Consider the following 57671-nt stretch of genomic DNA (forward strand, 5'->3'; position numbering starts at 1 on the left):
AAGGACTGGCGGCCGAAACCTCGACCGCCCTGGTTGAGGGCTCCGCTGTCGGGGCCGATACCCATCTCCAGCGTGAAGGATGCGCTCAATCCGCCCCCCAGATCCTCGCGGCCGCGAAAGCCCAGGCGCGAAGGAACGCTGCCCGAGAGATTGGGCATACGTGTGAGGTTGGACTTGGTTGCGCCCACGTTGTTCATGGTCTCGACGGCCGTGTCCATGATGCCGTAAATCTGTACGGACGATTGTGCGTGTGCCAATCCTCCCACCCCCAGAAGCGCAATGGCGCTCGCTACCTTCTTCAGCATGAATGTCTCCAATTTTTAATGTCATTCAGTATTTTTTGCATGCGTGGCTTGATGTGATCGAGCTGTTGAGTCGTGAGCCTCCTTCTTGATCGGCGCAAAAGCAGTGCTTACTTGTGCAGAGACTGGAGCCATTCCCGGCATTCGGATGCAGCTGTGGCAGGCCACTCGACACAGATGGTCTTGTCCATCTGACGCACTTCTACGCGTATGACCTGGCCGGTGCTGCGTGCATTGCGAGTACCTCCGAAGATGCGGGTCCACCAGCCGGCTTCGCTGTATGTGTCCTGCGCGGAGGCGGTGATGGCTGCTTCCATCCGACCCTGCGGCACTGCGCTAGAGCAGACGGCTGACACGGCGGCGGGCTTGATCTCAGGGCTCAGGGCAGCTTGCTTGGCCGATGAAGGCATGGTGGGCGCTGTCGAGGGTGCGGCGGTGGAAGCTGGCGCCGCATCAACGATCAAGCCACCAGCCTCGATGCGAGCAGCCAGATTGCTGCCAAACTCTTCCCATAGACGATCAGCCTTGGTCTTCATGACCGACAGGCCAAAGGCGCCCAGGCGGCCCAGCACATCCACCTGGACCTTGATGCGCAGATCCGTGCCGCCGTTGGCAGCGGGCGTCAGAAACACTTCGCTGGTTTGCTTGAGTGAACTGGCCACCGAGGCATCCTCGCCCGTGCCTTCCACGCGCATGTATTCCGGAGCGTTCTGCTCGACGATCCTGGTCTTGAGCTTGAACTTGGCGCTGATGAAGGAAATCTTCTGGTGCATCTCCGCCACGTATTCCGTGGGACTGATGACATCGATGGACTTCATCCCGGGCACGGCGCCGGCCATGATCTGGGGATTGAGGAGCAGATCCCAGACCTGCTGGGGAGGGGCTGAAACGGTCAGGCTTTTTTCAATTTCCATGATGCATCTCCTGTGCTGCATGCAGCACGGACTCGACGATTTGGGTGTATCCGGTGCAGCGGCAGAGATTGCCGCTGAGGCCGTGGCGCACTTCCTCGCAGCTAGGCTGGGGCGTGTTCTTGAGCAGGTCGCAGGAGGCCATGATGAAACCCGGCGTGCAGTAGCCGCACTGCAGCCCGCCGCACTGCATGAAGTTCTTCTGCAGGGGGTGCAGCTGGTCGTTGGCGGCCAGCCCTTCGATGGTGGTGATGCTGCGCCCGTGAACCTGCACGGCCAGCATCAGACAGGATTTGATGACTTCGCCGTCCAGCAGCACCGAGCAGGCGCCACAGGTGCCGGTTTCGCAGCCTCGCTTGGTGCCTGTCAGATGCAGGTCGTCTCGCAGGAAATCCGATAGCAGTCGTCGTGACGCGACTTCAGCGCTATGCGATTCGCCGTTGACCTGGAATTCGATGCGATGCGTGCTCATGCTGCAACTCCTTCATTGATATCAATTCCAAACAGCGTGGCCACCGTGCGGCGGGTTACCGTGCGCACCATTTCTCGGCGAAACTCGCTACTGCCCCGCAGGTCGGAGACCGGTTGGATGTCCTCAGCCACGATGCTTGCGACCTCTGCAGCGAGCTGCGCATTCACGGTCTTGCCACGCAAGCATTCCTCGGCACGGCGCAGCCTGGTGGGAATGGGTGTGGATGCGCCCACGGCCAGACGTGCCTGATGGCATATCTGCCCTTCTTTTTGCACAACCAGGGCCACGCTGACCAGAGGCCGGTGTTCTGCTGCCGTGCGCAGAAAGCGCGTGTATTCCCCCTGGGTGCCGGGCGCCTGCAGCGGCACCCGGATTTCCAGCAGCAGTTCATCGCTCTCCATGGCCGTGGTGTAGTAGTCGACCAAAAACTCTTCCATCGACAACACGCGCTCTCCGCGTGTGCTGCCCAGAACGACCAAGGCATCGAGGGCCATGAGGCAGCCGGGCGGGTCCGTGGAGGGGTCGGCATAGCAGAGATTGCCGCCAATCGTTCCCTGGTTACGCACCTGGGGATTGGCCACCTGGGCGGCCATCCGGGCAAGCACCGGTGCATGCGCTTTCACGAGCTCGGAGCGAGCCACATCGATATGGCGGCTCATGGCTCCGATGCGCAGACCTTCCCGTGGATCGAAATCGATGCCATGCAGGCGGGGCAGCCTTGCCACCGAGATCAGGTGCGTGGGTGCAAGCATGCGTTGGCGCATGGCCAGCATCAGCGCCGATCCGCCCGCGATGATGCGTGCATCGTCGCCGTATTCGGCCAGCATCTGGCTGGCCTCCGCTACCGAGCGGGGCTCCGCAAAATCAAATTCACGCATGGCTTGCTCCTTGCTGCTGCTTGTCGCGCCATGCAGCCAGCACTTTTTCCGGGGTGATGGGCAGGTCGGTGATGCGCACGCCAATCGCGTCATAGACGGCGTTGGCGATGGCTGGTGCGCCTGGCAGGATGGCGGTCTCGCTGGCCCCTTTGGCGCCATAGGGGCCGTTGGGATCGTTGGATTCCACAAGGCCGCCGCGCAGCATGGGCACCGCATCGGCGGTGGCCATGTTGTAGTCAGCGAAATTGCCGTTCGCCAGGCGCCCGCCCTCGTAGTGCAACTGCTCATACAGCGTCCAGCCGATGGCCTGAACGGTGGCGCCATTGGTCTGGCCGTGAATCGCAATGGGGTTGAGCGCCTTGCCGCAGTCGTCGGCAACATAGCTGTCGATGATGCTGACCTGGCCGGTCTCGATGTCGACCTCGACTTCAACGGCCTGGGCGGCGTAGGAGTAGGCAGCGGCGATATTGCCGTAGAGCTTGTCGTCATGCATGACGGTCTTGGGGTCCCAGGTCCCGGTGACCTGGATGCCACCTCCGCCATGGCGCCAGATATGCTGGCGCGCCAGATCGGCCAGGGTGACGCGGCGTTCAGGCGCGGCACTTACGCAAACAGCACCGCCTTCCAGCGTCAGAGCGTCTGAGGGGGCATTCAGGCGCTCGGCAGCCAGGCTCAGCAGCTCGTGCCGCGCCTTGCGTGCAGCGATGATGGCTGCGTTGCCGCCCGACATGGTGACGCGTGAAGCCAGAGTGCCCACGGCCACCGGAGAGACATCGGTGTCGGGTGCAAGCACATGAATGTCGGCCAGAGGCAGGTCCAGTTCATGGGCCACGATCTGGCTGAGCATGGTGCTTGCCCCCTGGCCCATATCGCATTCACCGCTGATGAGGAAGACGCGACCGTCCTCATTGATCTTGATGACCAATGTCGATCCATCCCAGTTGCCGATGGTTCGGTTGCCGCTCACATGCATGGCCGCTGCCATGCCCACGCCGCGGCGCTTGACGCCACTGGCCTTGGCGCATTGGCGCTTGTGGGTCCAACCTATGGCCTCGGTTGCCATGTCTATGCACTCCCGAAGTCCGGTGCTGCCGATATGCCAGCCGTGAATCGAGACATCACCGGCCTTGAGCGCGTTGATCTTGTGCACCTGCACCGGGTCCAGGCCCAGTTTCTCCGCCATGGTGTGGATATGGCTGTTGAGCGCAAACTGCATCTGGGTTCCGCCAAAGCCCCTGAAGGCACCGCGTGGCGGATTGTTGGTGTAGTACAGCGTCGCTTCCGAACGCACATTCGGATTGCGGTGCATGTTGTCGCTGCGCATGGCGCTGACGTGCATCACATCACCCGCAAGGCCTGCATATGCACCGCATTCGGCAATGATGCGAACCTGCTTGGCGACAATGCTGCCGTCCTTGAGCATGCCCAGCTTGAGGGTGATGTGCTCGGGCACGCTGGCGCATGCGGCCTGGAAGTCCTCCAGGCGGTTGTTGACCAGTCGCACCGGACGCCGGGTATGCAGAGCCAGCAGGCCGGCAAGCAACTGGTTGTCGTCCTCGACGATCTTGCCGCCGAAGCCGCCGCCGGTCGCAGCCTGCAACACGCGCACGCGGGAGATGGGCAGACCAAGGGTCATGGCCACCTGCATGCGCACCAGATTCACAGCCTGGGTCGAGGTGTAGAGCACAAGTCGGCCATCGGGGTCCAGCGAGGCCACCGTGGCCATGGGCTCCATATAGCCGGGGTATTGAGAATGCGTGGTGTAGGTGGCTTCGTGGATCAGATCCGCGGCGGCAAAGCCTGCATCCACATCTCCGCGCTCGAACTGGATATGCTGGGCCACATTGTTGCGCCCTGGATGGATGCCGAAGGCTTCCTCATCCATGGCTTCCTCGGGCGTCAGAATGGCGGGTAGTTCTTCGTACTCCACCCGAATCAGATCCAGCGCGTCGCGTGCGATCTCATCGGAGACGGCGGCCACGGCGGCTACCTCTTCGCCGCAATAACGCACCACGCCTTTGGCCAGAACGGCGCGTTCCTTGTGATGCGCCCCCCAAAGGTTGGCGGGAGCATCCTCGCCGGTCAGAACCGCCTTGACGCCAGGCAGCGCACGCGCCTCGGCAGTGTCTATGCGAACGATGCGCGCATGCGGGTAAGGGCTGCGCAGAACCTTGCCATGCAACATGCCGGCAAGCTTGAGGTCTCCTGCGTAGACGGCCCGGCCAAGCACCTTGGCCTTGGCCGTTACCTGCGGAGTGTCCATGCCCAGCGTGGATCGAGATGAAAGAGCAGATGTCATATCCGTGCCTCGCGGCAGAAGGCCAGGGTCGCTGCGGACCCCGGGCTTGTGCCACGTCAGTCATATAGAGGTCAGTTGGAATCGCCCAGACCTGGGCCTGCGCGATTCACCGGTTTCACTCGGCCACGATGCCGAGTTCCTTGATGGCCTGGCCCATCACCATGTACTCGCGTTGATTGAGATCGCTGAGCACCTTGGGCGATCCGCCCGCAGGCAGGGCGCCGAAGACCGCGAGCTTTTCCACGACTTCGGGCTCTCGCAAAATGGCATTGAGGTGCTCGTTGAGCAGATTGATCACTGCGGCAGGGGTCTTCTTGGGAGCAAAGAAGCCGTTCCAGGCGCTGACCACCACATCCTTGTAGCCCAGCTCGGTCAAGGTCGGAACGGCAGGTGCAAGCGATGAGCGCTTGGTATCGCCTATGGCCAGCGCCAGCAGCTTGCCGGAGTCCAGATACTGGCGCACCGGTCCGAAAGTGACCCAGGCAGTATCGACATGGCCGGCCACGACATCGGTCACCGAGGGCCCGACGCCGCGGTATGGAACATGGGACAGCTTGACGCCAGCGGCCTTGTTCAGCCACTCGCCGGCGATGTGCATGGGCGAGCCGGCGCCGGGGCTGGCATAGGAGACGGTGGCGCCACTCTTGGCCCTGGCAATCAGCTCAGGCAGATTTTTGACACCGAGCTTGGGGCTTGTGACCAGCACCAGGGGCTGGGTGGCGGTGTTGACGATGGCTTCATAGCCCTTGAGCACGTCGTAGGCTGCAGCCCCCGACAGCTTCATGACCAGGGGCGCTGTGGTGAAGGGGTTGGGAGTGAACAGCAAGGTGTAGCCATCGGCACGTGCACGCCCCACCATACCGTTGCCTATCGCACCGCCAGCACCCGGGCGGTTGTCGATCAGCACGGTCTGCTTGAGCCTGTGGCTGAGCTTGTCGGCAAAGAGGCGGGCGATTGCGTCGGTATCCCCGCCCGGCGGGTAAGACACGATCACCGTGATGGGCTTGCTCGGATAAGTCTCTTCAGCAAGCACCGGCTGCGCAAGCAGCGTGCCGCAGGCAAGCGCGGTAAAGCAAAACTGGCGTCTATCAACTGACATGGTCGCCTCTCCTTGGGCCGTGGGTATAAATCTCATACGCGACATTTTTGATTCAATAGTGAAACAATGGGTCGCAAAAGAAACAATGAGTGAAGTTATACGCCTATAGTTGATTGATCAAATTGCCGTTTTCACTATTGACATTGGATTTTGTTAATTCCAATGGAACAATGGCGCATGAACAAGAAAACGTGTGAAACGCCCTGGTCGCACTTGAACGCGCAAGGTGATGGACTGACGGTGGACGACTTCATCACCACATTGATGAGTCAGGTGGGCAATGCTCTGCGTCGCACGATTACCGTGCCCTATGCCGAGAAACATGATCTGACGGTCTCGGAGTGGCGCTTGCTGGCCTTGATTGCTCACTCGAAGCGGTTGGCCTTCTCGGATCTGGTCATTCAGTCCACCTCGGACAAAGCCTTGGTGAGCCGCGCTCTCAAGCGGCTGCAATCCAAAGGCCTGGTGGATCTGCAGGGTGAAGGCAATACGCCGCGCAAGAAGATTTTTTGTCAAGTCACCGAACAGGGCGAGGCCCTGCATGCACAGGTCATGCCCTTGGCGCGTGCCAGCCAGGCTGCTGCCATTCGGGCATTGCCTGAAGATGAGCGCAATGTCATGTACAACGCGCTGATGCGCTTGCGTGCACATTGCGAGAAAGCAGGCGCTTTGTCCGGCGAGGATGAAGCAGGTCTGGAATAGTTCCTGATGCCCTGTGTTGGATGGCTGCCTGGATGCTGTTGCAACACATATAGACGCACGAGTTTCCGCATGCTGCAGGCGGGGTCATGCCGATCAGCACATTACGTGTGCTTCGCCGTCTGATGCGCTATTTTGAGAATGAAGGCTGAGGCCAGCCACTTCCAAAGCCGCGACTGGAAGTCACCGACCAGCACTTTCTCGCCTGGTTTTCGAGGTCGCTAGTCACGGTCCTTGAATATGTCTCGCAAGTCAGCAGCGCTTGGCGAGATCCGGATCCACCATGGCAGGATGCACTCCCGCAGACACCTGTCTTCATGCTCATGGGCAGAGGCAGGCTCATGCAATGGGCCAAGCAAAGCATGGGAGCCAGCCATGCACCGTGGCTTTCCGCCGGATGCCGACAGCGCCACGATGTCCGCTCAAGACCGCACCATCAACCCCGGAGGCAGACTGCCGGGGTGTACCGTCGCTCAGGTAGAGCAGGCAGCCGGCTCGGCCGTCAAAGCAACTTGCCACGCGTCATAGCCATAGACCCAGTCGGCATTGCCTCCGGCACGCAGCCAGTTATTGCCTCGTGAGCCGATCTGGATCTGACTGGTGCGCTGTTTGCGCATGACCTCGTAGTTCTGCAAGGCTTGCGCAACGCCTTCAGCGTCCTGCACGGCATCAAGATTGCGGGCCAGCACCACGGCATCTTCGATCGCCATGCCGGCACCCTGGGCCATGAACGGCATCATGGGATGGCTGGCATCGCCGAGCAACGATATGCGGCCCTGCGACCAGTGCGGCAGCGGGTCGCGCTCATACAGAGCCGTCTTGAGTACGCTGTCACACGCATCCAGCAAGGCCCGTGCATGTGGATGGAAGCCTGCATAGAAGCCGCGCAGTTCGGTCACGCTGCCCTCGGTGGTCCAGGATTCCTCATGCCAGGATTCCTGCGCCGTGGTGGCGAAGATGAAGGTGTCGCGGCCCTGATTGAGCGGAAAGGTCACGATCTGGCTGTCCGGAGTCGGTCCCCACCATTTGGTGAAGGCCCCGATATCGGGAACATGGCGCACGCGCTCGGTGGGCACCACGGTGCGAAATGCCACCACTCCGGTGAAGCGCGGGCTCTCTGCGCCAAACAGGGATGTGCGCACCACAGAATGAATTCCGTCCGAGCCTATCAGCGCATCCAGTCCATCGACTCGTGCGCCGTCGGAAAATTCCACGGCAACGCCGGCATCGTTTTGCACAATCCGGTTGACGCGTTTGGCGAACTTCACCTGCTCATGGGGAAAGGCATCGGCCAGCGCAGCCAGCAGGTCGGCGCGATGGATGGTGAGTTGTGGCGCACCGTATTGACGCTCGGCCTCATTGCCCATGGTCAGGCGCGATGTTTCCTCGCCGTTGTCCCAGGTGCGGCTGATACGGTGCGTCGGGCGGGCAGCCGAAGCCCGTACGGCTGCCGCAATGCCGTCGCCCAGTCCGTCTAGCGCGCGTACAGCATTGGGCGTCAGATTGATGTCGGCGCCCACGCGCAGGTATTGCCGGCTCTGCTCGAACACCGTCACCTCGTGTCCGTTGCGGTGCAGCGCGTTGGCGGCGGCCAGGCCACCAATGCCACCTCCCACAATGCCTATTTTCAATCGTGTCTTGGACATGTTTGCTCCTTGATATGGGTATGGTTTGCGTGTTCCGGCTGCGCTGGCAGCTCGCTTACGGTGCCAGCCAGTGTCGACAAGGCAGCCTGTCACGTGAAGCGCAAAGCATCCATAAAATGGCACAAATCGTCCGGAATCCTCCATGAAACAAAGCAGCGACCATTTAAGCGACGTGCTGGCCATCTGCCGAGCCGAGCGCGCGGTGACGGCCAGCTTTTCATTGGGTGAGCCTTGGGCGCTGGCGTCCGAGGGAGTGCCAGGGACCATGATTCGCATTGCCCAGGGGCAGCCGTACTGGCTGAAAGTGCAAGGCCAGGCACCGTTGCAGGTCTTGCCTGGCGATCTGGTGGTGCTTCCGCTGGGCAGTCCGCACGTAATTGCGTCGGACCTCGCGCTGGCTCCGGTGCCGTTCGCACGCATGATCGAGCGCTTTGCCCAGGGGCCAAAGGACGAGAACCCTCTGACGTTCGAGCATGGTGGATGCGGGTCCCAGACCCGCATCGATTCGGTGCTGCTCTGGATATCGGCCTACTGCCGGCACACCATATTGACTCTGCTGCCGCCGCTGCTGCACATACCTGCAGCGCAGGCCGCTCCACCGGCCATGCTGGGCAGGATGCTGCAGACTCTGATAGAGGACTCGCTGGCGCGACGCGCCGGCTGGCGATTGGCCGCCGCGCGCCTGGGTGAATTGGTCCTGATCCACGTGCTCAGCAACCATTTCGCCGCACAGCAGCACCGCGGTCAAGGCTGGGTGCGCGGCCTGGCCGATGTGCAGATTGCCAGGGCGATGGCCGCCATCCACGGCCGCCCCAGCCATGGCTGGACCTTGCAGGCCCTGGCCAGGGAGGCGGCCATGTCGCGCTCGCTCTTTGCCGAAAAATTCAAGGCACTGGTTGGCGAATCTCCCATGGCCTATCTGCAACAGCAACGCATGGCACATGCCGCCCAGCAACTGGAATCGGGTTTGCCGCTGGCCCAGATCGCCGAGGATTGCGGTTACGAGTCAGAGCGCGTTTTTGCCCGCGCTTTCAAGCGCTGGTGCGGCCTGCCGCCGCGCGCCTATCAGCGCAACACCAAGGTGCTCAGAAACGAATTTGCTGCGCTGAAATGAGATCCCTCAGCCGCTTACGTGCGGCACCTCAATCAAGCGCAACCTGCCTCGCCAGCTGACCTCACAAACTGAAGAGCAGGTGCCGTTGACGCCTTCGCCTCGCATTTGCTAGTGACGGCTGGACATTGTTCGCATTGCCTGCCCGTTCAGTAACGATAGGTGGCAGTCAGCAGAAAGTTGCGGCGTTCGCCGTAGAAGCAGTCGCCGCGCGACAGGCATTGGGTGATCACCACCTTGTCGCCGATATTGTTGGCATGCAGGGCAAGGCGCCAGTCGCCAGCGTCATAGGCCACCATCGCGTCGGCCAGCAGGGCTGATGGCGTGTCGATGGCAGAGGTGCCGCTCCACTGCGGCCCGAGATAGCGCAGGCCCGCGCCAATGCTCCAGCCGCCGCGGCCCTGGGCCGCAAAGCGGTGCATGAGCCAGCTGGAGGCCATATGGCGCGATATGGAGGCTACGCGTTGCCCCTGGTCGCCAGCGTTGCTGCGGCTGATTTTTGCGTCGGTATAGGCGTAGGCCAGCGTCCAGTCCCAGTTTCTGGCCAGGCTTGCGATCAGCTCGGCTTCAAAGCCCTGGGTTTTGACCTCGCCCAGTTGCAGGCTGTTGAGTGGGTTGCCCGGGTCATTGGTCTTGCGATTCTGTTCACGCAGGCCGTAAACCGCGGCATAGCCAGAGATGCCTTTGCCCTCAGGAATCCATTTGACGCCTGCTTCCAGCTGCTTGCCGCGCTGGGGCTTGAACGGCGTGCCGTAGTAGTCCACGCCGCCCAGAGGCTGGAAGGATTCGGTGTAGCTGACATACGGGGCCCAGCCACCACCGGCCTGGTAGGTCACGCCCAGGCGTTTGGTGGTGGCAGAGTCGTCGGCAGCCGCCGCCGGGCGACCTTCGGTCTCGGTTTTTGCCTTGTCGTGGCGCAAACCTACTGTCGCGGTCCAGGGGCCCCAACGCAGCTGGTCCTGCAGATAGAAACCGAGCTGGCGCTGTGCGACGTTGGGCGCACGTACCAGTTGCGAGGCCGAGGGCGGCGTGAACGTGCCATACACGGGGTTGTAGACATCCAGCGCTGTGCCTGGCCCGCGCCAGTTGGATTGGTTGCTGGTGTTGCGCTGCCAGTCCATGCCTGCAAGCAGCTGGTGCTGAACCTCACCGGTTTGCAACAGGCCTTCGAGCTGCGTGTCGACCAGCAGCATGCGTCCGCCGTTGATCTGCCATACGGCATCGCGCTGTACGGTGCGGCCGTTGGCGTCAAACACTGGGCGCGCTGGACGGCCCGTGGCGGCGTTGGCTGCAAAACTGGTGTAGAGCGTGCGGTAGTCCACTTCACTGATGGTGCGGCGCAGGTTCTGACGCAGTGTCCATTGCGAGTTCAGGCGGTGGCTGAACAGATAGCCAAAGGACTTGTTTTCGGAGTCGTACTTGTCCCAGCCCGGTTCGCTGATAAAGGTGTTTGTCGGAATCTGTCCGTAGGGGCTGGGCAGGCGCGTTCCCTGCCAGGGAAAGAACTGGGTGATGGAGCCGCTCTTGTCCTTTTGGTACAGGGCTTGCAACGTCAGCGAAGTATCGGTGCTGGGACGATAGGTCAGCGAAGGCGCAATCACCACGCGGTCGTCCTTGACATGATCGACCTGGGTTTTGCTGTCGCGGCCCACGGCCACCAGGCGATAGAGCCACTTGCCTTCCTCGTCCATGGCGCCGGTCATGTCGCTGGCAATCTGCTTGCGGCCGTGGCTGCCGAGCTGTATCTGCACCTCATGCATGCGCTCGGCCTGGGGGCGTTTGCTGGTCAGGTTGAGTACACCGCCCACGCTGCCCTGGCCATAGAGCACGGAGGAGGGGCCGCGTAAAAATTCCACGCGCTCCAGCGTATAGGGCTCGACCTTGATGTTGTTATAGGTGCCATAGGTGCGCAGCAGCCCGTCCTGGTACTGACTGACATCACCGCCGCGGGCCTTGAAGGAGTCCACGCGGTTGTCGAAATAGCTGGAATTGATGCCCGCCGTGTAGCGCGTGGTTTCGCGCAGGGTGGTCACGCCCTGGGCTTCGAACTGGTCGCGTGTGACTACGCTGATGGATTGCGGCGTTTCGATCAAGGATGTATCTGTCTTGGTGGCCGAGAGCGCACGCCGGGCGACAAAGCCGCTGACCGGACCAGTGGCGGTTTCACCGGCCAGGCTGTCTTGCACGGTAACGGGTGCCAGCATGACTTCGGCACTGCCGTCTGCGCTGGGTGCGGGAGGCGAGGTCTGTGCCTGAATGCTCAGGCTCAGGCAGGTCAGGGCGCTGAGCACGGCCAGCGATGATCGGCTGGGTACGCCGGGGAACGGGTGGTTCATGGTGCTGTTGTCAAATAGATGGCCACGGACAATGACCACCAGGGGTGGTCGGAGCGGTTGCTGGAGTGAATGGGGGCTGCGTCAGGGCTTGACGGCGGACGGCAGGGCGGGGGAAGGCATGCCGTCCTTGACGCTGAAGCTCAACGTGGTCACATAGCTGGCTTCGCCATAGCGCTTGCCCTGCGCTTCGCCGCCTTGCTTGTCGCTGTGATGCACTTCGGCTACGTACAGGCCCTTCCAGGGCAGAGCAAAGTTGACCCGGCCTTGCTCGTCGCTTTGCGCCTCGCGCGACCAACCCGAGGGGGCGACGATCTGCACCTTGGCTTTGGGTAGAGCCAGGCCGTTGAAGCTCACCATGAATTGGCCCGGCTGGCCCGTGGGCACCAAATCCAGAGCCTGGGCATTGACGGCCACGGCCTGTGTCGGCGTTGCTACCCAGCGGGCCGCAGGTACCCACAGCAAAGCTGGCTCATTGCGCTTGCTGCGGTCAATCAAGGGATAGGCGGCGCTGGCAAAAAGGGTTTGTGCCTGGCTTGCCGCGTTGTAGCTGAAACCCGTGGCATTTCGCTGGCCGCTTAGTTGTTGCGTGCCGCCGGCTGTTTGCTGGGCCAGCGTGGGCGTGGCCAGAAATTTGTCCAACGCCCCAGGCGAGGTCTCGCGCAGGTTGTCATTGAACTCACCAAAAAACAACTGGGCTTGGCCGCCATCGTTCTCCAGCCAGACTTGATGAGCTTGGGCTGTGCCCAGGCTGGCAAGCAGCAGAGCGGCGAGAGCAATGGGATGATAAAAACTGCGCATGAAAATCTCCTTGGATGCTGGATAGGTGAATGAATTGTTCTGAGCGAGTGAAGGTCTTCTGCCCGGTATCCAGACTCAAGTGCCGGTCTGGATTCCAAGAAAAGAGAGCCTGTTGATCTCTTGTATGGCTCTGTGATCTTTCCTTGCACCTCTTGTTCAATCGATTGGCCACGGCCAGCCATGCAAGCGCCGAGGCGGCCGCTGCACAGCGATGCGCAGCCCGGTCATGATCGGGATTCCCGTCGCATCAATAGCTGCCTGGGTTCAGTCATTGACGCTCAGCGGCTCTTTGATTCGTGGCCTCTGCGAGTTCTGAGTGCCGTCCGTCAATGACCGAGGCGGTCGAAGGTAAAAACCAGTACTCCCAGTGCCAGTGCCATCAAGCCAAGCAGGGGCAGGCGCTGTGCTTGCCAGGTCGCCATGCTGGTGGCGGCCAGAGCCGCCAGGCAAAGAGAGGCCGTCCACACCGTGGCCGACATGGCAGCGGTGGTTGCACCCGGAAAGCCCAGAGCAATGCCCAGTGACAGCACCAGCAGGATCCAGCCGGCCTGGAACAGGCGCTGGCGGCGCAGTACTGCAGCGGGTGCTTCACTCTCGATATCCGGCCAAGCGTCTTCATGATGTCGGTCCATGGCCAGGGCAAGAGCCGTCCAGGCGGCAAAGCACAACAGAAAGTCGAGCAGCATTGCTATGCCTCCTGCGCAGTGTTGTCGCCAGGGATCCCTTGGGCGCCGAGCTGGCGTCCCGGGGCTGCCGCAGCCTTGGCGGGGAGCGCATGTCTGGCTGCAGTCTGGGATTGGCGTTGCAGCAGATGTCGGGTGAGGGCGGCAAGCATCAGCCCCACGGCCGTAAAACTCAGGTCTATGCCGGCCCAGGTCCAGTCCATGGCTGGCAGGCTGATGCCCAGATGAGTTGAAGTGGTCAAGGCATTGACCAAAGGCAGGAGCAGATAGGCGAGGGCGGCCATACCCAGAACCAGTGCCCAGCCCTGGCGTGAAGGCCGGATCAGGCCCAGCAGCAGGGCCAGCGCCCAGGTGCCGAAGAAGCAGGACAGTTCGGCATCGGGGCGGCCTGGCATCTCCAATGGCAGCAGCCGGTTGGCCAACAGATAGGCCGCGATCGCCAGCGGCAGACCGCCCATGAGGCCGATATTGAAACTTGCCACCAGCCGTTCGCCAAAGGGCAGGGGGGCGGCAGGTGTCTTGCGCAGGGCCTGGGCGCGGCGCTTGACCGACCACAGTATCAGGCCCGAGGCAATCATCAGCGAACCCATGACGCCAAAGCCAAACAGCACCCAGCGCATCCCGATATCGGCGAAACGCCCCAGATGCAGGCCATAGAGCACGCCATAGGTTTTGATGGCTGGGCTTTGCGGATCGACCTGGGTTTGCAGCTGGCCGGTGCGGCCATCGAAACGCAGCCGCGCTGGTCCGTATTGCAGCCTGTCGCCGTCGTGGCGGGTGATTTCCACCAGAGGACCCTGGCTGTCGCTGCGCACGGTGATGCTGCCGACACGACCGCCATGCCAGAGCTGACTGGCCTGGCTCAGCATGGGGCCCAGATCCAGCATAGGCAGGGGTTCGGTCTGTGCGTTGCCGCCACGTCTGGCGCTGCGCGCACCGGGAACATCGCCCTGCAACTCGGAGAAATAGCTTTGCGTATCCGTTCCTTTTGCGCCAGGGTAGGCGGCGGCTATGCCGGCCGGCATATACATGGCGTGAAAAATCATCAGACCGCTGAACGTAATCATCAGATAGAACGGCAGCACCAGTACTCCCGAGACGTTGTGTGCGTCCAGCCAGGCGCGCTGTCCGCCCTTGCGCGGGCGAAAAGTGAAGAAGTCCTTGAAGATGCGGCGATGCGTGACCACGCCGGTCAGCAAGGCAATGAACATCATCAGCGTCGCCGCGCCCACCACCCAGCGGCCCTGGATCGTCCAGCGGCCCTTGTGAGCGGTGCGAAGCTCGAAATGAAAGCGGTAGAAAAATTCTCCGCCGGCGGTCTCGCGGGCCTGCAGCGCCGCACCGGTTTGCGGGTGCAGCAGCAATGTCTCGAAGCGGCTGTTGGGCTTGTAGCGCCACAGCACATTGACGGCCGGCGTACGTTCATCGGGCAGACGCATGATGAAGTTGCTGACGCCTGGCGCGTGCTTGTGCAGTGCAGCCTGGGCGCGTTGCGCGACATCACTGTCGGGTGGTGGCAGGCCATGCAGCTCGGGCCGCATCCACAGATTGAATTCGTTCTTGAAGAAGCTCAGCGTGCCGGTGACGAAGATCGCAAACAGAAGCCAGCCCAGAATCAGTCCCGACCATGTATGCAGCCAGGACATGGCTTGGCGAAAACCCTCCTGCTCGGGCTGGCGCGTGGTTTTGGTGCTTGTCTTGGTTTGAGGGGCGGTCATGCTTCCACTCCCAACCACAATGGCCCATACAGCGCTGCGCTTAGGGCTAGGGCAGGAAGGAGTACACCGGCCCAGGCAAGCCAGGCCGTGCGTGCATAGAAGCTCCAGGCAATAGCCATGGCGTAGATGACCCAGGACAGCAAGGTAGCGGTCATCACCGCCTCCACGCGGCTCATCAAGGAACCCAGCAGGAGACTCAGGGCAGCCGTACTGACTGCGGCCAGCGCATAGCCTCCAAGGACGGCAGCCAAACTGCGCGAGGCAATCGCAAGGCGGTAGTGAATAAGGGGCGATGTGGCTTTCATATCGCCTCCTGATGCGCTGGAGCTGGGCGGCAAGGATTGCCGCAGACAGGAGCTGCAACGACACAGTGCGGGTGAATCACCCTGGGCGAGGAAAGGCAGGTAGACGGAGAGCTCAGCATGACAGACAACCAAACGATGCAGTCGATTCGCTGGCTGGCTTGTGTCAAGAAATCATGCTGGCATGCGAAGAAATGTAAAGCCGATTATAGATGTCATTGAGAATGATTTCCATTCATTCCTTTTCGGCTTGCAAAAAAGCGTCATCAACTCTTTCGACCATCGGAGCATTGCCAGCTCAGCTGACGCCTCAAGACCTTCATGTAGCTCTGGCAGATTCATCGCCAAGGGCCAGGTCGGCATTCCCTTGAGCCATACATGGATAAGCATGGCATATGTTTCAAATGAATACAATTGAGAATGATTCTCAGTAATTAAATTTGAACCGTACGGAAATCATGAGCCATGGCTGGTGTGCAAGCTAGTTCTTCTTCTCTTCTACACACGCTTTATTGCGACCACCATGGATGGCTGGTGAACTGGCTGAGGCGGCGAGTGCATTGTGTGCAGGATGCGTCGGATCTGGCGCAGGACACTTATATGCGCCTGCTCAGGCAGTGCCCGGAGGAGTTGCAGGAGCCGAGAGCCTTTCTCGCCACGGTGGCACGCAGCGTGCTGATCGATCATTGCCGGCGCATGTCTCTGGAGCGGGCCTATCTTGAAACCTTGGCCCAGATGCCAGAGCCCGTATGTCCTTCGCCCGAAGAGCGGGCCATTGTGCTGCAGGCACTGGAGCAGATTGATCGCATGCTGGACGGGCTGGGCGCCCGCGCGCGCAGTGCCTTTTTGCTGGCGCAGCTCGATGGGCTGACGTACAAGGAAGTGGCAGCGCGTCTGGGTGTTTCCCTGAGCTCGGTCGAAAAATACATGGCAGCTGCCTTTGCACACTGCTACCGCATCGTTTACCTGGATGCCGCGGCATGAGCGCAGGCCCGAACGAGCCGTCGCCGGAGGTGGTCCAGAAGGCCATCGCATGGCTGGTGCGTCTTCAGGCCGGCAGTGCATCTGCGGCCGTCTGGGATGAGTGCAGGCTCTGGAGAGAGGCCGCGCCCGAGCATGCCCTGGCCTGGGAGCGATTGCAGGGCATTCAAAGTCGTTTTGCTGCTATGCCTGCGGTACCGGCCGCTCTGGCGCAACAGACCCTGAATGGCGCGAGCAAGCACATGGGCCGTCGCAAGGCTATGGGCCTGCTGGCCATTGCGATGGGTACCGGATGCACCGTGCTGATGGCGAATCGGCAATGGGGCGAGACCGCCTTGCTGGCTGATCTGCGCACCGGAGTCGGCGAGGTGCGCCGCGTGGTGCTCGCCGACGGCTCGATCATGTTGATGGACACTTCGACGGCCGTGAACCTGCGCTTCGATGAGGGCGAGAGACGCCTGGTTCTGATCAAGGGGCGTATCGCGCTAACCTCGGGAACCGACAGCGAAGTGCAGCGCTATCGTCCTTTGTTCGTGCAGACGCCACACGGCCAGGTGCGAGCGCTTGGCACCCGCTTTCAGACGCATGTGCAGGAGGATGGAACCCAGGTGCAGGTGTTGAGCGATGCCGTCGAGCTCAGACCTCAAGCGGCTTCGCAAGTCCAGCTTTTGCGTCAGGGCGAGCAGGCCTGGTTCGATGCCTCGGGAGTTCATGACCTGAAGGCAGGCGACGGTGATGGCGACGCGTGGACGGACGGGCTGCTGGTAGCCAGAAGCATGCCGCTGTCGGATTTGGTGGCGCAACTGAGCCGCTACCGGGCAGGGCATCTGGCTTGCGACGAGCGTGTGGCGCAACTGCGCATCTCCGGGGTTTTCAGCCTGACGGATACCGAGCGCAGCCTTGATCTGCTGCAGAAAACATGGCCCCTGGAGTTGCGTCAGCGCACGCGTTACTGGGTCACTTTGATGCCGCGCAGCTGAGGTTTCCTGCTTTCGCGCGGCGGGTGCAAAAAATTTTTCAGAAAACATTACGGGTTTGGCGAGTTGCTTCGTCCTTGTTAACAGTAGCGCCTTGAAAAAGACCGCCGTTTGGCGGGTCTGACGTGGCGGCTTTCAGAAAGGACTTATCCATGCTCCCCCGTCGCCTGCCACGCATGCGTGCACCAGCTCCTGGGCATCCCGCCGCACTTGCCCTGACCGCTGTCGCAGTCAGCCTTGCCTGGGGCGCGCTGGCGCCGGTGGCTGCACATGCGCAGATCGCGTCCCAGGCGAGCAACCAGGCGTTGCGCACGTATTCGATTCCCGCAGCTCCGGTGGAAGCGGTGCTGAATCAACTGGCCCGTGAGGCTCAGGTCATGATCGCGTTTGATCCGGCCCTGGTGCAAGGCAAGCAGAGCCGAGGATTCAAGGGCATGGCAACGGTTCAAGGTGCGCTGGATTCGCTGCTGGAGGATCATCCGCTGCAGGCGCAAAGCGAAGGTCCGGGCGCATGGCGTGTTCGGCCGGCAGTTGCCCGTTCCCAGAAAGCGGCGCAAGGCGCACGGGCCGGTGTGCAGGAGCGCAATCTGGACGAGGTGCTGGTCGTCGCGAAAAAGGACGCGCGCCAGCAGGTGTTCGAGACGGCGGCCTCGGTGGCCGTGGTCACTCGCGAGGAGATCGATCGTCTGCCACCGCGCAACACTGCCGATGTTCTTGCAGAGGTGCCGGGTGTCTACACCTCGCAGAGCCGCAGGGATCCTGGAGTGTCGGTGAATATTCGCGGCATGCAGGATTTTGGCCGCGTCAACGTGATGATCGACGGCACGCGCCAGAACTACCAGCAAAGCGGGCATGGCTCCAACGGCTCGGTGTATCTCGATCCGGAAATGCTGGGCGGTGTGGATATCTCCAAAGGACCGACCTCCACGGTGGGCGGCGCAGGGATGATTGCGGGGGTTGTCAACTTCCGCACGCTCGAAGCAGACGACCTGATAAAGGACGGTAGCACCCGTGGCGCTCGGCTGAATCTTTCGAGTGGCAACAACGGCTATCACTTTGCCGGCAGTGCGGCTCTGGGCCTCAAGCCCCGTGAGGATCTCGATCTGGTGATGTTGGTCAGTCGCAAGAAAGTCGGTGAATTTGAAAAGGGCCGCCGCGGATCCATGACCGACGATGTGGATGGTCAGGTGCATGGCGTGAGCCAGCTGACCTCTCAGGATCAGACTTCGGTACTGCTCAAGAGCACCTGGCGTTTCGCGCCCGAACAGCAGCTCAAGTTCAGCTATATCGGCATGGATGCGAAGTTCGGCGAGAAGCCGCAGTCGGCCAGTGGCGGGGGCATTCTCAACCATGTTCGCACCGACACCTTGCTGGCCAACTACGCGTGGAACCCGTCTGCAAGCGCTCTGGTGGATCTCAAGTCCAGCCTCTACTACACCCGTACCCGAAATCAGGCGCATCGCTATGCGGGCGGCACGCTGGACCCCTATGCCTATGACCTGCAGTACCAGACCAGTACTGTGGGGGGGACGCTGGAGAACACCTCCCGCCTTCAGTGGGGAGCAGGGGATGCGGCGCTGGTCAAGACCGGAGCGGAGTTCTTCCACGACTGGACCGACCCACAGGCACAAGCGCTCTCGGTGGGGGCGGATGCCGGCACGACGGCGCTGTATGCGGGTTCGACCCCGAAAGGCAAGCGTACCGTTGCCAGTCTGTTCGGCGAGCTCAACTGGATGCACAGCGACTGGCTGGAACTCACGGGCGGCCTGCGCTATGACTGGTACGGCTTGCAGGGGGACGGACGCATGCGTGTCGGCTCGCTCATTAATCCGCCGGGCGTGCGCCCACCCTCGACGGCGCTGTACACCCGCTTCAAGGCCGATCGCAACGACGGCGCTTTCGCCCCTCGCCTGGCGCTGGCCGTCAAACCGGTGGAGCCCATACAGCTGTTCGCCAGCGTGGGTCGGGGCATGCGTCCGCCGGCACTGACGGAGGCGCTGATGTGGGGCCAGCATACGGGCAGCCTCTTTCCCTACTACCCCAACCCGGATCTGCGCGCCGAGCGTTCGCGCAACTGGGAGGTCGGGGCCAACGGCATGTTTGACGATGTGCTGAGCAAGGGCGACAAGCTGCGAGTGAAAGCGGCCTGGTTCAACAACAAGGTCAACGACTATGTGACGCTCGCGCGCATCATGTCGCCCATCGATACTGCCGGGGGCGGCCTGCTGGGGCCCTATGCCTACGTGAATCTGCAGGACCCTTTTCGCAGCAAGGGCCTGGAGCTGCAGGGCGACTATGACAACGGCCGCGTCTTCGGCAGCCTCAACTACACCCACATGTTCGTCAACACCGGCAAGGGCGGTTATGACTCCTTCCCTCTGGGCAGTCTGACGGGCTACCCCAACAACAATCTGGGGCAGTCGGGCGACGCCAATATCTGGTATGTGCTGCCGCCCAGAAAGACCGCCAGTCTGAGCGCCGGTGTGCGTCTGCTCGACAAGAAGCTGACGCTGGGGGGCGCATGCGCTTTCAGTCTCCCAGCACCAACAGCAGCGTCTGGACCACGCAGGGCGAGCGCTACAACCAGAAATCCTGGCGTCTGTTCGACCTCTGGGCTAGCTACGAAATCACTCCCAACGCGACCTTGCGTGTGTCCATCAACAACCTGCGCGATCTGAACTACTCCGAGATGCAGGGCGGCAGCTATTTCATCGGCCCTGGCCGTACCGCCATCGCCACCTTGTCCATCCAGTTCTGAGTTTCGGCCCGGGCCCGCGCCTTGCCGTCGTTTCCATCCGTCCGTCTTTTCCCAAAGGTCCCTGTGATGTCCTTTTCCGCTCTTCATGGCTGGCCGCTGCATTGGCCCGCCGCAGCCTGCGTCGCCGCCGCAGCGCTTTGTGCCGCCATGCCAGCCGCCGCGCAGACCAAGGTCAGCGATGCCCGGCTGACCATGCTCACCTCCTTGCGGCCCGCCGGCGACGATGTCACCACGCCCGACGGAACCATTGGCTGGCCCGGGGCGCGTTACCCCACCTCGCCGCCTCTGTATGCGGTGCGCCCAGGTTCGAGTGCCGGCTATTTGTTTGGCGGTTTCAACGGCGGCGGGCCATCGGTCTTGTCCTCGCAGATGTATACCGCTTTCGGCATGTACACCATGCGAGCCGGTGTCTCAGTCTATGAGCGCGTAGCCTATAACCCGGCCAACGATCTGCATGGTCGCATCTCGGGCACGCCGGTGCGCGCATCCGACGGCAGTCTGTACGCGGTGATGACGACGATCAACGGCCAAAAGAATGCGGGCAAGAACCAGCCCAGCGATATTTCCTATTCGCCTGCCGTGGGCCTGGGCATCATTGTCCGTACCGACTATGACGGAGCCAATTCCGCCTTGGTGCAGGGTACGCGTGGTCAGCTGTATTCGCCCAATGGCGCGCTGGTCATCGATGCGCAGGACAACCTCTATGGCATCGACAAGGGGCCCAAGGGACAGGGGCGGGTTTTCAAGATCGATATCGCCTCCGGCAAGGTAAGCACGCTGCATGAGTTTGCCGCCGGGCCTTCGGGCATGCGCCAGACGGCAAACGACCTGATTCTGGGCAAGGACGGCGTGCTGTATGGCGTGACCGCATACAACCGGGGACTGCCGCTGGCACCGTCGACGCCGACCGCAGCGACCACGCCCACGGGAACGCTCTACCGCATCAATGCCGCCGACGGCTCGGGTTTTGCCGTGCTGCACACCTTCACGCTGGCCGAAGGCGAAATCAACATCCATGACAACGCCAACAGCGAAGGCTTTGTGCTGTATCCCAGCGGCATTCCTTACGAAGCGGGGGTGACGGCGGGCGGCGACGTGACCAATCGGACCATGGGCTCAGGGCAGGAGCACAGCCTGTCGTCGCTGATTGATGGTGGTGACGGCTATCTCTATGGGGGGACTTCGGTCGGCGACTGCTATGTGCATGCCAACAGCAGCATCACCGGTACCTGGATCAAGAGCATCTCGCGCGACAACCCGTCCTGCGGCTCGCGCAAATGGGCGCCTAGTACCACCTTGAGCTACATCAAGGATTTGCCCTATTACGACGGACCCAAGCCTTATGGCGTGCTGTATCGCCTTGCCAAGGCGGGCGGGCCGCTGCAGATACTGCATACCTTCAGCAATGCCGATGGCGCCACGCCGCGCGGCCCCATGGCTTTGGGGTCCGACGGTGCCATCTACGGCACGACCATGTCCGGTGGCGCCAATCTGTGCACGCCGTCCAGTGCAGCGGCCAATTCCGAAGTGGGTTGCGGCACCGTCTACCGGATACGACCGGCAAACATTGTGGTGAATGGCGAAGGACAGGTCACGCAAGGCGGCTTCGAGCTGGTGCATTCCTTCTCGGGCACGGATGGACGCAAGCCTGTGGGCTTGCGTGCGGGCGCTGACGGGCGCCTGTATGGCGCAACCGCCATGGGTGGCCACTATCTGAACAGCGCCGGACAGGTCGTTCCCACGGATTTCGGCACGGTTTTCCAGCTGGCCGTCGCCTCGTCCGAGACCCCGATCGCCGATGCCAGCCTGGTGGCCAGTGCCGGGGAGATCAAGTCGGGCGAAAGCGTCTCGCTGACCTGGATCACCAGCAACGCCGAGCAGTGCTCGGCAGCTTCGACGGCGGGCGACTGGACTGGTGCCGTAGCCCCTCAGGGCAGTGTCGAACTCAGGCCGGACCGCGGCACCTATCGCTACACCCTGACATGCGCGGTGGCGGGCAGCTCAGGCGGCGCCCAGGTCTCTGCCTCGACCGTGGTCTATGTCAGCACCCCGGCGACCGCCGAAGACGGCAATCAGGTTTCCTACGGCAATGGCGGCGGTGGCCCGTTGTCCGTGTGGCTGCTGGCCCCGCTTGCGGGCCTGGCACTGCAGCGCCGGCTTGCACGCGGTGCTGCTCGCTAAGCGCTCGACTGAGCTTCATCTTCCCTCTCGTTCTTACACAGGAAAGTCAATGGCAATGAATTCAATCAAACCCTCGGTCTGGCGTGTGACACGACTCGCCTTCCCCGCTCTGGCACTGGCTCTGCCCCTGTCACAGGCGATGGCCCAGACATCGCCTGCAGCGTTCAAGCCCACCGTGCTGCATCAGTTTGGCGGCCTCAACAACGGCGGTGGCAAGCCCATGGTGCCGCCTGTCTTGGCCGCAGACGGACGTTTGTATGGACATACCTATTTGGGTGCTTCGTCGGCTGCATCGTTCTGGGGTCAGGGTACGGTCTATGGGCTGGATGCGGCCACAGGCAAGAATCATCGCTTCGAGTTGCTGGGCAGCATCTATTCGGGATCAACTCCTCTGGTGCCGGCGCTTCAAGGCGGATTTCTGGTCGCCGGCAATGGTGCCGACCCGAGCAATCCCTCGTCCTTTATGACCGTGCCGGCCGTCTTCAACATCAAGGACGGCAAGGCTGTCTCCCTCCCTGCGCCGAGCATCAAGCCCCTGGGCAGCATGGCTCTGGATGCCGTGGGCAACCTCTATATGGGTTCCGGCGAATCGGCTTCCAGCTGCGCAGCCAGCACCACGGCCAATACGCTGTGGCGCATGAATGCGGACCAGAGCTATTCCAAGGTGCTTGATTTCTGCCAATACGCTCAGGAGCAGGGCAGTACGCAGGTGCACCCCATGGGCGGCGCGCCTGTGGCCAGCATCTGGAGCAAGGCCGATCAGGCCCTGTATGTGCTCACTGGCGTGTCGGCCACTGGCGTTGCCGACAGCACACTGACCTCGGACAACCTGGGTCGCGCGGTGGGCACCCTGGTCAAGCTCAGCCAGGCTGCGATCGACAGCGCTGTTGCGCGCAACGGTACGCTGGATGCTTCTCAGGTCGAGCTGCTGCATACCTTCATGCGTGCCCGCGACGGCGAGCCTACGGCCAAGGGCGCTCGTGTGGTCGGCATGATAGAAGCCGGCGAATGGCTCTACGGCACGACACAGTTCAATGCGCCGACAGCAGGCAACGCCATGGACAGCCGATATGGCGGAACGCTATGGCGGGTGAAGAAATCCGACCCTTCCAGCTTTGCCGTGGTGCACTACTTCCGCGGCAGCGACATGGCGGCGCTTGACGGCACGGCGCAGGCCGATGGTAGTGCGCCGTCGGGTCCGCTGGTGCTGGCTGCAGATGGCAACATCTACGGCACGACGGCCCGCGACGGCTCGACCATGTATGTCCCGAAGACGGGAGTGCAGACGCCCGTAGGTGCTGGTGTGTTGTTCCGCATCAAGCTCGGCAAGGCCGCAGATCGCACGGATGACAGCTATGAAGTTCTGCATCGCTTTGATCTGGGCACGGAGGGCGGTACTCTGGCTGGTCTGAGCCTGGGCGCTGTTTCCGGCGGCATGCAGAAAATCTATGGCGCGGCGACAGCGGGCGGCGGCGGGCAAGCCGTTTCCAGCGCCGTGATCGAAAACACTGGCAATGGCACGATTTTCTCGTTCGATGTGCCGCTGCCTGTCGCGGCATTCAGCGAAGAGCTGAAGGCCTCCGTCGCAACCGCGGCCGTTGGTTCCACCATCGAGCTGAGCTGGTCCACCACGCAGGCCGGCAGTTGCACGGCCAGCGGCGCCTGGAGCGGTGCGCAGCAGACCAGCGGCAGCAAGGTGCCCGTGGTATTGGCGGTCGAGGGAGAGAACAGCTTCAGTCTGACTTGCAGCAGCCAGAACGACGGTCAGCCCGTGACCAGCAAAGTCACGGTGCAGGCCACCGCAGTCACGCAGCCTGGAACGGGTAGCGGCGGCACAGAGACGGGCAACAGCAGCAATGGCGGCGGCGGAGGAGGTCCTTTGAGCGCCTGGTTGCTGGCACCGTTGGCGGCACTGGCCTGGGCACGCCGTCGCAGCTTGAAGTCCTCGCCGAACTGAGGCGAAACCTGGAGCAAGGCGACTCCGGGTGGGACCAGCCCGGAGCTGCTTCGCCATCGAATTGAAGTCAGGAAATACCATGAATGTGCAAACCAGCCCCTTGAGCGGGGCCCGACTTTCCCTGCGTCTCAAGACGGAGGCCGCGCAGCAGCATGAGCGTATGCATGAGCTCATGGAGCAAGGCAATCCATTTGCCGATCGCGGCAGCTATGCCCGCTTTGTCGCCGCCCAATACCTGTTCCAGCGCGACGTGGAGCATCTCTTTCAGGATGCCGCCGTCAAGGCAGCAGTCCCTGACCTGGAAGCGCGCGGGCGTCAGGAGGCTTCGCTGGCGGATCTGGCCGATCTGGGGGCAGAGCTTCCGCAAGACGCACTGGGCAGCGAGGCCGTAGGCATGCCCGAGGCCCTGGGGTGGCTGTATGTGTCGGAGGGCTCGACCCTCGGGGCAGCCTTTTTGTTCAAGGAAGCCAGGGATCGTCTGGGTTTGTCGGAAACCTTCGGGGCCCGCAATCTGGCGGCCTATCCGCAAGGGAGGGCCTTGGCCTGGCGTGCTTTTGTGGCCTCGCTCGACGCGCCGGAGCTCGGCGATGCAGCAATCCAGGACAAGGTGATTGCCGGTGCCAATGCTGCCTATGATCGCTTTGGCAGTTTGCTGGAGCGCTATTTTCCGCAGCGTGCAGCCATCGATGCCTGAGCACTGTTGCATACCGTGGTAGCTGGAACGCATTGGCGCAGAAGCGGCCGGTCAAGGCCTTCAACGGCCGGCTCGCCATGGCGCTGGGCCATCGCGGGAGGGCTGCTCGGTGGCGTGCTGTGCCTGCTGGCCTTTTTCCCCGCGCACTGGCTTGCGGCCCAGGTCGCCATGGCGAGTGGCCAGCGCATCGCGCTGCAGGACGTGCGCGGCTCCGTCTGGAAGGGGTCCGCAGTGCTGATGCTGGCGGGCGGAGCGGGCAGCCATGATGCACAGGCCTTGCCGGGGCGATTGAGCTGGAGGCTCCATCCGGCCCGCAGCGAGGGGCAGGGCCTGAGCCCGCAGGACTGGGGTGTTGGCGTCGCCGTGGAACATGCTTGCTGTCAGCGACAAGCGGCGCAACTGCGCTGGCTGCCTTTGAGACGGGTGTTTCAGCTGTCAGGGCTGGACTGGCAACTGCCGGCCCAGCTGCTTGCGGGCCTGGGGACTCCCTGGAACACGCTGGGCCTGGACGGCCAGCTTCAGCTGTCCTCGTCCTTTCTCCAATGGCCCGAGAGCATGGAGACTGATTCCATGCAGGGGCGTCTGGAGTTGAAGGCCTTGTCGCTGTCTTCCCGGCTTTCCACGTTGCGCCCGCTGGGCAGCTATCGCATGGCGCTTGTTGCTGAGCGCGCAGGCGCGGGTCCGGACTTTGAGCTGCAGACGCTGCAAGGTGCGTTGCAACTGAGCGGAAAAGGCCAGCAGCTTGGGGGCCGCTGGCGCTTTCAAGGACTGGCAGGGGCTGAGCCCGGACAGGACTCGGCGCTGGCCAATATATTGAACCTGATAGGAAATCGCGGCGGCGATATCGCATGGAGCATCGTGCGTTCTCCGCCTCCCTGATCCATGACAGAACCATCCTCATCCGCTGATTTCCCGACCCGAAGGCCCGAAGACTTGCATAAGCGCCTTTCCTTGCCCCTGCGTTGTCTTTTGATGGTCTTCGCCGTTCTCTGCGTGATATTGGGCCTGATCGGTGCCGTGGTGCCCGGCATGCCTACGACCGTGTTTATCCTGATGGCCGCCTGGGCGGCGGTACGCAGCTCGCCCAGGCTTCACGGCTGGCTGTATGCCCACTCCCTGTTCGGCCCCATATTGCGCAGCTGGGATGACGGAGGGCAGGTAAGCCGTCGCGTCAAATGGATGGCCAGTGCCAGTATGGTGTTCAGCTCGGCGCTGATCTTTCATGTCGCCGAGAACCCCTGGCTGAGCGCGTCGGCGGTGGCAGTCATGGCCTGCGTGCTGATCTGGCTGTGGCTGAGGCCCGAGCCCCAGGCATGAAGTCCGGCCCGGGAGCTCTCTCACCGAGGCAGTGTGCGCTGCTGATGTGTATGCTGATGGCGTTGCTGCAGGCCCTGCCTGCTGCATGGCGAGGACTGCTGCGCTATGAGACAGCGGCACTTGCCGATGGGCAATGGTGGAGGCTGCTGTCGGCACACTGGGTGCACCTGAGCTGGGCTCACGCCGCAATCAATGCCTGCGGCTTGCTGCTGTGCTGCTCTTTCGCGGATGCCAGCTGGACGGCAAGGCGTCTGCTTGCCTGCATGGGCTCTCTGGCCGTTCTGGTCTCTTTGCTGTTGTGGTTCACCTCGCCTCAGGTGAGTGACTATGTCGGCATGTCGGGTCTGCTCTACGGACTGATTGTCTGGATGCTCCTGCCGCCGGTCCTGCTTCGCCGGGATCTCTCGGCCGCCACCGTGCTGCTGCTTGTCATGGGCTGGCTGGCCTGGCAGTCCTGGGCCGGTCCCGATCCGCGTGAACAGCGATTGATCGGTGGCTATATCGTCACCCAGGCGCACTGGTTCGGACTTCTGGGCGGAGTCCTTGGCGCCTTGAACAGCTGCCGCAGCCAGTTGCCTCAGAGATGAGCGGCTGCCGCGATGTGATGCTGGCGGGCTTCCGAACTGCGCCTGCGACGATATCGATTCCGAACAATTGTCAGCATTGGCCTGCAGACTTCGGAGTTGCAACGCACAATGCCTGCCTGTGTTTTTTATTCATCGTGATCATGTCCGATTCCTCTGTGGCTTTGCCAGCCAGTCTGACACCTTCCATGCGCGATGTGCTGCGCCGAATGGAGCGGGCAGCGCGTACACCCATGTACCAGCTGGGTGCGGAAGGCGCCAAGGCGGCCTATGAAGCTGGCGCCGGCGTGCTTGAAATCCCCAAGCAGGCCTTGCCCCGTGTGGAGGACCTGCAGATTCCCGTACGCGACGGGGCGAATCTGCCGGCCCGCCTCTATGCACCTGTGACCCGCGATGAAGCCCCTGCTGCTGGCTTGCCTGCGCTGCTGTATCTGCACGGTGGCGGCTTTACGGTGGGCAGTGTGGCCACGCATGACCAGCTTTGCCGTCAGCTCGCACACCTGGCGGGCTGCATGGTCGTGTCGCTGGACTATCGCCTGGCGCCGCAGTTCCAGTTCCCCGTTGCACATGACGATGCCTGGGATGCGCTGCGGTGGCTGACGGCCCATGCGGCGAGCCTGGGGGCTGATGGCAGCCGCATGGCTGTCGGTGGTGACAGCGCCGGCGGTACGCTGGCGGCAGCCTGTGCCATCGAGGCGCGCAACACCGGCCTCAAGCTTGCCTTGCAGCTGCTGATCTATCCAGGCACCACTGCACACCAGGATACCGACTCCCATCGCCGCTTTGCCCATGGACTGGTGCTGGAAGAGCCATCCATCACCTGGTTTTTCGCGCAATATATTGCCAACTCCCAAGACCGCGAGGATTGGCGCTTCGCGCCCTTGCTGGCGCCCGATGTCGACCACGTCGCACCCGCCTGGATCGGTCTGGCCGAGTGTGATCCCCTGGTAGACGAGGGCGTGGAATATGCTGACAAGTTGCGCATGGCAGGCGTACCTGTGGATCTGGAAATCTACAAGGGCGTGACCCATGAGTTCGTCAAGATGGGCCGCGTGATTGCCGAAGCGCGTCAGGCGCACCGGGATATGGCGCAGGCCTTGCGCGGCGCGTTTGGATTGAATTGAAACCAGAGTAAGAACTATGAACCGACAGGACTTTCGCAGCTTTACCCGCATCGAGGTGCGCTGGGCCGAAGTGGACGCGCAGAAGATTGTCTTCAACGCCCACTATCTGATGTATGCCGATGTGGCCATCACCAACTACTGGCGCCAGCTGGCCATTCCCTATGAGGCCGGCTTTGCATCGCTGGGCGGCGAGCTGTTTGTGAAAAAGGCCAGCACGGTCTATCACGGCTCGGCCACTTTGGGCGATGTGCTGGATGTCGGCATCCGATGCGTCAAACAGGGCAATACCTCGCTGCAGTTCGAGGCAGGCATCTTCCGGGGCATGGAGCTGCTCAACACCGTGGAGCTGATCTATGTGTTTGCCGACGCGGCGACGCAGACACCCAGGCCCGTACCCCAGGCCATGCGGGATCTGCTCACGGCCTATGAAGCAGGGCAGGAGGTCGTCACGCTGCGCTCGGGCAGCTGGAACGACCTGGGCCGCGACGCTGAGCGCCTGCGCCTGGCTGTGTTTGTGCGCGAGCAGGGCGTGCCGCGCGAGATCGAGATTGACGAACTCGACCCCGTGGCGCGTCATGTGGTGCTGTTCAACGGCTTGAACCAGCCCGTGGCCACGGGCAGGCTGGTCAGCGATGCGCCGGGCGTGGGGCGTATAGGCCGCATGGCCGTGGATCGCAGCGTGCGCGGCGGTCGCTGGGGTCGCATGGTGCTCAATAGCCTGATGGATGCGGCGCGCGATCGCGGCGACAAGGAAATCGTGCTGCACGCACAGCGCCATGCGGAAGCCTTTTATCTGCGTGCCGGCTTTACGCCGGTAGGCGAGCCTTATGAGGAAGCAGGCATTCCCCACATCACCATGTGCAGAGTGCTTTGAAACATCTGTTTTGATAGCTTGTAACGCATTATCTGCAAGCGTTCAAGCCCGATTTGATGCTTGATGCGAAGGAGCGCCCATGGCAAGAATCATGACCGTCCTCGGCCTGATCGGGGTGGCGGTGGCCGCCTATGTGGCTTATCGCTACGGGGTTTTCTGAGCTCGATCGGGCGAGGGTCGGGACAGAGGTGATTGAGCGGCTGATGGTAAGCGCCACCCGCTGGCGGGAGTGCTCTGCGGCGGCCTGCTTCGCAGGCCTTGCCGCACGCGGGCTCGAGCCTAGCCCTTTCTCACCAGCGTGCTGGCGGCATTACTGCAGCTGATCCTTCAGCGTGGTGATGGCCTTTTGGGCGCAGGCTTCGTCCAGATGGCCGCCAGGCGCACCGGCCACGCCAATGGCACCAATGGTTTCATTGCCGATTTTCAGAGGCACGCCGCCGCCCAGCACCAGGAAGCCGGGGATATTCGCCATGCCGGCCGCATCGGGATTGGACTGAATGGCCTTGGCGATGCCGCTGGTGGGGTTGCGCGACGACGCCGAGGTGAAGGCCTTGGCGCGCGAGGCTTCGACGGTATGAGGGCCGGCACCGTCGGCACGCACCATGGCCAGCAGCACGCCCGAGCGGTCCAGCACCGAGGCGCTGACGTTGTAGCCGTCGGCGCTGCAGGCCGCCACGGTCTGCTGGGCCAGTTGCACGGCAGTGGCGCTGGCAATGCTGCGGGTGGAAACGGTGGCTGCGGAAGCGGCGGCGGCGGCGGCCAGGCTCAGGGTGCAGAAGGCGATGTTGCGCAGGCGTTGGTTCATGTCAAAGCTCCTTGTGGATTGGGGTGAACAAGCGATGACGGAACTGTAAGAAGGGCTGCTTTCGGCGCCCATTCGCAAGGCAACGGATGGCCATCGGTAATCCTACCGAGTCGGGCTGTTCAGCAGGCCGCAGTCAGCAGCAGTCTTGTCTGCTCAGCGACCGATCCCGTGCCCAGCTTTTCGGCCAGCTTGGCACGGTGTGTGTCCACGGTACGCACCGATATATCGAGCGCCGCCGCGATCTCCTTGCTGCCCAGGCCCTTGGTGATCAGCTCCAGCACCTCGCGCTCACGATCGGTCAGACTGCGCAGGCTTTGGCGGGCCTCGTTGCGCTCGGCCTGCTGGTCCAGCCGTGCCTGCGCCGACTCGATGGCCTGCAGCAGGGTCTGCTCTTCGATGGGCTTGGTCAGAAAGTCGGTGACCCCCGCCTTGAAGGCACGTCGGCAGGCATGCAGATCGCCGTGGCCGGTGATCACGATCGTGGGCCAGTCCACGCCCTGTGCCATGAGCTGCTCGTGCAGCTGCAAGCCGGACATCATGGGCATGCGCAGGTCGGTGATCAGGATGCCGGGCTGGCTGCGATCCAGATGGGCCAGGCAGTCGGCGGGAGATTCAAAGCAGGTCACGGGCAGCTCATAGGTCTGCAGCAGCAGATGCAGAGCGTTGCGCACCGACGGGTCATCATCGATCAGATAAATCATGCAGGCAAATCGGTTCCATCCAGCGGCAGATGCATGACAAAGCGGGCACCATGCGGGCCGGGCACATATTCCAGACGGCCGCCCATGCGCTCCATCAAGGTAGCGCACAGCGGCAGGCCCAGCCCCATGCCGTCGGACTTGGTGGTGAAAAACGGCTCGAAGATGCGCTGTGCCGTGGCCGCAGTCATGCCTGGGCCGTTGTCCTGCACCACGAGCAGGGCCTCGCCACCGCTTTGCTCCAGCGTGATGGTGATGGCGGCTTGCGCATCCTGAGTCTGGCCAAGCGCATCGAGCGCGTTGCGCACCAGGTTGTGCAGCACCTGCTCCAGCGCCACCGGGTCGGCCCAGGCGCTGCAGGGCTGCAGCGGCGCCTGCCAGTGCAGCGCCACCTTGGTCTGGCGTGCCGGGCCTTCCAGCAGCAGCAGGGCCTGATCGACGACCTGTGCCAGATCCAGTCTCTGCGGCTGGCTGGGAGCATTGCTCACATAGCTGCGCATTCGCTCCAGGATGGCGCCTGCACGCCTGGCCTCGCGCACATTGGCCTGCAGGGCAGTTGCCAGCAGCTCGGTCTTGCCCAGCTCGTGGGCGCGCAATGCGGCCTGGCTCTGGCTGAGCAGGGCGGTGACGGGCTGGGCCAGCTCATGCGCGATGCCCGAGGCCATCTCTCCCATGCCGTTGACGCGCGAGGCATGGGCCAGCTGTGCTTCATTGGCCAGCAGCTGGGCGCGCCGCTGGTGGCGTCTGGCCTGCTGGCGGCTTTGCCAGATCAGGTGAACCGCGCCGACCAACGCGGCGCTGATGAGAGCACTGATCAGCACCATGCTCCAGCTCACCAGGCTGCGAGGGCGGCTGAGCAACTGCACCTGCAGAGGCTGGTCATAGCCGGTGAGTGTGAATTCGCCAAATTGGTGGCTTTGCTGCAGCTGCGCGGCTGGCTCCAGCAAGGTATGGCCATGAAGGCGGATGCGCAGCCCGCTGTCATCGGGCAGCACCTTGTCGTCCAGCAAGTGGGAGGAGTCAATGCGAACGCAGAGCCAGCCTTCGGGGTCTGCTATCTTTTTGAGAAAAAGATAATGACCCGGGTGCAGAGCGTCAGGCAGGCTGGCGCTGGCTCGCGGCGCCAGCGGAGCGGCAGCCTGCGCCACGGCCGGGTCCCGGCAACTGCCGGTGGCGGGCGTGGCCGCAGTGACCAACTGGATTTCCTGGACGCGCGGGTAAATGGTCTGCACCGACTGCGCAATATGCTGCAGAGCCGATGATTCCTTGGCTGCATCCAGCGGTGCCACGGCAGTCAGGGCGGTAAGGTGGGCCTTGTGCTGGGCCACCTTCTCCAGCATCTGGCGTTGCACGATCTGGGTCAGCTGCAACTGCTCCTGCTCCTGGCGGGCATGAGCCTGCCACCACTGCAGGGCCATGATCAAGGCGCAGAGCAGCACCCAGGCCAGGGCCAGCAGCCAGCGGTGGCGGTAGTCCGGGGAAGAGTTGCTCATGCGCCGAAGTGTAGCGGTGGCCGTGCTGGCAATGCCGGGCCAGCGGCAGTGCAGGCCCGGGGGAGGGGACGCTTAGATATCAGCCAGCAGCTCGTAGGGCAGGGGCAGGACCTGCAGCGCAATGCCCTTGCTTGCATCGGCGCTCTGGCCTTCGGCCAGCGCCGCATGGGCAAACAGATCGTCGCGGGTGGAGGAGGCAATCTGCATGGAGACGATGGCATCCCAGCCGCCTTGCACAGCGGCTGCGGCCTGCACCACGGTGCCGGTTGCCTGCTCGAGGTCTTCGGCGCTGAAGACTTCCTGGCCCACGCTCAGAGCCTGCTCGGCATGAACCAGATAGGCGCGGCGCTTGAGCGTGCCGCGGAACTGGCTGCGGGCCACCACTTCCTGGCCAGGGTAGCAGCCCTTCTTGAAGTTGACGCCGCCCAGGGATTCGTAGTTCAGCATCTGGGGCACGAAGGCATCCACCACCGGGGCCGACAGCGTGGCCACGCCGCTCTGGACTTCGGACCATTGCCAGAGGTCTTCGCTCAGCAGCTGTCCTTCGGGGGCCTGGCCCGCAGGGCCGATCCACAGCGCACGCTGGTTGCCTGCAGCAGGGTAGAGCGCCAGCACATGGGCATCGCCTTGCTGCTTGAGCGCCCAGGCCGCAGCGTCCTTGCCAGCAAGCTGCTCGGCGGCCTGACCGGCCAGGCCGTAGAGGGCGAAGTCAGCCGTCGCATCACTGAGCTTGCACTGGGCGCGCAGCACAAACATGGACAGGCGCTTGAGCGTGGGAGCCAGCAGGCTGCGGTCACAGATCAGCACGATTTCGTCAGCGCTGCGTCTGAAGCCGATGAAGCTGGCCAGCATGCGGCCCTTGGCCGTGCAAAAAGCCGCGAGGCGGGCCTGATCAAACTTGAGCAGCGCGAAATCGTTGCTCAACTGGCCATGGAGAAAGCTGGCTGCGTCGGCGCCAACGGCGCGGATGACACCAAGGTGGGAAATGGGGGTAATGCCGTTCAGGGGCAGCGTCTTGGGCTGGGTCATGGCTGAATTATGATCGTCGCTCTGTGTACTGATGGATCTAGATTGTGCGTGCCCTTATTCGAGCACTGATATTTTTGCTGCTGCTGGCTGCCCTGGCGGCAGGCGGCGCCTGGTGGTGGCTGAACCAGCCGCTGCAGCTGTCCGAACCCAATCTGGAGCTGGAGATAGAGCCCGGCACCACGCCGCGTGGCGTGGCGCAGAACGTGGTCAAGGCCGGGGTGCAAACCGATGCGCGTCTGCTCTATGCGTGGTTTCGCTTCTCGGGCAAGGACCGCGCCATCAAGGCCGGCAACTACGAACTGAGCACAGGTCTCACACCTTATGTGCTGTTGCAGAAGCTGGCGCGCGGCGAGGAAAGCCTGCGTGCGCTGACCCTTGTCGAAGGCTGGAACTGGCGCCAGGTCCGAGCGGCTCTGGCGCGTGAGGAGTTCCTCAAGCAGGACAGCGCAGGGCTAAGCGACGAAGCCGTGATGACGGCCCTGGGCCGGGTGGGCGTGCCGCCCGAGGGACGCTTCTTCCCCGATACCTACACCTATGCCAAGGGCAGCTCGGACATGGCCGTGCTGCGCCGTGCGCTGCACGCGATGGATCGCCGTCTGGCCGATGCCTGGGCCATGCGAGCGGCCAATACCCCGCTCAAATCTGCCGACGAAGCCCTGATCCTGGCCAGCATCGTGGAAAAGGAAACAGGTCGCGCTGCAGACCGGGCGCAGATTGCCGGCGTTTTCTCCAACCGTCTGCGCATAGGCATGCGCCTGCAGACCGATCCTTCGGTCATCTATGGCGTGGGAGCCAGCTTTGACGGCAATCTGCGCAAGCGCGATCTACTGGAGGACACGCCCTGGAATACCTATACCCGTGCGGGCCTGCCCGTCACGCCGATCGCCATGCCCGGCAAGGCGGCGCTGATGGCGGCCGTGCAGCCCGATCAGACCAAGGCGCTGTACTTTGTCGCCAGGGGTGACGGCACCAGCCATTTCAGCGCCTCGCTGGACGAGCACAATAGGGCCGTCAACCGCTACCAGCGCGGTCAGTGAGCAATCTTTGAGGGCGCAAGGCCATGGCCTGTGCCCTGTGTCGAATCAAACAACTGGTGCAGCCCCCTGCGGTGCACTAGAGGAAATATCAGTGAGTACAGCTTTACCCAAGGGTCTGTTCATCAGTTTTGAAGGCATCGACGGTGCGGGCAAGTCCTCGCATATCGAGGCACTGGCCCAGGCTTTTCGCGATCAGGGCCGGGTGGTCACGCTGACGCGCGAGCCCGGTGGCACGCCGCTGGCCGAAAAGCTGCGCGCCCTGATGCTGCATGACGCCATGGACCCGCTGACCGAGGCGCTGATCGCCTTCGCGGCCCGGCGCGACCATCTGGTGCAAGTCATAGAGCCGGCGCTGGCGCGCGGCGAGGTGGTCATCAGCGACCGCTTTACCGATGCCACTTTTGCCTACCAGGGCGCGGGCCGCGGCTTCAGCTGGGAGCAACTGTCGGTTCTGGAGCGCATGGCGCAGACCGGCACGGCGCTGCAGGCAGGGCAGGCCCCGGATTTCATGCGCGAGCCCGATATGACGCTGTGGTTTGACCTGCCCGCCGAAGTGGCAGCCGAGCGCCTGGCCACGGCCCGTGTTCCCGACCGCTTCGAAGCCCAGCCCGGCGAGTTCTTTGCCCGCGTGGCCCAGGGCTATGCCGAGCGCGCCCGCACTGCACCTCAGCGCTTTGTGCGCATCGACGCCCATGCCAGCCGCCACGCCGTGTGGCAGCAGATCACCCAGACCGTGGTGCGCAAGGGCTGGCTGGCCATCATGGTGGGCAGCAAGCCATGAGTGCCTCCGATCTCGAAGCGCCCTGGATCACCGCGCAGCGTGGCCGCCTGCTGGCCCAGCGTGGTCATGCCTGGCTGCTGCAAGGGCCTTCGGGTCTGGGCCAGTGCGCACTGGGACTGTCGCTGGTGCGGGCCTGGCTCTGCGAGCAGCCGTCTGCGCAAGGCGCTTGCGGCCGCTGCGCCAGCTGCCATGCCATCGAGGTGCGTGCCCATGCCGATCTGTGCGTGCTCATGCCTGAGGTGCAGATGATGGAGCTGGGCTGGCCGCTGCCGGAAAAAGCCCAGGCCGACATCGACGACAAAAAGCGCAAGCCCAGCAAGGAAATCCGCGTGGAAGCCATGCGCGATGCCGTGGAGTTCTGCCAGCGCACCAGCGCGCGTGGACGCGGCAAGGCCGTGCTGGTCTATCCGGCCGAGCAAATGAATGCGATTACCGCCAATGCCTTGCTCAAGACGCTGGAGGAGCCGCCCGGAGACACCCGCTTTGTGCTGGCCAGCGAGGCCGCGCACCAGTTGCTGCCCACCATTCGCAGCCGCTGCCTGACACACACCATGACCTGGCCTGCCGCGGCGGAGGCCGCACAGTGGCTGCAGGCGCAAGGCCTGAACGAGCCCGATGCTGCAGCGGCACTGCAGGCTGCAGGCGGTCGACCCGGCGATGCGCTGCGCATGGCGGCGGACGCGGGCAAGGCCGTTGCCTGGGCGCAGTTGCCTAGGCAGCTGGCCAAGGGGGATGTGGCTGCGCTGGCGGCTTTTGCGCCGGTGGATGCTGTGCAGGCGTTGCAGAAAATCTGCCACGACCTGATGGCTCTGGCCGGCGGCGGCGAGCCCCGGTATTTCTCGCCTGCCGATCTGCCGGGCAAGCCGCTGCCCATGGCGCTGCTGGCCGAATGGTCGCGCGAGCTGGTGCAGGCCGCGCGCACGGCCGATCACCCCTTCAATGCGGGGCTGATGATGGAGGCTCTGGCCTCCAGGGCGCGGGCGGTGCTGATCTCGGGCAAAGCTGCCAGAGCCGCACGCTAGGTAATGCGGCGCGGGTTTGGTCAAAATTTTGCCGGGTGTTAATCTTGCGATTTGCGCCGCCCGGCCGTCACAAGAATTCTGCTACCCACTATGAACGCAACTACAACCCCTCGTCCCAGCGTGATGCAGCTGGCGATCAAGGAGAAAGCGGCGCTGTATGCCGCCTATATTCCGTTGTTCGCCGAAGGGGGGATTTTTGTGCCCACGCAGCGCGACTATCGTTTGGGCGATGATGTCTACGTGCTGCTGACCCTGCCCGACGATCCGCAGCGCTACCCGGTCGCGGGTCGTGTGGCCTGGGTGACGCCCGAGCGTGCTTCCGGCAACCGAACCCAGGGCGTGGGCATCCAGTTTCCCAAGGATGCCAAGTCCGCCGAACTCAGGGCCAAGATCGAGCAGATTCTGGGCACGGCCCTGAGCTCCGAGAAGCCGACCCAGACAATCTGATTTTTTAATACTGGCGCGCTCCCACATCAGAGACGCCGAGCAAGAGCCGTCTCGCAGCGATGGCGTCGTCCCCTGGGGGAAGCGGCGCAGCCGCTCGGGGGCGGTCCAATTTCTATGTTTACCGATTCCCACTGTCACCTGAATTTTCCCGAACTGAGTGCCAACATCGCGCAGATCCGCGAAGCCATGGCTGCCGCCAAGGTCACGCGCGCGCTGTGCATCAGCACGACGATGGAAGAGTTTCCCGAAGTGCACCAGCTGGCGCTGGACTACGACAATTTCTGGGCCACCGTGGGCGTGCACCCCGACACCGAAGACATGACCGAGCCCAGCGTGCAGGATCTGGTGGAGCGTGCCGCGCTGCCGCGCGTGGTGGCCATCGGCGAGACCGGGCTCGATTACTACGGCATGGAAGACCGCAAGGGCGGCCGCACGATTGCCGATCTGGAATGGCAGCGCGAGCGTTTTCGCACGCATATCAAGGCCGCGCAGATCACGCAAAAGCCGCTGGTCATCCACACCCGCAGCAGCTCCGACGACACCCTGGGCATTTTGCGCGAGTGCGGCGAGGCCGATTCCAGCACCCAGGCCGGCGGTGTCTTTCACTGTTTCACCGAAACGGCAGAAGTCGCCCGTGCCGGTCTGGACATGGGTTACTACATCTCACTGTCAGGCATCGTGACCTTCAAGAATGCCCAGCATCTGCGTGATGTGGCAGCCTTCGTGCCACTGGACCGGCTGTTGATAGAAACCGACAGTCCTTATCTCGCGCCCGTGCCCTACCGCGGCAAGACCAATAATCCTTCCTACGTGCCCTTTGTGGCCAAGCAGATTGCCGAGGTGCGCGGCATCTCCATCGAGGAGGTGGCTGCCGCCACCAGTGCCAACTTTGACCGCCTGTTCAAGGGCGTGACCTTGCCAGCGAACTCTGGAGCGAGTGCATGAGCCTTTTTGCTGCCCCATCGATTGCATCGTCATTGAACCGCCGCCAGAGCCTGCGCTGGGCCGGTGCTGCTGTCGTCGGGGTGGCGGGCCTGCCAGGGCTGGCCCTGGCCAATGACTACGAGGACTATTCGCGGGCGCTGGTCAGCGATAACTCCCGTGCCATGGTGAATCTGATCTTTCGTGGCTTCAACGCCAACACCCTGGATTCGCGCGGTCGGCCGGGGCTGGTGGCGGCCCTGCATCAGGACTCGCTCAAGGTCTTTGACGTGCTGCTCATGGCGCCGCGCATCGATGTCAATCTGGCCTCGCGCCAGAACGAGACGCCGCTGATGATGGCCTGCATCAAGGGGCACCTCGATATCGTGCGCGAGCTGATCAAGCGCGGCGCGGACGTCAATCGCGAAGGCTGGGCGCCGCTGCACTATGCGGCCTCAGCCGATACGCCGAAGACGCTGGACATCATCAAGCTGCTGCTGGAGGAAAGCGCCTATATCGATGCCGCATCGCCAAACGGTAGCACGCCGCTGATGCTGGCCGCCCAGTACAGCAGCGAAGCCGTGGTCGGACTGCTGCTGCAGGAGGGCGCGGACATCACGCTGCGCAACCAGCGCAATATGACGGCAGCGGACTTCGCCAGGCTGGCGGACCGGCAGTACATGGTCGATCTGCTGGGCAAGGCGCTGCAGCATGAGCGCCGTACCCAGCCCCCGCGCGGGAGCTGGTAGCGGACGGGTTCAGTACCGGGCTAGTAGCTGCTGGCGCCCAATGAAAAAGGACTTCAGAGTCATTTGACTCTGAAGTCCTTTATTCATATGCGGTAGCAGCTCTTAAATTTGAGGCTCGCCAGGGGTTGAGCTGCGCACCTGGTTGTGCAGGCGGGCGTAGAGGCCACCCAGTTCCATCAGCTGTGCATGCGAGCCCTGCTCGGCAATCTGGCCGCGTTCCATGACGACCACGCGGTCCGCATGCTCGATGGTGGACAGGCGGTGGGCGATCACCAGCGTGGTGCGGCCCTGCATCAGCCGGTTCAGGGCCTGCTGGACCAGGCGCTCGGACTCGTTGTCCAGCGCCGAGGTGGCTTCGTCCAGAATCAGGATCGGCGCATCCTTGTAGAGAGCGCGGGCAATGGCCAGGCGCTGGCGCTGGCCGCCCGAGAGCTGGCTGGCATTGTGGCCCACCAGGGTGTGCAGGCCCTGAGGCAGATTGCGCACAAAGTCGCCCAGATTGGCGGCTTCCAGTGCGGACCAGACGCGGGCCTCGTCAATATCCTTGCCCAGCGCCACATTGGCCGCGACGCTGTCGTTGAGCATGACCACGTCCTGGCTGACCATGGCGAACTGCTGGCGCAGCGTATTCAGGTCCCAGTCGGCCACGGGCACGCCTTCCAGCATGATCTGGCCGCTGGTGGGTGAGAAAAAGCGGGGCAGCAGATTGACCAGCGTGGTCTTGCCGGCACCGGACGGGCCGACCAGGGCCACCACCTCGCCAGCCTTGACATTCAGGCTCAGGTGCGAGAGGGCCGGAGCCTTGTCCGGGCCGAACTGCACGCTCACATCGCTCAGCTGCAATGCGCCGCTGACCTTGGCGGAGGGCTTGAAACTGCCGCCTTGCTCGTCGGTGGAGCCTTCGAGCAGGGCCAGGCCACGCTCCAGTGCGGCCACGCCGCGCGTGATGGGGTTGGCCACATCGGCCATGCGGCGAATGGGCGCAATCAGCATCAGCATGGCCGAGATGAAGGCGGCAAAGCCGCCCACGGTCACATCCTGCACGCTGGCCGAGCCGATGGCGGCGCCGCCTTCGCGGCTTTGCCACAGGGCGATGCAGAGAATCACCGACAGCGCAATCGCCGCCAGCACCTGGGTCAGCGGCGTCATGGCGGCCGAGGCGATGGTGGCCTTGGTGTTCAGGCCGCGCAGCTGACGGCTCAGCTCGCCAAAGCGCGACTGCTGCGAAGTCTGGGCACCATGCAGGCGCACCATGCGGTGGGCCAGAACGTTCTCCTCCACCACATAGGCCAGCTCGTCAGTGGCTGTCTGACTGGACTTGGTGATGCGATAGAGGCGGCGCGACAGCGTCTTCATGACCCAGGCCACACCCGGCACCATGAAGGCCACGATCAGCGTCAGCTGCCAGTTCAGATAGATCAGGTAGCCGAGCAGGGCAATCAGCGTGAAGCCGTCGCGAGAGATGCTCATCATGGCCTGCACCAACTGCTGGGCGCCGGTCTGCACCTCGTAGACGATGGTGTTGGACAGCGCCGATGCCGATTGCCTGGAAAACAGGCTCATGTCGGCGGCCAGCAAGCGCTCGAAGAGTTTCTGGCGCAGACCCAGCATGCCGTCATTGGTGATGCGTGCCAGCGCGTACTGTCCCGTGAACTGGGCCAGGCCGCGAATGACGAACAGGCCGATCAGAAACACAGGCACTGTCCACAGTGGAAGCGAGCCGGCCGTAAAACCGCTGTCGAGCAAAGGCTTGAGCAGTGCCGGCATGGCGGGCTCGGTTGCGGCCCCCACCAGCGTGGCCAGGATGGCCAGACCCCAGGCCCAGCGCTGGCCCGAGAAATAAGGCGTCAGGCGCTTGAGGCGCTGCATCAGCGGCAGCTCGGATGGATTGACGGGGGCTGCTTGAGCGGGAGCTGGGGCAGGGACGGCCTTGGCGGTCTCGCTCGGCGATGGGGACGGTGTGGCTTGCATAAGCGCGTGATTTTAGGGCTTGTGCTTTTTGGAGTCCGCACGGATCTCAATAGATGAAATTCGGGATGAAGTTGTAACCAACTATGCCTGTTTGAATATAAAGCGCAAGCCTGCGGCAGAATCGACGGGGGGATTGCCTCTGCGCTCATGCAGACTCTGGCATGCTCCCGATCTGAAAGTTTTGTGGCACTTGCGTTTGATCACCCTACTGAGCACGTTCTTACATCAGGAATCCGTCAGTGTGTGTAACATTCGCGCTTGTGTTTGTACCGGGCAATTCCGGAAATTTTGATGGCTGCCAATGACTATTGACCGACTTCCATCCCTGACAACCTGGGCGGCAGGGCCGCGCGCTTCCCGTAGAGCCATGCTGGCAACGCTAGCCGCCACGCCGGCCCTTCCGGCACTGGCCCAGTTCAGGGTTGAGGTAACAGGCGTGGGCCTGACACAGTTGCCGATCGCAATTGCCCAGTTCAAGGGAGAGGGCTCGGCCCCACAGAAGATTTCCGCCATCATCCAGGCCGACCTGGAGCGCAGCGGACAGTTCCGCGGCGTGGATGCCTCAGGCATGGCGCTTGACGAGACCTCCCGTCCCGATGTGGCCCTGTGGCGCCAAAAGGGTGCCGATTCGCTGGCCACCGGCAGCATCACGCGTCTGGCCGATGGCCGCTGGGATGTGCGCTTCCGCCTTTGGGATGTGGTCAAGGGCCAGGACCTGGGTGGTCAGGGCTTCGCAGTCACCACGGGCGATCTGCGCCTCGTGGCCCACCGCATTGCCGACTACATCTATGAAAAACTCACGGGCGAGAAAGGCATTTTCTCCACCCGCATTGCCTATGTGACCAAGGCCGGTGCTCATTACCGCCTGTGGATTGCCGATGCCGACGGCGAGAATGCCCAATCTGCGCTGTCCAGCCCCGAGCCCATCATTTCCCCGGCCTGGGCGCCCAACGGCACGCAACTGGCGTATGTGTCCTTCGAGTCACGCAAGCCCGTGGTCTACGTGCACGATGTTGCCAGCGGCCATCGTCGTCTGCTGGCCAACTTCCGCGGCTCCAACAGCGCTCCGGCCTGGTCGCCCGACGGCAGCCGTCTGGCCGTGACGCTGAGCCGCGACGGTGGCTCGCAGCTCTATCTGCTCAGCGCCCAGGGCGGTGAGCCCCGCCGTCTCATGCAAAGCAGCGGCATCGATACCGAGCCCTGCTTCTCCAGCGACGGCCGCACCATTTACTTCGTCAGCGATCGTGGCGGCGCGCCTCAGGTCTACAAGGTTTCGTCCTCGGGCGGCAGCGCCGAGCGAGTGACCTTCAGCGGCACCTACAACATCTCGCCTGCCATCAGCCCCGACGGCAAATGGCTGGCCTATGTCTCCCGCGTGGGCGGTGGCTTCAAGCTCCAGGTCATGGATCTGGCGACAGGCACCGTGAACTCCGTCACGGACACCACGGCGGACGAAAGCCCGAGTTTTGCGCCCAACAGTCGTCTGATTGTTTACGCCACCATTCAGGGAGGCCGTGAAGCGCTCATGACCACCACGCTGGACGGCAAGATCAAGGCGCGCCTGGCAGGTGCAAGTGGAGACATACGTGAGCCCGACTGGGGCCCGTTCCAAAAACACTGATCTGAAGTTTGCTTTCCCTCTTTCTTTCTAGTGATGAAGTCCGTTGTGGACTGTTCGGAGAAATCTCATGTTGACTATCAAACGTCTTTCCCTGGCTTTGGCTGTGACCGCGCTGGTCGCAGGTTGCAGCTCCGGCGTCAAGCTGGACGACAAGCCCGTTGACGGCTCGCTGTCCAGCCAGGGTGCTGGCACCAGCGGCCAGGGCCAAAGTGGCGTGTCGGGCGTGGACCTGACAGGTTCCGCAGCTTCCAAGGCCGGCCCTCAGGGCGTCAGCCGCATCGTGTATTTCGACTTTGACAGCTACTCTGTCAAGGCCGATGCACAGCCCCAGATCGAAGCCCATGCCAAGTTCATCAAGGCCAACCCCGCTGCCAAGGTTCAGCTGGAAGGCCATACCGACGAGCGCGGCGGCCGTGAATACAACCTGGCTCTGGGTCAAAAGCGCGCAGAAGCCGTGCGCCGCTCTCTGGGCCTGCTGGGCGTGAATGACGCTCAGGTTGAAGCTGTGAGCTACGGCAAGGAAAAGCCCGCTGCCGAAGGTCATAGCGAAGACGCTTACGCCCAAAACCGTCGCGTTGAAATCAACTACCGTTAATGATGAAGCAGGCCTTGTTGACTCTCCGTCACGCAACGCTGCCTCGCTTGGTGGCGGCCGGCCTGCTGGCCGGCTCTGCCATCAGCGCCCATGCAGCCCTGTTTGGTGATGACGAGGCGCGCCGCGCCATCATCGAACTGCGCCAGCGCGTTGACAGCCTGCAGCAATCGCAGGAGCAAACCCGCCGTAGCCTGCTGGACCTGCAGTCGCAGATCGAGTCGCTCAAGTCGGACCAGGCCAAGCTGCGAGGTCAGAACGAGCAACTGACACGCGATGCCGCAGAGTTGCAGCGTGGTCAGAAAGATCTGGCCAAGGGCTTTGACGAGCGGCTGCGCCAGTTCGAGCCCGTCAGCGTGACCGTGGACGGAGTGGAGTTCACTGCCGATCGCAATGAGCAGCAGGAATTCGAGCAGGCTCTGGGCATGTTCCGTTCGGGCAAGTTCCCCGAGGCCGGTCAGGCCTTCGCCGCTTTCCTGCGCCAATGGCCCAAGAGCGGCTATACACCGTCGGTGCGCTTCTGGCTGGGCAACTCGCAGTACGCCACGCGCGACTACAAGAATGCCATCGCCAATTTCCGTTCGGTCATGACCAATGCGCCCATGCATGCTCGTGCACCCGAGGCGGCCCTGTCCATCGCCAACTGTCTGGTGGAACTCAAGGACACCAAGGCAGCTCGCAAGACCCTGGAAGAGCTGCTGCAGGCCTATCCGAACTCGGAAGCCGCAGGGATTGCGAAGTCCAAGCTGGCGACACTCAAATAATGGCCGAATATTTTCAGCCTCAAGCGGAAACAGCGCCCCAATCCGGCGCTGTTTTTTCTATGGAAGAAGCAGATGTGCAGCGCCGCTTTGGCGGTTTGGAGCGCCTCTACGGCGTGCAGGGGGCAGCCCGGATTCGTGCGGCCCATGTAGTGGTGGTCGGTGTGGGTGGAGTCGGCTCATGGACGGCCGAGGCCCTGGCGCGCAGCGGCGTGAGCCGCTTGACTCTGATCGATATGGACCATGTGGCCGAGTCCAATATCAATCGCCAGATCCACGCGCTGACCAGCACGGTGGGGCAGGCCAAGATCGATGCCATGCGTGATCGTATCGCCGAGATCAATCCAGCCTGCGAAGTCAATTGCATCGATGAATTTGTCGATCCGGACAACTGGCTGCAACTCTTGCCAGCCGATGCCGATGCCGTGATTGACGCCTGTGATCAGATCAAGGCCAAGGCCGAAATGGCGGCGCATGCGCGCAAAACCAAGCAGTGCTTTATCTCTGTTGGTGCTGCAGGTGGCAAGCGCATGGCCCACTTGGTGGACATTGCAGACCTCAGTGCGACAACCCATGATCCGCTTCTATCGCAGCTGCGCTACCGATTGCGCAAGCAGCATGGCGCTCCCAAGGATGGCAAGCGCATGGGGGTGACTTGTGTGTTCAGCCGCGAGGCCGTGGCACCACCTGATGCCTCTTGCTCGATCGAAGGCGGTGATGGCAGTCTCAACTGCCACGGCTATGGCTCTGTCGTGGCTGTGACAGCGACCTTTGGTCAGTGTGCTGCAGGCTGGGTACTTGATCAATTGGCTCGCAAACCCAGCTAGTCCAACTAATTCAAGAATTAGGCAAAGAGCCTGGAAAAATAGATTACAATAACGTCATTCCACTGATTAGGCAACTACTGCTTTTGATGTGTGGCAGGGTCTTTAGCTCAGTCGGTAGAGCAGCGGACTTTTAATCCGTTGGTCGCGAGTTCGAATCTCGCAGGACCCACCAGAATGCATAAGCCGCTACAGCTATTAAAGTTGTAGCGGCTTTTCTGTTTTGGTCCCTCGCTGGAAATATTCATGACATCAAGGAATTGCGGCTTGCGCTACTTGAGCGTTCATGGGCACGGGCGCTCTTGTTCTGGCGGCTTACAACTCGGGCAGCGCTCCGTATCGACTCTTGTGCCGGGCCGTGGAGCATGCATGCAGACCCGGAACCTGGGCTGATGCGGGATCATGCCTCTCCTCATCGCGTTGGCCGCGACCCGCTGCCAGCCCGAAGTGAAGCCCGATGGGGTCGGCAGCCTTGATGATTTGTGCCTTTGTGCCGCGAGGCTTCTGGTGGCGGTAAAGCAGGTCGGCGAACGACCGGGATATGCGTGGTCTGTGCTCTCTTTTCTGCAAGGTCAGCGAACTCTGCCATCAAGGTAAACAGGGGGGCGCTGTCGAGCTGCTGGTTGCCAGGTGTTTGCCGAAAAATCAGAACCCCGCTCAGTTAACAGTGGCGGGGTTCGTCAGGAGACTGGAGACAGAGTTGCGGTTACGGGGTTTTGCTTCTTCCCCGGTAGTTCAGGTCAGTGGCCGAGTAGTTCTCACGCTTGCGCCAGTCCATTTGAATCGGGCCGGCATGGTTGGCAGGATAGGTGATGCGCTCTTTTTCGCGATTGAGTTCCCACTGCTTTGCATCCACGATGCGATGGACTGTGGACTCTTTGGATTTACTCATGGGGAAGGCGGCCTTCAATCAAGTTTCTGAACCTGAAGAAGACGGTACAGCTGCCGGGATGGCGAGTCCAGTGAATTCGCCTGATGAATGACGGATCGCCTGGATTGCGTTGGAATCACGACTACTAGAGGATATTTTTAGGGTAGATGCGGATAGTTGCTGCTTTGGGAGTGGGCCTGTGTTCCCGTCAAGGCGTCAGCCTTGAAGCGGCCTGGGCCTTTTGTGGCTGCTCAAACGCTGTACTTTGCCCCATTCGCCTTGATTGCTGCACGGCAATGTGTCCAGGTAGGCGATGTCTTGGACTGTGACTGCTCTATACAAATAAATGCAGCCTGCGATCTGTCGTCCCCATCCCGCCTCGATGCGTATCCGATTGAACTGATTCCTCGCGCCGGAGGCGAGGTATGCGGTTGCATCGGCCTATTGAATCCGCCCCACGAAGCTGTCATACAGAAAAACTCACCGAGGATCCGTACCTGGAGCAACGGCTGGAATCCAGGTGGACGGTGAAATTGGTGGGTTGATTGACATTTTTGCCACGGCCACTGCTGAGACACTTGTTGGATATCGATGATCATCGCTTCACATTGCATGCTTTTCCAGATTAAATATTGACAAAAGCCGCGTGAGTCGACTGTATGTAAGAGGGGGCATGCAGATGAACGATCTTGAGGTTGACGGGAATCGCCATCTCAATCATTTGATGAGATCAGGTGTGTGTGCAGAAGGAGTGGATCGCATACTGCGTGCGGTTCGCAAGCACCTGGGAATGGATATCGCCTTTGTCTCGCACTTCGGCGCTGCCGAACGGGTGCTCAAGCATTTGGACAGTGTTTCGGGTGGGCCGCTCTATCAAGGCCAGAGCATTCCCATGCAGGAGGGATACTGCCTGAAGGTCGTTCATGGCGAGCTGCCGGAATGCATTCCGGACACAAGTCATGTGCCGGCTGCTCAGCAAATTTCTGCAACACATGCCATTCCAATTGGGTCCCATTTGAGTGTTCCTGTTCGTCTCACGGATGGGCATGTCTATGGGACGCTTTGCTGCTTCAGCTACCTCCCGAATCCAACGCTGGGGGAGCGCGACATGCAATTGCTGCGCGCATTTGCAGAGATCCTGGCAGACCGTATCGAAGAGCAGGCTGCCGAGGAGCGGGTCAAGGCACGGTTGGTCGGAGAGGTTCGATCCGCTTTGGCGCACGGTGATCCGAGGATGGTTTTCCAGCCAATCTGCCGTCTGCGTGACAAGGCTGTCTGCGGCTTCGAGAGCCTTTCGCGTTTTAATGTCGAGCCCAGACATGCGCCGGATTATTGGTTCGATGTGGCAGACAAGGCAGGTTTGGGCATTGATCTGGAGCTGTGCGCTGTGTCCAAGGTGCTGCCAGCGCTGGAGCAGCTGCCCGCCAACAGCAGCGTAAGTGTCAACTGCTCACCACAGTTGCTGCTGAGCAGCCAATTCCATCAACTACTTGATGGCATTGATGATCTCTCCCGTCTGGTCCTGGAAATTACAGAACATGCTGCGGTCAAGGATTACAAAGCTCTTGTCATTGGACTGGAGCCTTACCGTCGCCGGGGCGCGAAACTGGCGGTTGACGATGCGGGTGCAGGCTATTCCAGCATGCGGCATATCCTCAATCTCGAGCCCGAGATCATCAAGCTGGATATGAGTCTTACTCACTCTATCGATACAGATGAGAAACGGCGTGCACTGGCCAGAGGTCTCATCAGCTTCGCACATGAAATAGGAAGCCTGGTGATTGCAGAGGGCGTTGAACGGCAGGAAGAGCTGGATATGCTGCAAAGGCTTGGAGTGGATTGCGCTCAAGGGTATTTGCTTTCCAGGCCCCTTGAGATCGAGGCCGCGGCGGTGTTCTCGCTTCACTAGTGGGCGTGCTGTGGGATGTGTCGTCGCATGGGCGGTCCAGTTGTGCGTCTTCCAATGCCTCGGGAATGCGTGGCAAGCGCGCTTGTGATCGGTGTTGATCTGAAATTCATGGATCAGAGCTGGAACCTCTAGTAGCAATCCGCAATCTTTGCGCCAACGGCTCTTGGAGAACTCGAGGGGGTGTCTTGCTAGCTGCCTCAGGCAGCTACGCACTGCATCACCACCGAATCGCCTGACCAGTCACCGCCAGAGACTCATTGCACCAACTGGGGGCAAAAAATGAGTGCGACAGCATGGTGCTTCTGGCAGCAGAAATACCTGATTTCAGTGATTGCGGTTGTCATCTTCGCTCGGTAATATTGCGAACACATTTTTTGACAATTAAGACTTTTGCATACCAATTGAAGTTTTGAGCATAAATTTCGTTCGCTAAGTCTTGCTGTCAAACCGTCTTTGCCACTATCCCCTCGCAGATATGAACGCTCTTGCTCACCACCGGCCTGAGACAAATTTTCGTGGCCGTGTCCGGCTCGCGGCCTTGCTAGGCTCGGCCATCTGGCTCACCGGTTGCGCCAATCTGACCGGCCAGGCACTTTCCACGGAAGAAATTCAGTCGCAGGTTCAGGCTGATCGGCAGAGCCTCGGTAGGGATGTGGCTCCTCTGACCGGGCCCGTGAGCCTTGAAGAGGCCATTGCGAGAGCCATCAAATACAACGCAGCCCAGCGCCTGCGTGGCATGGAAGAGGCGGTGGCGCAGGGCACGGCCAATGTTGCCAAGTTCGACATGCTGCCCAAGCTGGTGGCCTCGGCCGGCTATCGCTACCGCGACAAGGACCTGATCAGCCGCAGCACGGACTCGGTCACAGGTGCGCCTTCCCTGGCCCATCCCTATATCTCGTCGGATCGTGAATCGACACTGACATCGCTGAGCTTCTCGTGGAGCCTGCTGGACTTCGGTCAAAGCTACTACGCCGCTCGTCAGCATGCGGATCGCGCCCAAATTGCGGCTGAGCGTCGCCGCAAGGCCATACACACGCTGATCCAGGATGTGCGCATCGCTTACTGGCGTGTGGCAGCGGCCCAGGCGCTGGAGGCTTCTTTGCAGAGCGCAGGCCAGGATGCGGACAAAGCCCTGGAAGACTCGCGCAAGGTCGAAGCAGAAAAACTGCGTTCCCCCATGGAGCCGCTGCGCTATCAGCGCCAGTTGCTGGAGAACATCCGCCTGCTGGAGGCCATTCAGCAGGAGCTGTCCTCCTCGCGCATCGAACTGGCTTCGCTGATGGGCGTGTCTCCTGCCGAGCTGAACCAGCCGCTGCGCGTGATCGAGCCTGCTGCATCGAATGCCCAGCGCTGGCTGGAGCAACCGGTGGACAAGCTGGAAGACCGGGCCCTGCTCCTGAACCCGGATCTGCGCGAGAGCCTGTACAACGCCCGTATCGCCAATGAAGAGACCAAGCGCGTCATGCTGCGCATGTTCCCCGGCCTTTCCTTCAACTACGGTGTCAACAAAAGCAGCGACAGCTATCTGATCAACGACCGCTGGCAGGATGCTGGTCTGCAGATCTCCTTCAATCTGCTGGGACTGCTGTCCCTGCCTGCACAGCGCCAGCTGGCCGATGCGGGTGTGCAACTGGCCGATCAGCGTCGTCTGGCTACCCAAATGGCGGTATTGACACAGCTGCATGTAGCCCGTCTGCAATTTGCGAACGCCGTGCGCCAGTATGAAAGAGCGCAGACCATTGCCTCGGTGGACCAGCGTCTGTCCGAGCATGTGAACAACCAGGTGCAGGCCGACAAGCTCAATGCACTTGAGCGCGTCTCCCAGCAGACCACCACCATTCTTTCCGTGCTGCGCCGCTACCAGGCCCAATCCAATATGCAGGCTGCCAGCTCCCGCCTGCAAGCCACCCTGGGCATGGAGCCTGTGATCGAGGGCTCCGACAGCATGCCTTTGCCTGAACTCACGCAGGCCGTGGGTAAATCGCTGCAAAGCTGGGGCGCAGGTCAATTCCAATGAAGTCTTGCGTGTCTCCTTTGATTCTGGGCCTGGCCTTGGGCCTGTCGCTCGCTGCTCATGGCCAGACCGGCCCGGCAGCCCAGAGTCTTCCCAAGACTCAGACCTCCCTGCCCAGCGTGCTGGATCAGCGCGAGATCCGCGCCCAGCTCGCGCCGCGCCGCTATACCACCTTGGCGGCCGAAATCGGTGCCAAGGTGCAGCGCCTGCCGGTGGTGGAGGGTGGCTCCTTTCGCCAGGGGCAGTTGCTGGTGCAGTTTGACTGCAGCCTGCCGCAAGCCCAGCTGAACAAGGCCCAGGCGGGCGTGGATGCCACCGAGAAGACTTGGAAGGCCAACCAGCGCCTGGCCGAGTTGAACTCCGTCGGCAAGGTGGAGCTGGATATCTCTCAGGCCGAGTGGAACAAGGCCAGGGCCGAAGTGGCAGCCAACCGCAGCCTGTTGAGCAAATGCCAGATCACTGCGCCCTATGCGGGTCGTGTGGCCGAGCAGAAGATCCGCGAGCAGCAATATGCGCAGCCGGGCCAGGCACTGCTGGACATTCTGGACGACTCCGCGCTGGAGCTGGAGTTTCTGGTGCCCTCGCGCTGGCTCAGCTGGCTGCATCAAGGCTCGGAATTTCAGGTGCGCATTGACGAGACCGGCAAAACCTATCCTGCCAAGGTGCAGCGCCTGGCCGCGCGGGTGGACCCGGTGAGCCAGTCCGTGAAGGTCAATGCCGCCATTCACGGCAAGTTTTCCGAGCTGATCGCAGGAATGAGCGGGCAGGTGCTGCTGGCACCGCCATCGACCGGCAAGCCTTAGGCATTCAAATACAAGAGCATGTTGCGTATGTCATTAAAAGGTTTCAGATCATATTTATGCTGAAGTCTATATATAAAAGGCGCAGCATGCTCATATTTTTATAGTCCGATAGCAAGAGACCGACAGCTCCCAGGAAGAGGGCAAGCCGGCGGTCAGAACCTGAAAGGCAGGCAAGCGCCATGCCACCTTCATACAGGAAGGACACTTTGATGACCCGCAAATCTCGCCCATTCTGGAGCCGTCTGACACAGGCCATGACGGCACAGGCCGTGAAGACCGATGCTCCTCAGTCGCTGCCGTCGGCCTCTGTCGTGCGCCCACTGGCATTGGAGCAGCGCTTTATGTTCGACGGCGCGGCGTTGGGAGCAGTTTTGGATGCAGCAAATGCAACGCCCGACAGCGCCGCCACTGATGCCGGCATAAGCGAGGCAACCGCCGCTTTGCGTCACGCGTTGAGCACCGACTCGGAAAAAGCTGTGGAAAGCGGGGCGGTCACAGTACCGCGTCAAGAAGTGGTGTTTGTGGACAATCGGATTCAGAACTATCAGCAGTTGATCCGCAACATGGCGCTAGGCACTGAAGTGGTTTTGCTCGACAGTAGCGCGGATGGGTTGCAACAGATTGCTGACTACCTGCATGGTCGTAGCGACATTGATGCCGTCCACGTGATCAGTCATGGCGACGAAGGCAAGATCCAGTTGGGCCGTGATTGGATCGATAGCAGTGCTCTGAATTCGCGTAGCGAGACACTGGCTCGTATTGGCGAAGCCCTGGGCATCGATGGCGATATTTATCTTTATGGCTGCAATGTGGGGGCGAATAGCGTTGGCCAGGACTTTATCTTGAGCATGGCAGCGAAGACTGGTGCGGACATTGCGGCCTCCAATAATGAAACCGGCAGCGCTGCGCGAGGTGGCGACTGGGTATTGGAAACCAGCACGGGGAGCATTGAGCAGAGCATTGTCTGGAAAGCCTCGCCCACCGACTATGCAGGGCTGTTGGCTAATGGCACTCTGACTTTTACCAGTAACTTGAATGTGGGCGGCGGCGTCGCTCGGGACGGCCAAGGTGGCTCCAGCGACTTGCCGGGAATTACCCTGGAGATTTTCAATATTCAGGATACGGACGGGACCAGGGACACGCAGCCCGGCAGTGAAATCAAATGGTTTGACAATAGCTACCTGTCCAGTCCGCAGGGTGGGTACACGGCCCTGACCAATGAGCTGAACGCGGGCTCCAAAGGCATGGCGATCAAGTCCAGCGACGGCAGCCCTTTTCAGATCAATGGGTTCACCTATTACAACTGGGGCGAGACCGAAGATACCACTTACACCGTAAAGGGCTATTTGAACGGAGTCGAAGTAGCTTCGCACGAGTTCACGGTTATCTATGACAAGGTCCGGCAAACATCGGACGTCAAGACCGTCAGCCTAGACAGTTCATTCGACCGAGTCGCGGAAGTGCGCCTATACATTTCCGCTGGAGGCTATTTGGGCGATCAATCGGCTTCTAACCACTCCATTAACAATATCCAGATAGCCGACGCCGTTACACCACCTCCCACCGCAACCATCGTGATGTCCGATACCGCGCTGAAAATCGGCGAGACCTCGCTGGTGACCATCACCTTCAGCCGGGCGGTGACCGGTTTCACCAACGCCGACCTGACCATCGCCAACGGCACCCTGAGCGCGGTGAGCAGCGCCGACGGCGGCATCACCTGGACGGCGACGTTCACCCCGACCAACGGCATCACTGACGCCACCAACCTGATCGTCCTGGACAACACCGGGGTGACGGCGGTCTCCGACGGCGCGGCGGGCGTCGGCACCACCTCGTCGAACAACTACGCCATCGACACCCAGCGGCCGACCGCGACCATCGTGCTGGCCGATTCGGCCCTGAAGGTCGGCGAAACCTCGCAAGTGACCATCACTTTCAGCGAAGCCGTGAGCGGCTTCACCAACGCCGACCTGACCATCGCCAACGGCACGTTGTCGGCGGTTTCTAGTGCCGATGGTGGGATCACCTGGACGGCGACCTTCACGCCGACCAGCAACATCACCGATGCCACCAACCTGATCACCCTGGACAACACCGGCGTCGTCGACCTGTCGGGCAACGCCGGCAGCGGCACCACCGACTCGGCCAACTTCACCATCGACACCCAGCGCCCGACCGCGACCATCGTCGTGACGGACACGAACCTGGCGGCCGGCGAAACCTCGCTGGTGACCATCACCTTCAGCGAAGCGGTGACCGGCTTCACCACCGCCGACCTGACCGTGGCCAACGGCACGCTGTCGGGCTTGAGCAGCAGCGACGGCGGCATCACCTGGATGGCCACCCTGACGCCGAACGCCAACATCACCGACAGCACCAACCTGGTCACCCTGGACAACACCGGCATCGCCGACCTGGCCGGCAACGCCGGCAGCGGCACCACCAACTCGAACAACTACGCCATCGACACGGCGCGCCCGACCGCCACCATCGTGGTGGCCGACAATGCGCTGAAGATCGGCGAGACCTCGCTGGTGACCATCACCTTCAGCGAGGCGGTCACCGGCTTCACCAACGCCGACCTGACCATCGCCAACGGCACCCTGAGCGCGGTGAGCAGCAGCGACGGCGGCATCACCTGGACGGCCACCTTCACGCCAAGCGCCAACCTCAGCGACGCCACCAACGTCATTACCCTGGACAATACCGGGGTCACCGATGCGGCGGGCAACGCCGGCATCGGCACCACCGACTCGAACAACTACGCCGTCGACACCCAGCGCCCGAGCGCCACCATCGTGGTTGCCATCCCCAGCCTGGCCCTGGGTCAGACCTCGCTGGTGACCATCACCTTCAGCGAGGCGGTCACCGGGTTCACCAACGCCGACCTGACGATTGCCAACGGCACACTGTCGGCGGTTTCCAGTGCCGACGGCGGCATCACCTGGACGGCGACCTTCACGCCGACCAGCAACATCACCGACTCCACCAACGTCATTACCCTGGACAACACCGGGGTCAGCGATACATCAGGCAACGCCGGCAGCGGCACCACCAGCTCGAACAATTACGTCATCGACACCCAGCGTCCGACCGCGACCATCGTGATGTCCGACAGCAACCTCGCCGCCGGCGAAACGTCGCTGGTGACCATCACCTTCAGCGAGGCGGTGACCGGTTTCACCAACGCTGACCTGACAATTCCCAACGGCACCTTGAGCGCGGTGAGCAGCAGCGACGGCGGCATCACCTGGACGGCGACCTTTACGCCGAGCGTCGGGGTCAACGACGCCACCAACCTGATCACCCTGAACAACACCGGAATCGCCGATCTGGCCGGCAACGCCGGCAGCGGCACCACCAACTCGGGCAACTTCACGATCAACACGCAGGTGCCGACGGCCACTATCGTGGTCGCCAACAGCAGCCTGGGGGTCGGCGGCACCTCGCTGGTGACCATCACGTTCAGCGAAGCGGTCACCGGCTTCACCAACGCCGACCTGACCGTCGCCAACGGCACCCTGAGCGTGGTGAGCAGCGCCGACGGCGGCGTCACCTGGACGGCGACGTTCACCCCGACCGCGAACATCACCGACACCAGCAACCTGATCACCCTGGACAACAGTGGTGTGCAGAACGCCTCCGGCAACGCCGGCAGCGGCACCACCGACTCGAACAACTACGCCATCGACACCCAGCGCCCGACCGCCACCATCGTGGTGGCCGACACGGCGCTCGGCGTCGGCCAGACCACCACCGTGACCATCACCTTCAGCGAAGCGGTGACCGGGTTCAGCCTGGCCGACCTGACCGCGGAAAACGGCACGCTCAGCGGCCTGACCACCTCGGACAACATCACCTGGACCGCAACGTTCACGCCAATGGCAGGCATCACCGACACCAGCAACGTCATCACCCTGGATAACACCGGGGTGGCCGATGTGGCGGGCAATGCCGGCAGCGGCACCACCGATTCCAACAACTATGTGATCGACAGCCAGCGCCCGACCGCGACCATCGTCATCAGCGACACCGATCTGCGCCCCGGTGAAACCGCCACGGTGACCATCACCTTCAGCGAAGCGGTCACCGGGTTCGACAACAGCGACCTGAGCGTCGCCAACGGCACGCTGAGCAACGTCAGCTCCAGCGATGGCGGGATCACCTGGACAGCCACGTTCACCCCGAACATCGGTGTCAGTGACGCCACCAACCTGATTGTCCTGAACAACACCGGCATCACTGACCTGGCCGGCAACACCGGCACCGGCACCACCAACTCGGCCAACTATGCGGTGCAAACACTGGTGCCGACCGCCACCATCGTGGTCGCGGATACCGCGCTCAAGGTCGGCGAAACCTCGCTGGTGACCATCACCTTCAGCGAAGCGGTGAGCGGTTTCGACAACAGCGACCTGACCATCGCCAACGGCACATTGAGCAATGTGAGCAGCAGCGATGGCGGCATCACCTGGACGGCGACCTTCACCCCGACCAGCAACGTCAGTGACGCCACCAACCTGATCACCCTGAACAATGCCGGGGTGGCCAACGCCTCGGGCAACAGCGGCGTCGGCACCACCGACTCCAACAACTTCGCCATCGACACGGCACTGCCGACCGCCACCATCACGGTCGCCGACAACCGCCTGGGCATCGGCGAGACCACCACGGTGACCATCACCTTCAGCGAGGCGGTCAGCGGGTTCGATCTGTCGGACATCAGCGTCGCCAACGGCGTGCTGTCCAACCTGAGCAGCAGCGACGGCGGCGTGACCTGGACTGCCACGCTGACGCCGACCGCCGGCGTCAACGACGCGACCAACCTGATCGTGCTCGACACCGCCGGTGTCCAGGATCTGGCCGGCAACGCCGGGGCGAGCATTGCCATCTCCAACAACTACATCCTCGACGCGACCCGGCCGACGGTGAACATCGTGGTGGCCAACCCGAACCTGGGCATCGGCCAGACCACCACGGTGACGTTCACCTTCAGCGAGGCGGTGAGCAATTTCGACCTGTCCGACCTGAGCGTGACCAACGGTGACCTGAGCAATCTGAGCAGCAGCGATGGCGGCAAGACCTGGACGGCGACCTTCACGCCGACCGCGAATGTCACCGACCCGACCAACTTCATCGCCCTCGACACCAGCAACGTCACCGACCTGGCGGGCAACGCCGGCAGTACGGTGGCGGTGTCGAACAACTACGCCCTCGACGCCGAGCGGCCCACCGCCACGGTGGTTGTGGCCAACCCGAACCTGGGCATCGGCCAGTCCTCCCAGGTGACCATCACCTTCAACGAGGCGGTCAGCGGCCTCGACTTGGCGGACATCAGCGTGGCCAACGGCACCTTGTCCAACCTCAGCAGCAGCGATGGCGGCAAGACCTGGACCGCGACCCTGACACCGACGACCGGCATCACCGACACCACCAATGTGATCACGCTGAACAACACCGGTTATGTGGATGGGGCGGGCAACAGCGGCATCGGAACCGCAATATCCAACTCTTATGCCATCGATACCCTTGATCCGGTTGCGCCAGAAATCACTCTGGATCAAGCCACGCTGGTGAATGGGCGGCAAGTCTCGCCAACGGGCGTGGTCTTCATTTCTGCTCTGGAAGCAGGAGGCAGTTGGCAGTATTCCCTGGACAATGGCGTTTCCTGGATTGAAGGCCGCGGCAACTCCGTCCAGCTACCGGGTTTCGGGGCATTCAGCCTCTGGGTTCAGCAAAAGGACGCGGCGGGCAATGCCTCCCCGGTGACGTCACTCAACGCAGTTGTTGAGCCCCTGGTTCCTCCGGCGGTGCAGCCTCCAGGTCTCCTGGCCATGAATGATTTGCCAACGGGACTTGGTCTCGCACCATTTCAAGCTTCAGAGGTTTCAGAGCCGAATGCAGATTTTCTGCAGTCCACCTCGGCGGCGCTCAATACCTCGTCTCAACGCGGCGGGGCGCAGGGTTCTGAACATTGGTCCGGATACGGCGTTCCGCAGTCAATTGCAGGCATCAATGACTGGATGGGGGTGTCGCTTTTCACGTCGGCAGAACCCAATCGCTCTGGATTTGATCCGGCACCTGAGCAGTTCTCGGTCACGGCTGGGGTCAGCACTCTGGATCTGAAGCCCGTCCTCCTGGCGTCGGAGAGCCCGTGGGATATTGAGTCGCTCCAGTTCAGCTTCTCCGGTAAGCAGGAGCTGCCCGGATGGGTACGCCTGGATCGTCAAAGCGGTCAGCTAACCATCAACGCACCCAAGGACCTCAGCACAACGCTTGTTCTGCAGATCAAGGTCAGCGATGGAAAGGGTCACGAGTCGGTGCGGACTGTCAAATTGGTCATCGGCGATGCAAGGGCCACGTCCAGTGCACCCGCAGGGAGAGCCGGACTGAGCGAGAAGATGGCAAATGCGGCAAATCAGCAGGCGGGGAAAAGGATGTCCCAGTATGCCCATGGTTGATGGAGTCACGAGTACAGCATATAAGGCGCTTGTGCCATGAACGCAGCCGTTTCTCCTCAGAGCGTGAACCCGGCAATGCTGCTGCTTGAGCTGGGACATCGTGCCAGGGCTGCCCGCAGCAATGCCGAGCTGCGCTTTTTGCTGGTCAACGATAGCCGTTTGCTCGTACCTTACCGTCAAGCATGTCTGTGGCTGGATGACGGCGGGGTAACGGCCCTGTCCGGCGTGGTCGAGACCGATAGAAATACGCCTTATGCCCAATGGCTGCATGGGGTATGCCAGTTTCTCCAGGCGCAACAACCCATTCAGGTTCGGCGCATTGAACCGGCTCAGCTTCCCCCCGAGTTGGCAAGCTCGTGGAGCGAATGGCTGGGGCCCTATGCGGTATGGGTGCCTCTGGTGCAAGATGGCCAGAAGCCTGTTCCTGAAGGCGGACTGCTGCTTTCGGGGGCGCAGGCAATTGAAGAGCAGCGCTTTGCGCTTCTCGCCGAATGGGGTCATATCTGGTTTCATGCCTATTCTGCACTGCAGACAGGCCAGCCCAGATTCTGGCGAAAACCTGCGGCATCGAGAGTCAACGCCAAAAGCTGGTGGCAAAAAAAAACCACCTGGATTCTGGGCGGACTTTTTGTGCTTGGCGCCGTGCCTGTGCACATGAGCGTGCTTGCTCCTGGTGAGCTCGTTGCTGCGCAGCCTGTGGTGTTGAGAGCACCTTTGGATGGCGTCATCGATCAAATTCATGTCCAGCCCAATCAAGTGGTCCGTAAAGGTGAACGCTTGTTCGGACTGGATGAGGCGCAGATCAGCAGCCGATTGGAGGTTGCCCAGCAAGCTTTGCTGACCGCTGAAGCCGAGTACCGACAATCCGCCCAGCTGGCTTTGGGCGATGTTCGTTCCAAGGCGCAACTGGCAGCGCTCGTCGGGCGTATAGGCGAGAAGCGCGCCGAGGTGCAATACCTGAGCGATCAGCGTGAGCGCAGCCGGGTGCTGGCGCCTGAAGATGGCATGGTTTTGTTTGACTCTCCCACCGAATGGCTAGGCAAGCCTGTGCAGACAGGTGAGCGGGTGATGCGTATTGCCCGGCCCGACGAGGTGGAAATCGAGGCCTGGGTTCCCATCGGTGATGCCATTCCATTGGCCCAGGGATCCACAGTGAAGCTGTATCTGGCAGCGAATCCCATGGCAGGGCTGGAGGGCAAGCTACGGTATATGGCGTATGACGCCAATGCCAGGCCAGATGGCAGCTACGCCTATCGAGTGCGTGCGTCCATGTCGCTCGCCAAGGAGGAGGCCCGTATCGGCCTCAAAGGTACCGCCAAGCTGCAAGGAGATTGGGTGCCTTTGGTCTACTGGGTTCTGCGCAAGCCCTGGGCCGTCCTGCGCCAGTTCATTGCCTGGTAAGTCCCATGAGTACCGCATGGCCTGCTTTGCGTGAAGAACTGGATTTGCTTGCCGGTCCTGTGCTGCCCGATGGTCAGCCCAGCTGGACCTTGCATGATCCCGTGCGCAACCTTTTCTTTCAGCTGGACTGGGCCAGCTTTGAGGTGTTCAAGCGCTGGCATCTGGGCGTCGCTGACGCGATTGTGCAAGATGTCTGTGCTCAAACGACATTGACGCTCCATGAGGAAGACGTGAATGCGCTCTTGCAGTTTGCACAGCGAAATGATCTGTTGGAGCCACCTCCCAATAGCGCCGATGCGCTGGCTGAGAGGTGGCAGGGCAGGCGCTCAAGCTGGATGCAATGGCTTCTTCATAGCTACCTCTTTTTCCGGGTTCCGCTGATCAGGCCCGATCGCTGGCTGACACGATGGGCGCCGCGGCTGGAGTTTCTATTCAGCCGAACGTTTGGCTGGGTCACTTTGCTGGCTCTGTTTGCTGGGGTCTGGGGTGTTTCTCGCTCCTGGGGAACGTTCACAGCCACCTTGGTTGATTCGCTGACCTGGCAAGGACTGCTGGCCTATGGTTTGACGCTAGGGTTTGTCAAGGTGCTTCATGAACTGGGGCACGGCTTGATGGCCAAGCGATTTGGATGCCGCGTTCCCACCATGGGCGTTGCCTTTCTGGTGCTTTGGCCGGTGGCATACACCGATACCAACGAGGTCTGGAAATTGACCCGGCGCGACCAGCGCCTCAAGGTCGCGGTTGCTGGCATCGCAAC

47 protein-coding genes and 1 tRNA gene (1 of these 48 running past the window's edge) are annotated in these 57671 nt (G+C 62.1%); 30 read left to right on the plus strand and 18 right to left on the minus strand.

From position 1 onward, the window contains the following. The 6 genes from DFO48_RS00005 to DFO48_RS00030 all read right to left on the minus strand — a co-directional run. Nucleotides 1-305: porin (locus DFO48_RS00005; RefSeq protein WP_147282716.1), on the minus strand; the 305-nt coding region annotated here is incomplete at its 3' end. A gap of 107 nt (nucleotides 306-412) precedes the next feature. Continuing rightward, a complete protein-coding gene (locus DFO48_RS00010; RefSeq protein WP_114862163.1) occupies nucleotides 413-1216 on the minus strand; it encodes a CoxG family protein in 804 nt (267 codons plus the stop codon). Beyond that, the gene (locus DFO48_RS00015; protein ID WP_003077211.1) at nucleotides 1206-1685 is read right to left on the minus strand and encodes a (2Fe-2S)-binding protein; all 480 of its coding nucleotides are present in this window, start codon (nucleotides 1683-1685) and stop codon (nucleotides 1206-1208) included. The genes DFO48_RS00010 and DFO48_RS00015 overlap by 11 nt, the downstream gene beginning before the upstream one ends. Continuing rightward, complete coding sequence (locus DFO48_RS00020; RefSeq protein ID WP_114862164.1) at nucleotides 1682-2563, minus strand: xanthine dehydrogenase family protein subunit M; 882 nt, start codon at nucleotides 2561-2563, stop codon at nucleotides 1682-1684. The genes DFO48_RS00015 and DFO48_RS00020 overlap by 4 nt, the downstream gene beginning before the upstream one ends. Further along, nucleotides 2556-4862, minus strand: a complete 2307-nt coding sequence (locus tag DFO48_RS00025) for a xanthine dehydrogenase family protein molybdopterin-binding subunit (protein ID WP_114862165.1) — start codon at nucleotides 4860-4862, stop codon at nucleotides 2556-2558. The genes DFO48_RS00020 and DFO48_RS00025 overlap by 8 nt, the downstream gene beginning before the upstream one ends. Nucleotides 4863-4977: 115 nt before the next feature. After that, on the minus strand, nucleotides 4978-5961 hold the full coding sequence (locus tag DFO48_RS00030; RefSeq protein WP_114862166.1) for a tripartite tricarboxylate transporter substrate binding protein: 984 nt from the start codon (nucleotides 5959-5961) through the stop codon (nucleotides 4978-4980). Nucleotides 5962-6138: 177 nt separating this feature from the next. Here DFO48_RS00030 and DFO48_RS00035 point away from each other — a divergent pair, with 177 nt between their 5' ends. Beyond that, on the plus strand, nucleotides 6139-6663 hold the full coding sequence (locus DFO48_RS00035) for a MarR family winged helix-turn-helix transcriptional regulator (protein WP_114862167.1): 525 nt from the start codon (nucleotides 6139-6141) through the stop codon (nucleotides 6661-6663). Between the two features lie 470 nt (nucleotides 6664-7133). Here the strand turns inward: DFO48_RS00035 and DFO48_RS00040 are convergent, their stop codons facing one another. Beyond that, nucleotides 7134-8306, minus strand: a complete 1173-nt coding sequence (locus DFO48_RS00040; protein WP_114862168.1) for an FAD-dependent monooxygenase — start codon at nucleotides 8304-8306, stop codon at nucleotides 7134-7136. A gap of 142 nt (nucleotides 8307-8448) precedes the next feature. Between DFO48_RS00040 and DFO48_RS00045 the strand changes: the two genes are divergently transcribed. After that, the gene (locus tag DFO48_RS00045; protein WP_114862169.1) at nucleotides 8449-9420 is read left to right on the plus strand and encodes an AraC family transcriptional regulator; all 972 of its coding nucleotides are present in this window, start codon (nucleotides 8449-8451) and stop codon (nucleotides 9418-9420) included. A 146-nt stretch (nucleotides 9421-9566) separates the two neighbouring features. Here the strand turns inward: DFO48_RS00045 and DFO48_RS00050 are convergent, their stop codons facing one another. The 5 genes from DFO48_RS00050 to DFO48_RS00070 form a co-directional block, all read right to left on the minus strand. Further along, nucleotides 9567-11753, minus strand: a complete 2187-nt coding sequence (locus DFO48_RS00050) for a TonB-dependent siderophore receptor (protein ID WP_114862170.1) — start codon at nucleotides 11751-11753, stop codon at nucleotides 9567-9569. Between the two features lie 81 nt (nucleotides 11754-11834). Continuing rightward, a complete protein-coding gene (locus DFO48_RS00055) occupies nucleotides 11835-12551 on the minus strand; it encodes a TonB-dependent receptor (protein WP_114862171.1) in 717 nt (238 codons plus the stop codon). Between the two features lie 326 nt (nucleotides 12552-12877). Next, nucleotides 12878-13237, minus strand: a complete 360-nt coding sequence (locus tag DFO48_RS00060; protein WP_114862172.1) for a DUF3325 domain-containing protein — start codon at nucleotides 13235-13237, stop codon at nucleotides 12878-12880. A gap of 2 nt (nucleotides 13238-13239) precedes the next feature. After that, on the minus strand, nucleotides 13240-14952 hold the full coding sequence (locus DFO48_RS00065) for a PepSY domain-containing protein (protein ID WP_114862173.1): 1713 nt from the start codon (nucleotides 14950-14952) through the stop codon (nucleotides 13240-13242). After that, a complete protein-coding gene (locus tag DFO48_RS00070) occupies nucleotides 14949-15257 on the minus strand; it encodes a DUF3649 domain-containing protein (RefSeq protein ID WP_003077235.1) in 309 nt (102 codons plus the stop codon). The genes DFO48_RS00065 and DFO48_RS00070 overlap by 4 nt, the downstream gene beginning before the upstream one ends. A 462-nt stretch (nucleotides 15258-15719) precedes the next feature. Here DFO48_RS00070 and DFO48_RS00080 point away from each other — a divergent pair, with 462 nt between their 5' ends. The 11 genes from DFO48_RS00080 (at nucleotide 15720) to DFO48_RS00130 (ending at nucleotide 28701) form a co-directional block, all read left to right on the plus strand. After that, the gene (locus DFO48_RS00080) at nucleotides 15720-16238 is read left to right on the plus strand and encodes a sigma-70 family RNA polymerase sigma factor (protein WP_034349186.1); all 519 of its coding nucleotides are present in this window, start codon (nucleotides 15720-15722) and stop codon (nucleotides 16236-16238) included. Next, complete coding sequence (locus tag DFO48_RS00085; RefSeq protein ID WP_114862175.1) at nucleotides 16235-17215, plus strand: FecR domain-containing protein; 981 nt, start codon at nucleotides 16235-16237, stop codon at nucleotides 17213-17215. Before DFO48_RS00080 ends, DFO48_RS00085 begins: the two co-directional genes overlap by 4 nt. Before the next feature lie 149 nt (nucleotides 17216-17364). After that, nucleotides 17365-19890 carry a TonB-dependent hemoglobin/transferrin/lactoferrin family receptor gene (locus DFO48_RS00090; protein WP_370449539.1) on the plus strand — a complete coding sequence of 842 codons (2526 nt, stop codon included), beginning with the start codon at nucleotides 17365-17367 and terminating at the stop codon, nucleotides 19888-19890. A 146-nt stretch (nucleotides 19891-20036) separates the two neighbouring features. After that, nucleotides 20037-22151, plus strand: coding sequence for a choice-of-anchor tandem repeat GloVer-containing protein (locus tag DFO48_RS00095; RefSeq protein ID WP_114862176.1), 2115 nt, complete (start codon nucleotides 20037-20039; stop codon nucleotides 22149-22151). A gap of 55 nt (nucleotides 22152-22206) precedes the next feature. Next, the gene (locus DFO48_RS00100) at nucleotides 22207-24108 is read left to right on the plus strand and encodes a hypothetical protein (protein WP_114862177.1); all 1902 of its coding nucleotides are present in this window, start codon (nucleotides 22207-22209) and stop codon (nucleotides 24106-24108) included. A gap of 79 nt (nucleotides 24109-24187) precedes the next feature. Continuing rightward, nucleotides 24188-24802: a biliverdin-producing heme oxygenase gene (locus tag DFO48_RS00105; RefSeq protein WP_114862178.1), complete on the plus strand. Its 615-nt coding sequence runs from the start codon at nucleotides 24188-24190 to the stop codon at nucleotides 24800-24802. Between the two features lie 15 nt (nucleotides 24803-24817). Continuing rightward, complete coding sequence (gene gspN, locus DFO48_RS00110) at nucleotides 24818-25681, plus strand: type II secretion system protein N (RefSeq protein WP_158545657.1); 864 nt, start codon at nucleotides 24818-24820, stop codon at nucleotides 25679-25681. Nucleotides 25682-25774: 93 nt separating this feature from the next. Further along, nucleotides 25775-26119 (plus strand): YbaN family protein, encoded by a 345-nt coding sequence (locus tag DFO48_RS00115; RefSeq protein ID WP_114862179.1) that lies wholly within the window; start codon nucleotides 25775-25777, stop codon nucleotides 26117-26119. A gap of 50 nt (nucleotides 26120-26169) precedes the next feature. Next, nucleotides 26170-26706 (plus strand): rhombosortase, encoded by a 537-nt coding sequence (rrtA, locus tag DFO48_RS00120; protein WP_114862180.1) that lies wholly within the window; start codon nucleotides 26170-26172, stop codon nucleotides 26704-26706. A gap of 140 nt (nucleotides 26707-26846) precedes the next feature. After that, nucleotides 26847-27827: an alpha/beta hydrolase gene (locus tag DFO48_RS00125; protein WP_114862662.1), complete on the plus strand. Its 981-nt coding sequence runs from the start codon at nucleotides 26847-26849 to the stop codon at nucleotides 27825-27827. Between the two features lie 16 nt (nucleotides 27828-27843). Next, entirely contained in the window at nucleotides 27844-28701 is an 858-nt protein-coding gene (locus DFO48_RS00130; RefSeq protein WP_114862181.1) for a GNAT family N-acetyltransferase, read from the plus strand. A gap of 310 nt (nucleotides 28702-29011) precedes the next feature. Here DFO48_RS00130 and DFO48_RS00135 read toward each other — a convergent pair whose 3' ends face one another. The 4 genes from DFO48_RS00135 to DFO48_RS00150 form a co-directional block, all read right to left on the minus strand. Then, nucleotides 29012-29506 (minus strand): heme-binding protein, encoded by a 495-nt coding sequence (locus DFO48_RS00135; protein ID WP_114862182.1) that lies wholly within the window; start codon nucleotides 29504-29506, stop codon nucleotides 29012-29014. Between the two features lie 119 nt (nucleotides 29507-29625). Further along, on the minus strand, nucleotides 29626-30207 hold the full coding sequence (locus DFO48_RS00140) for a response regulator transcription factor (RefSeq protein WP_114862183.1): 582 nt from the start codon (nucleotides 30205-30207) through the stop codon (nucleotides 29626-29628). Continuing rightward, nucleotides 30204-31697, minus strand: a complete 1494-nt coding sequence (locus DFO48_RS00145) for a sensor histidine kinase (RefSeq protein ID WP_114862184.1) — start codon at nucleotides 31695-31697, stop codon at nucleotides 30204-30206. Before DFO48_RS00145 ends, DFO48_RS00140 begins: the two co-directional genes overlap by 4 nt. 72 nt (nucleotides 31698-31769) lie before the next feature. After that, on the minus strand, nucleotides 31770-32726 hold the full coding sequence (locus tag DFO48_RS00150) for a folate-binding protein YgfZ (RefSeq protein ID WP_114862185.1): 957 nt from the start codon (nucleotides 32724-32726) through the stop codon (nucleotides 31770-31772). A gap of 44 nt (nucleotides 32727-32770) precedes the next feature. Between DFO48_RS00150 and mltG the strand changes: the two genes are divergently transcribed. From mltG to DFO48_RS00180, 6 genes are all read left to right on the plus strand, one after another. Beyond that, nucleotides 32771-33763 (plus strand): endolytic transglycosylase MltG, encoded by a 993-nt coding sequence (gene mltG / locus DFO48_RS00155; protein WP_003077270.1) that lies wholly within the window; start codon nucleotides 32771-32773, stop codon nucleotides 33761-33763. Nucleotides 33764-33854: 91 nt separating this feature from the next. Further along, nucleotides 33855-34544 (plus strand): dTMP kinase, encoded by a 690-nt coding sequence (tmk, locus tag DFO48_RS00160; RefSeq protein ID WP_114862186.1) that lies wholly within the window; start codon nucleotides 33855-33857, stop codon nucleotides 34542-34544. Continuing rightward, entirely contained in the window at nucleotides 34541-35566 is a 1026-nt protein-coding gene (locus DFO48_RS00165; RefSeq protein WP_114862187.1) for a DNA polymerase III subunit delta', read from the plus strand. The genes tmk and DFO48_RS00165 overlap by 4 nt, the downstream gene beginning before the upstream one ends. A 90-nt stretch (nucleotides 35567-35656) precedes the next feature. After that, entirely contained in the window at nucleotides 35657-36013 is a 357-nt protein-coding gene (locus DFO48_RS00170) for a PilZ domain-containing protein (protein ID WP_034349187.1), read from the plus strand. Between the two features lie 114 nt (nucleotides 36014-36127). Further along, nucleotides 36128-36958 carry a TatD family hydrolase gene (locus DFO48_RS00175; protein ID WP_003077279.1) on the plus strand — a complete coding sequence of 277 codons (831 nt, stop codon included), beginning with the start codon at nucleotides 36128-36130 and terminating at the stop codon, nucleotides 36956-36958. Beyond that, complete coding sequence (locus DFO48_RS00180) at nucleotides 36955-37683, plus strand: ankyrin repeat domain-containing protein (protein WP_114862188.1); 729 nt, start codon at nucleotides 36955-36957, stop codon at nucleotides 37681-37683. The genes DFO48_RS00175 and DFO48_RS00180 overlap by 4 nt, the downstream gene beginning before the upstream one ends. A 102-nt stretch (nucleotides 37684-37785) precedes the next feature. Here DFO48_RS00180 and msbA read toward each other — a convergent pair whose 3' ends face one another. After that, the gene (gene msbA / locus DFO48_RS00185; protein WP_114862189.1) at nucleotides 37786-39654 is read right to left on the minus strand and encodes a lipid A export permease/ATP-binding protein MsbA; all 1869 of its coding nucleotides are present in this window, start codon (nucleotides 39652-39654) and stop codon (nucleotides 37786-37788) included. A gap of 301 nt (nucleotides 39655-39955) precedes the next feature. On the opposite strand from msbA, the gene tolB reads away from it, so the two are divergent. The 5 genes from tolB (at nucleotide 39956) to DFO48_RS00210 (ending at nucleotide 43627) form a co-directional block, all read left to right on the plus strand. Beyond that, nucleotides 39956-41275, plus strand: a complete 1320-nt coding sequence (gene tolB, locus DFO48_RS00190) for a Tol-Pal system beta propeller repeat protein TolB (RefSeq protein WP_034349188.1) — start codon at nucleotides 39956-39958, stop codon at nucleotides 41273-41275. 67 nt (nucleotides 41276-41342) lie between these two features. After that, entirely contained in the window at nucleotides 41343-41870 is a 528-nt protein-coding gene (pal, locus tag DFO48_RS00195) for a peptidoglycan-associated lipoprotein Pal (protein ID WP_003061517.1), read from the plus strand. Continuing rightward, entirely contained in the window at nucleotides 41870-42631 is a 762-nt protein-coding gene (gene ybgF / locus DFO48_RS00200) for a tol-pal system protein YbgF (protein ID WP_003077287.1), read from the plus strand. Before pal ends, ybgF begins: the two co-directional genes overlap by 1 nt. Continuing rightward, nucleotides 42631-43455: a ThiF family adenylyltransferase gene (locus tag DFO48_RS00205; protein ID WP_003077288.1), complete on the plus strand. Its 825-nt coding sequence runs from the start codon at nucleotides 42631-42633 to the stop codon at nucleotides 43453-43455. Before ybgF ends, DFO48_RS00205 begins: the two co-directional genes overlap by 1 nt. A gap of 96 nt (nucleotides 43456-43551) precedes the next feature. Further along, a tRNA-Lys gene (locus DFO48_RS00210) sits at nucleotides 43552-43627 on the plus strand. Between the two features lie 531 nt (nucleotides 43628-44158). Here DFO48_RS00210 and DFO48_RS00215 read toward each other — a convergent pair. Next, nucleotides 44159-44344: a hypothetical protein gene (locus DFO48_RS00215; RefSeq protein WP_003070780.1), complete on the minus strand. Its 186-nt coding sequence runs from the start codon at nucleotides 44342-44344 to the stop codon at nucleotides 44159-44161. 652 nt (nucleotides 44345-44996) lie between these two features. Here DFO48_RS00215 and DFO48_RS00220 point away from each other — a divergent pair. The 6 genes from DFO48_RS00220 to DFO48_RS00250 all read left to right on the plus strand — a co-directional run. Then, the gene (locus DFO48_RS00220; RefSeq protein ID WP_114862190.1) at nucleotides 44997-46232 is read left to right on the plus strand and encodes an EAL domain-containing protein; all 1236 of its coding nucleotides are present in this window, start codon (nucleotides 44997-44999) and stop codon (nucleotides 46230-46232) included. A 475-nt stretch (nucleotides 46233-46707) separates the two neighbouring features. Next, the gene (locus DFO48_RS00225; protein WP_233506251.1) at nucleotides 46708-48249 is read left to right on the plus strand and encodes a TolC family protein; all 1542 of its coding nucleotides are present in this window, start codon (nucleotides 46708-46710) and stop codon (nucleotides 48247-48249) included. Nucleotides 48250-48266: 17 nt separating this feature from the next. Then, entirely contained in the window at nucleotides 48267-49049 is a 783-nt protein-coding gene (locus DFO48_RS00230; RefSeq protein ID WP_003077472.1) for an efflux RND transporter periplasmic adaptor subunit, read from the plus strand. 209 nt (nucleotides 49050-49258) lie between these two features. Next, nucleotides 49259-55513 carry an Ig-like domain-containing protein gene (locus tag DFO48_RS00240; protein ID WP_158545648.1) on the plus strand — a complete coding sequence of 2085 codons (6255 nt, stop codon included), beginning with the start codon at nucleotides 49259-49261 and terminating at the stop codon, nucleotides 55511-55513. A gap of 36 nt (nucleotides 55514-55549) precedes the next feature. After that, a complete protein-coding gene (locus DFO48_RS00245) occupies nucleotides 55550-56914 on the plus strand; it encodes an efflux RND transporter periplasmic adaptor subunit (protein ID WP_114862193.1) in 1365 nt (454 codons plus the stop codon). Nucleotides 56915-56919: 5 nt separating this feature from the next. Then, nucleotides 56920-57671, plus strand: the 5' portion of a protein-coding gene (locus DFO48_RS00250; protein ID WP_199406925.1) for a site-2 protease family protein. Its footprint extends 1360 nt past the window's final position; 752 of the gene's 2112 nt are visible here — the first part of the coding sequence; it begins with the start codon at nucleotides 56920-56922; its stop codon lies off the right edge, out of view.

This window comes from Comamonas sp. AG1104, assembly GCF_003350425.1.
GTDB lineage: Bacteria > Pseudomonadota > Gammaproteobacteria > Burkholderiales > Burkholderiaceae_C > Comamonas > Comamonas testosteroni.

Excerpts from the sequence above, each read along its gene's own strand:
- DFO48_RS00045 (WP_114862169.1), top strand. The coding sequence starts at position 8,449 with ATGAAACAAAGCAGCGACCATTTAAGCGACGTGCTGGCCATCTGCCGA.
- DFO48_RS00140 (WP_114862183.1), bottom strand. The coding sequence starts at position 30,207 with ATGATTTATCTGATCGATGATGACCCGTCGGTGCGCAACGCTCTGCAT.
- pal (WP_003061517.1), top strand. The coding sequence starts at position 41,343 with ATGTTGACTATCAAACGTCTTTCCCTGGCTTTGGCTGTGACCGCGCTG.
- msbA (WP_114862189.1), bottom strand. The coding sequence starts at position 39,654 with ATGCAAGCCACACCGTCCCCATCGCCGAGCGAGACCGCCAAGGCCGTC.
- DFO48_RS00010 (WP_114862163.1), bottom strand. The coding sequence starts at position 1,216 with ATGGAAATTGAAAAAAGCCTGACCGTTTCAGCCCCTCCCCAGCAGGTC.
- DFO48_RS00240 (WP_158545648.1), top strand. The coding sequence starts at position 49,259 with ATGACCCGCAAATCTCGCCCATTCTGGAGCCGTCTGACACAGGCCATG.
- DFO48_RS00215 (WP_003070780.1), bottom strand. The coding sequence starts at position 44,344 with ATGAGTAAATCCAAAGAGTCCACAGTCCATCGCATCGTGGATGCAAAG.
- rrtA (WP_114862180.1), top strand. The coding sequence starts at position 26,170 with ATGCTGATGGCGTTGCTGCAGGCCCTGCCTGCTGCATGGCGAGGACTG.
- DFO48_RS00040 (WP_114862168.1), bottom strand. The coding sequence starts at position 8,306 with ATGTCCAAGACACGATTGAAAATAGGCATTGTGGGAGGTGGCATTGGT.
- DFO48_RS00175 (WP_003077279.1), top strand. The coding sequence starts at position 36,128 with ATGTTTACCGATTCCCACTGTCACCTGAATTTTCCCGAACTGAGTGCC.
- DFO48_RS00095 (WP_114862176.1), top strand. The coding sequence starts at position 20,037 with ATGTCCTTTTCCGCTCTTCATGGCTGGCCGCTGCATTGGCCCGCCGCA.
- DFO48_RS00015 (WP_003077211.1), bottom strand. The coding sequence starts at position 1,685 with ATGAGCACGCATCGCATCGAATTCCAGGTCAACGGCGAATCGCATAGC.
- DFO48_RS00060 (WP_114862172.1), bottom strand. The coding sequence starts at position 13,237 with ATGCTGCTCGACTTTCTGTTGTGCTTTGCCGCCTGGACGGCTCTTGCC.
- DFO48_RS00105 (WP_114862178.1), top strand. The coding sequence starts at position 24,188 with ATGAATGTGCAAACCAGCCCCTTGAGCGGGGCCCGACTTTCCCTGCGT.
- DFO48_RS00065 (WP_114862173.1), bottom strand. The coding sequence starts at position 14,952 with ATGACCGCCCCTCAAACCAAGACAAGCACCAAAACCACGCGCCAGCCC.
- DFO48_RS00180 (WP_114862188.1), top strand. The coding sequence starts at position 36,955 with ATGAGCCTTTTTGCTGCCCCATCGATTGCATCGTCATTGAACCGCCGC.
- DFO48_RS00030 (WP_114862166.1), bottom strand. The coding sequence starts at position 5,961 with ATGTCAGTTGATAGACGCCAGTTTTGCTTTACCGCGCTTGCCTGCGGC.
- DFO48_RS00025 (WP_114862165.1), bottom strand. The coding sequence starts at position 4,862 with ATGACATCTGCTCTTTCATCTCGATCCACGCTGGGCATGGACACTCCG.
- DFO48_RS00080 (WP_034349186.1), top strand. The coding sequence starts at position 15,720 with ATGGCTGGTGTGCAAGCTAGTTCTTCTTCTCTTCTACACACGCTTTAT.
- ybgF (WP_003077287.1), top strand. The coding sequence starts at position 41,870 with ATGATGAAGCAGGCCTTGTTGACTCTCCGTCACGCAACGCTGCCTCGC.
- DFO48_RS00220 (WP_114862190.1), top strand. The coding sequence starts at position 44,997 with ATGCAGATGAACGATCTTGAGGTTGACGGGAATCGCCATCTCAATCAT.
- DFO48_RS00070 (WP_003077235.1), bottom strand. The coding sequence starts at position 15,257 with ATGAAAGCCACATCGCCCCTTATTCACTACCGCCTTGCGATTGCCTCG.
- DFO48_RS00090 (WP_370449539.1), top strand. The coding sequence starts at position 17,365 with ATGCTCCCCCGTCGCCTGCCACGCATGCGTGCACCAGCTCCTGGGCAT.
- DFO48_RS00130 (WP_114862181.1), top strand. The coding sequence starts at position 27,844 with ATGAACCGACAGGACTTTCGCAGCTTTACCCGCATCGAGGTGCGCTGG.
- DFO48_RS00165 (WP_114862187.1), top strand. The coding sequence starts at position 34,541 with ATGAGTGCCTCCGATCTCGAAGCGCCCTGGATCACCGCGCAGCGTGGC.
- DFO48_RS00125 (WP_114862662.1), top strand. The coding sequence starts at position 26,847 with ATGTCCGATTCCTCTGTGGCTTTGCCAGCCAGTCTGACACCTTCCATG.
- DFO48_RS00055 (WP_114862171.1), bottom strand. The coding sequence starts at position 12,551 with ATGCGCAGTTTTTATCATCCCATTGCTCTCGCCGCTCTGCTGCTTGCC.
- DFO48_RS00145 (WP_114862184.1), bottom strand. The coding sequence starts at position 31,697 with ATGAGCAACTCTTCCCCGGACTACCGCCACCGCTGGCTGCTGGCCCTG.
- DFO48_RS00020 (WP_114862164.1), bottom strand. The coding sequence starts at position 2,563 with ATGCGTGAATTTGATTTTGCGGAGCCCCGCTCGGTAGCGGAGGCCAGC.
- DFO48_RS00205 (WP_003077288.1), top strand. The coding sequence starts at position 42,631 with ATGGCCGAATATTTTCAGCCTCAAGCGGAAACAGCGCCCCAATCCGGC.
- DFO48_RS00035 (WP_114862167.1), top strand. The coding sequence starts at position 6,139 with ATGAACAAGAAAACGTGTGAAACGCCCTGGTCGCACTTGAACGCGCAA.
- DFO48_RS00170 (WP_034349187.1), top strand. The coding sequence starts at position 35,657 with ATGAACGCAACTACAACCCCTCGTCCCAGCGTGATGCAGCTGGCGATC.
- DFO48_RS00085 (WP_114862175.1), top strand. The coding sequence starts at position 16,235 with ATGAGCGCAGGCCCGAACGAGCCGTCGCCGGAGGTGGTCCAGAAGGCC.
- DFO48_RS00150 (WP_114862185.1), bottom strand. The coding sequence starts at position 32,726 with ATGACCCAGCCCAAGACGCTGCCCCTGAACGGCATTACCCCCATTTCC.
- DFO48_RS00245 (WP_114862193.1), top strand. The coding sequence starts at position 55,550 with ATGAACGCAGCCGTTTCTCCTCAGAGCGTGAACCCGGCAATGCTGCTG.
- DFO48_RS00050 (WP_114862170.1), bottom strand. The coding sequence starts at position 11,753 with ATGAACCACCCGTTCCCCGGCGTACCCAGCCGATCATCGCTGGCCGTG.
- DFO48_RS00115 (WP_114862179.1), top strand. The coding sequence starts at position 25,775 with ATGGTCTTCGCCGTTCTCTGCGTGATATTGGGCCTGATCGGTGCCGTG.
- tolB (WP_034349188.1), top strand. The coding sequence starts at position 39,956 with ATGACTATTGACCGACTTCCATCCCTGACAACCTGGGCGGCAGGGCCG.
- DFO48_RS00225 (WP_233506251.1), top strand. The coding sequence starts at position 46,708 with ATGAACGCTCTTGCTCACCACCGGCCTGAGACAAATTTTCGTGGCCGT.
- DFO48_RS00135 (WP_114862182.1), bottom strand. The coding sequence starts at position 29,506 with ATGAACCAACGCCTGCGCAACATCGCCTTCTGCACCCTGAGCCTGGCC.
- DFO48_RS00100 (WP_114862177.1), top strand. The coding sequence starts at position 22,207 with ATGAATTCAATCAAACCCTCGGTCTGGCGTGTGACACGACTCGCCTTC.